Annotated in this window: 48 protein-coding genes and 1 tRNA gene (2 of these 49 cut by a window edge); 28 read left to right on the top strand and 21 right to left on the bottom strand. The window is 64.1% G+C overall.

Annotation, left to right across the window (positions count from 1 at the left end):
- From ACT3TS_RS02545 to ACT3TS_RS02520, 6 genes are all read right to left on the bottom strand, one after another.
- A protein-coding gene (locus ACT3TS_RS02545; RefSeq protein WP_444529913.1) for a helix-turn-helix domain-containing protein crosses the window boundary here: on the bottom strand, nucleotides 1-223 show its 5' end (the start). Its footprint begins 1,019 nt before the window's first position; only the first 223 of its 1,242 coding nucleotides appear in the window; it begins with the start codon at nucleotides 221-223; its stop codon lies beyond the left edge, outside the window.
- A 119-nt stretch (nucleotides 224-342) separates the two neighbouring features.
- Nucleotides 343-2,343, bottom strand: coding sequence for a DUF6541 family protein (locus ACT3TS_RS02540; RefSeq protein WP_444529912.1), 2,001 nt, complete (start codon nucleotides 2,341-2,343; stop codon nucleotides 343-345).
- Nucleotides 2,344-2,376: 33 nt separating this feature from the next.
- The gene (locus tag ACT3TS_RS02535; RefSeq protein WP_444529911.1) at nucleotides 2,377-2,739 is read right to left on the bottom strand and encodes a zinc ribbon domain-containing protein YjdM; all 363 of its coding nucleotides are present in this window, start codon (nucleotides 2,737-2,739) and stop codon (nucleotides 2,377-2,379) included.
- A gap of 122 nt (nucleotides 2,740-2,861) precedes the next feature.
- A tRNA-Pro gene (locus ACT3TS_RS02530) sits at nucleotides 2,862-2,938 on the bottom strand.
- A gap of 180 nt (nucleotides 2,939-3,118) precedes the next feature.
- Nucleotides 3,119-4,069, bottom strand: coding sequence for a metallophosphoesterase (locus tag ACT3TS_RS02525; protein WP_444529910.1), 951 nt, complete (start codon nucleotides 4,067-4,069; stop codon nucleotides 3,119-3,121).
- A gap of 12 nt (nucleotides 4,070-4,081) precedes the next feature.
- A complete protein-coding gene (locus ACT3TS_RS02520; protein ID WP_444529909.1) occupies nucleotides 4,082-6,316 on the bottom strand; it encodes a transglycosylase domain-containing protein in 2,235 nt (744 codons plus the stop codon).
- 36 nt (nucleotides 6,317-6,352) lie between these two features.
- On the opposite strand from ACT3TS_RS02520, the gene ACT3TS_RS02515 reads away from it, so the two are divergent.
- From ACT3TS_RS02515 to ACT3TS_RS02505, 3 genes are read left to right on the top strand one after another with little or no spacing between them, the layout of a single operon-like run.
- Entirely contained in the window at nucleotides 6,353-6,508 is a 156-nt protein-coding gene (locus ACT3TS_RS02515; protein ID WP_444529908.1) for a hypothetical protein, read from the top strand.
- A 2-nt stretch (nucleotides 6,509-6,510) separates the two neighbouring features.
- On the top strand, nucleotides 6,511-6,996 hold the full coding sequence (locus ACT3TS_RS02510; protein ID WP_444529907.1) for a RidA family protein: 486 nt from the start codon (nucleotides 6,511-6,513) through the stop codon (nucleotides 6,994-6,996).
- Nucleotides 6,980-7,924, top strand: a complete 945-nt coding sequence (locus ACT3TS_RS02505; protein WP_444529906.1) for an NUDIX hydrolase — start codon at nucleotides 6,980-6,982, stop codon at nucleotides 7,922-7,924. The genes ACT3TS_RS02510 and ACT3TS_RS02505 overlap by 17 nt, the downstream gene beginning before the upstream one ends.
- Nucleotides 7,925-8,054: 130 nt before the next feature.
- Here the strand turns inward: ACT3TS_RS02505 and ACT3TS_RS02500 are convergent, their stop codons facing one another.
- The gene (locus tag ACT3TS_RS02500) at nucleotides 8,055-8,732 is read right to left on the bottom strand and encodes a Crp/Fnr family transcriptional regulator (RefSeq protein ID WP_038465875.1); all 678 of its coding nucleotides are present in this window, start codon (nucleotides 8,730-8,732) and stop codon (nucleotides 8,055-8,057) included.
- Nucleotides 8,733-8,968: 236 nt separating this feature from the next.
- On the opposite strand from ACT3TS_RS02500, the gene ACT3TS_RS02495 reads away from it, so the two are divergent.
- On the top strand, nucleotides 8,969-10,153 hold the full coding sequence (locus ACT3TS_RS02495) for a MarP family serine protease (protein ID WP_444529905.1): 1,185 nt from the start codon (nucleotides 8,969-8,971) through the stop codon (nucleotides 10,151-10,153).
- A 93-nt stretch (nucleotides 10,154-10,246) separates the two neighbouring features.
- Here the strand turns inward: ACT3TS_RS02495 and aroQ are convergent, their stop codons facing one another.
- Nucleotides 10,247-10,705, bottom strand: coding sequence for a type II 3-dehydroquinate dehydratase (gene aroQ, locus ACT3TS_RS02490; protein ID WP_444529904.1), 459 nt, complete (start codon nucleotides 10,703-10,705; stop codon nucleotides 10,247-10,249).
- Nucleotides 10,706-10,834: 129 nt separating this feature from the next.
- Nucleotides 10,835-12,811, bottom strand: a complete 1,977-nt coding sequence (gene acs / locus ACT3TS_RS02485) for an acetate--CoA ligase (protein ID WP_444529903.1) — start codon at nucleotides 12,809-12,811, stop codon at nucleotides 10,835-10,837.
- A gap of 348 nt (nucleotides 12,812-13,159) precedes the next feature.
- Here acs and ACT3TS_RS02480 point away from each other — a divergent pair, with 348 nt between their 5' ends.
- From ACT3TS_RS02480 to ACT3TS_RS02470, 3 genes are read left to right on the top strand one after another with little or no spacing between them, the layout of a single operon-like run.
- Entirely contained in the window at nucleotides 13,160-14,779 is a 1,620-nt protein-coding gene (locus tag ACT3TS_RS02480; protein ID WP_444529902.1) for a hypothetical protein, read from the top strand.
- A gap of 11 nt (nucleotides 14,780-14,790) precedes the next feature.
- Nucleotides 14,791-15,627: an endonuclease III gene (gene nth / locus ACT3TS_RS02475; RefSeq protein ID WP_444529901.1), complete on the top strand. Its 837-nt coding sequence runs from the start codon at nucleotides 14,791-14,793 to the stop codon at nucleotides 15,625-15,627.
- Nucleotides 15,624-16,319, top strand: a complete 696-nt coding sequence (locus ACT3TS_RS02470; protein ID WP_444529900.1) for an NUDIX hydrolase — start codon at nucleotides 15,624-15,626, stop codon at nucleotides 16,317-16,319. The genes nth and ACT3TS_RS02470 overlap by 4 nt, the downstream gene beginning before the upstream one ends.
- An 8-nt stretch (nucleotides 16,320-16,327) precedes the next feature.
- Here the strand turns inward: ACT3TS_RS02470 and ACT3TS_RS02465 are convergent, their stop codons facing one another.
- Nucleotides 16,328-18,058, bottom strand: coding sequence for a bifunctional 3'-5' exonuclease/DNA polymerase (locus tag ACT3TS_RS02465; RefSeq protein ID WP_444529899.1), 1,731 nt, complete (start codon nucleotides 18,056-18,058; stop codon nucleotides 16,328-16,330).
- Nucleotides 18,059-18,178: 120 nt separating this feature from the next.
- Here ACT3TS_RS02465 and ssd point away from each other — a divergent pair, with 120 nt between their 5' ends.
- The 4 genes from ssd to ACT3TS_RS02445 all read left to right on the top strand — a co-directional run bounded on the left by ssd (nucleotide 18,179) and on the right by ACT3TS_RS02445 (nucleotide 22,345).
- The gene (ssd, locus tag ACT3TS_RS02460) at nucleotides 18,179-19,405 is read left to right on the top strand and encodes a septum site-determining protein Ssd (RefSeq protein ID WP_444529898.1); all 1,227 of its coding nucleotides are present in this window, start codon (nucleotides 18,179-18,181) and stop codon (nucleotides 19,403-19,405) included.
- Nucleotides 19,402-20,829, top strand: a complete 1,428-nt coding sequence (locus tag ACT3TS_RS02455; RefSeq protein WP_444529897.1) for a TadA family conjugal transfer-associated ATPase — start codon at nucleotides 19,402-19,404, stop codon at nucleotides 20,827-20,829. The genes ssd and ACT3TS_RS02455 overlap by 4 nt, the downstream gene beginning before the upstream one ends.
- A 215-nt stretch (nucleotides 20,830-21,044) precedes the next feature.
- The gene (locus tag ACT3TS_RS02450) at nucleotides 21,045-21,719 is read left to right on the top strand and encodes a type II secretion system F family protein (protein WP_444529896.1); all 675 of its coding nucleotides are present in this window, start codon (nucleotides 21,045-21,047) and stop codon (nucleotides 21,717-21,719) included.
- Between the two features lie 2 nt (nucleotides 21,720-21,721).
- On the top strand, nucleotides 21,722-22,345 hold the full coding sequence (locus ACT3TS_RS02445) for a type II secretion system F family protein (protein WP_444529895.1): 624 nt from the start codon (nucleotides 21,722-21,724) through the stop codon (nucleotides 22,343-22,345).
- 532 nt (nucleotides 22,346-22,877) lie between these two features.
- Here ACT3TS_RS02445 and ACT3TS_RS02440 read toward each other — a convergent pair.
- A complete protein-coding gene (locus tag ACT3TS_RS02440) occupies nucleotides 22,878-23,249 on the bottom strand; it encodes a VOC family protein (protein WP_218712980.1) in 372 nt (123 codons plus the stop codon).
- A 58-nt stretch (nucleotides 23,250-23,307) separates the two neighbouring features.
- Here ACT3TS_RS02440 and ACT3TS_RS02435 point away from each other — a divergent pair, with 58 nt between their 5' ends.
- Complete coding sequence (locus ACT3TS_RS02435) at nucleotides 23,308-23,733, top strand: MarR family winged helix-turn-helix transcriptional regulator (RefSeq protein ID WP_444529894.1); 426 nt, start codon at nucleotides 23,308-23,310, stop codon at nucleotides 23,731-23,733.
- A gap of 197 nt (nucleotides 23,734-23,930) precedes the next feature.
- Here the strand turns inward: ACT3TS_RS02435 and ACT3TS_RS02430 are convergent, their stop codons facing one another.
- Complete coding sequence (locus ACT3TS_RS02430) at nucleotides 23,931-24,536, bottom strand: hypothetical protein (RefSeq protein WP_444529893.1); 606 nt, start codon at nucleotides 24,534-24,536, stop codon at nucleotides 23,931-23,933.
- A 396-nt stretch (nucleotides 24,537-24,932) separates the two neighbouring features.
- Nucleotides 24,933-25,202 carry a hypothetical protein gene (locus ACT3TS_RS02425; RefSeq protein WP_444529892.1) on the bottom strand — a complete coding sequence of 90 codons (270 nt, stop codon included), beginning with the start codon at nucleotides 25,200-25,202 and terminating at the stop codon, nucleotides 24,933-24,935.
- Nucleotides 25,203-25,220: 18 nt separating this feature from the next.
- On the opposite strand from ACT3TS_RS02425, the gene ACT3TS_RS02420 reads away from it, so the two are divergent.
- The 3 genes from ACT3TS_RS02420 to ACT3TS_RS02410 are packed head-to-tail and all read left to right on the top strand — an operon-like array spanning nucleotide 25,221 to nucleotide 26,548.
- Complete coding sequence (locus tag ACT3TS_RS02420; RefSeq protein ID WP_444529891.1) at nucleotides 25,221-25,541, top strand: DUF4244 domain-containing protein; 321 nt, start codon at nucleotides 25,221-25,223, stop codon at nucleotides 25,539-25,541.
- Nucleotides 25,542-25,596: 55 nt separating this feature from the next.
- Entirely contained in the window at nucleotides 25,597-26,190 is a 594-nt protein-coding gene (locus tag ACT3TS_RS02415; protein WP_444529890.1) for a TadE family type IV pilus minor pilin, read from the top strand.
- The gene (locus tag ACT3TS_RS02410) at nucleotides 26,177-26,548 is read left to right on the top strand and encodes an Rv3654c family TadE-like protein (RefSeq protein WP_444529889.1); all 372 of its coding nucleotides are present in this window, start codon (nucleotides 26,177-26,179) and stop codon (nucleotides 26,546-26,548) included. The genes ACT3TS_RS02415 and ACT3TS_RS02410 overlap by 14 nt, the downstream gene beginning before the upstream one ends.
- Nucleotides 26,549-26,643: 95 nt before the next feature.
- On the opposite strand, the gene ACT3TS_RS02405 is transcribed toward ACT3TS_RS02410, so the two are convergent.
- Complete coding sequence (locus tag ACT3TS_RS02405) at nucleotides 26,644-28,974, bottom strand: DEAD/DEAH box helicase (protein WP_444529888.1); 2,331 nt, start codon at nucleotides 28,972-28,974, stop codon at nucleotides 26,644-26,646.
- 24 nt (nucleotides 28,975-28,998) lie between these two features.
- Nucleotides 28,999-29,712 carry a GNAT family N-acetyltransferase gene (locus tag ACT3TS_RS02400; RefSeq protein ID WP_444529887.1) on the bottom strand — a complete coding sequence of 238 codons (714 nt, stop codon included), beginning with the start codon at nucleotides 29,710-29,712 and terminating at the stop codon, nucleotides 28,999-29,001.
- A gap of 75 nt (nucleotides 29,713-29,787) precedes the next feature.
- Here ACT3TS_RS02400 and trhO point away from each other — a divergent pair, with 75 nt between their 5' ends.
- A complete protein-coding gene (gene trhO / locus ACT3TS_RS02395; protein ID WP_444529886.1) occupies nucleotides 29,788-30,681 on the top strand; it encodes an oxygen-dependent tRNA uridine(34) hydroxylase TrhO in 894 nt (297 codons plus the stop codon).
- 103 nt (nucleotides 30,682-30,784) lie between these two features.
- Here the strand turns inward: trhO and srmL are convergent, their stop codons facing one another.
- Nucleotides 30,785-31,903, bottom strand: coding sequence for a PheS-related mystery ligase SrmL (srmL, locus tag ACT3TS_RS02390; RefSeq protein ID WP_444529885.1), 1,119 nt, complete (start codon nucleotides 31,901-31,903; stop codon nucleotides 30,785-30,787).
- Nucleotides 31,904-32,089: 186 nt separating this feature from the next.
- Between srmL and ACT3TS_RS02385 the strand changes: the two genes are divergently transcribed.
- The 7 genes from ACT3TS_RS02385 to proC all read left to right on the top strand — a co-directional run bounded on the left by ACT3TS_RS02385 (nucleotide 32,090) and on the right by proC (nucleotide 44,699).
- Nucleotides 32,090-33,736 (top strand): DUF7059 domain-containing protein, encoded by a 1,647-nt coding sequence (locus ACT3TS_RS02385; protein ID WP_444529884.1) that lies wholly within the window; start codon nucleotides 32,090-32,092, stop codon nucleotides 33,734-33,736.
- Nucleotides 33,737-33,894: 158 nt separating this feature from the next.
- Entirely contained in the window at nucleotides 33,895-34,644 is a 750-nt protein-coding gene (locus ACT3TS_RS02380; protein WP_444529883.1) for an MgtC/SapB family protein, read from the top strand.
- Nucleotides 34,645-34,781: 137 nt separating this feature from the next.
- Complete coding sequence (gene topA / locus ACT3TS_RS02375) at nucleotides 34,782-37,550, top strand: type I DNA topoisomerase (RefSeq protein WP_444529882.1); 2,769 nt, start codon at nucleotides 34,782-34,784, stop codon at nucleotides 37,548-37,550.
- A 320-nt stretch (nucleotides 37,551-37,870) separates the two neighbouring features.
- Complete coding sequence (locus ACT3TS_RS02370) at nucleotides 37,871-41,368, top strand: family 20 glycosylhydrolase (protein WP_444529881.1); 3,498 nt, start codon at nucleotides 37,871-37,873, stop codon at nucleotides 41,366-41,368.
- A gap of 172 nt (nucleotides 41,369-41,540) precedes the next feature.
- Nucleotides 41,541-42,527 (top strand): Ppx/GppA phosphatase family protein, encoded by a 987-nt coding sequence (locus ACT3TS_RS02365; protein WP_444529880.1) that lies wholly within the window; start codon nucleotides 41,541-41,543, stop codon nucleotides 42,525-42,527.
- A gap of 6 nt (nucleotides 42,528-42,533) precedes the next feature.
- On the top strand, nucleotides 42,534-43,379 hold the full coding sequence (locus ACT3TS_RS02360) for a sugar phosphate isomerase/epimerase family protein (RefSeq protein WP_444529879.1): 846 nt from the start codon (nucleotides 42,534-42,536) through the stop codon (nucleotides 43,377-43,379).
- Between the two features lie 480 nt (nucleotides 43,380-43,859).
- On the top strand, nucleotides 43,860-44,699 hold the full coding sequence (gene proC, locus ACT3TS_RS02355; protein ID WP_444529878.1) for a pyrroline-5-carboxylate reductase: 840 nt from the start codon (nucleotides 43,860-43,862) through the stop codon (nucleotides 44,697-44,699).
- Between the two features lie 87 nt (nucleotides 44,700-44,786).
- On the opposite strand, the gene ACT3TS_RS02350 is transcribed toward proC, so the two are convergent.
- The 5 genes from ACT3TS_RS02350 to ACT3TS_RS02330 are packed head-to-tail and all read right to left on the bottom strand — an operon-like array spanning nucleotide 44,787 to nucleotide 48,704.
- On the bottom strand, nucleotides 44,787-45,419 hold the full coding sequence (locus ACT3TS_RS02350; RefSeq protein ID WP_444529877.1) for a methylated-DNA--[protein]-cysteine S-methyltransferase: 633 nt from the start codon (nucleotides 45,417-45,419) through the stop codon (nucleotides 44,787-44,789).
- A complete protein-coding gene (locus ACT3TS_RS02345; RefSeq protein WP_444529876.1) occupies nucleotides 45,412-46,119 on the bottom strand; it encodes an RNA polymerase sigma factor in 708 nt (235 codons plus the stop codon). Before ACT3TS_RS02345 ends, ACT3TS_RS02350 begins: the two co-directional genes overlap by 8 nt.
- A complete protein-coding gene (locus tag ACT3TS_RS02340; RefSeq protein ID WP_444529875.1) occupies nucleotides 46,116-46,625 on the bottom strand; it encodes a methylated-DNA--[protein]-cysteine S-methyltransferase in 510 nt (169 codons plus the stop codon). The genes ACT3TS_RS02345 and ACT3TS_RS02340 overlap by 4 nt, the downstream gene beginning before the upstream one ends.
- A 50-nt stretch (nucleotides 46,626-46,675) precedes the next feature.
- Entirely contained in the window at nucleotides 46,676-47,314 is a 639-nt protein-coding gene (locus ACT3TS_RS02335) for a potassium channel family protein (RefSeq protein ID WP_444529956.1), read from the bottom strand.
- 40 nt (nucleotides 47,315-47,354) lie between these two features.
- Entirely contained in the window at nucleotides 47,355-48,704 is a 1,350-nt protein-coding gene (locus tag ACT3TS_RS02330; RefSeq protein ID WP_444529874.1) for a TrkH family potassium uptake protein, read from the bottom strand.
- A 139-nt stretch (nucleotides 48,705-48,843) separates the two neighbouring features.
- Here ACT3TS_RS02330 and ACT3TS_RS02325 point away from each other — a divergent pair, with 139 nt between their 5' ends.
- The 5 genes from ACT3TS_RS02325 to ACT3TS_RS02305 form a co-directional block, all read left to right on the top strand.
- Nucleotides 48,844-50,055, top strand: a complete 1,212-nt coding sequence (locus ACT3TS_RS02325) for an acetoin utilization protein AcuC (protein WP_444529873.1) — start codon at nucleotides 48,844-48,846, stop codon at nucleotides 50,053-50,055.
- Nucleotides 50,056-50,815: 760 nt separating this feature from the next.
- A complete protein-coding gene (locus ACT3TS_RS02320; RefSeq protein ID WP_444529872.1) occupies nucleotides 50,816-52,891 on the top strand; it encodes a protein kinase domain-containing protein in 2,076 nt (691 codons plus the stop codon).
- Entirely contained in the window at nucleotides 52,888-55,308 is a 2,421-nt protein-coding gene (locus ACT3TS_RS02315; RefSeq protein WP_444529871.1) for an ATP-binding cassette domain-containing protein, read from the top strand. The genes ACT3TS_RS02320 and ACT3TS_RS02315 overlap by 4 nt, the downstream gene beginning before the upstream one ends.
- A gap of 278 nt (nucleotides 55,309-55,586) precedes the next feature.
- Complete coding sequence (locus ACT3TS_RS02310; protein ID WP_444529870.1) at nucleotides 55,587-57,422, top strand: hypothetical protein; 1,836 nt, start codon at nucleotides 55,587-55,589, stop codon at nucleotides 57,420-57,422.
- A gap of 33 nt (nucleotides 57,423-57,455) precedes the next feature.
- Nucleotides 57,456-57,671, top strand: the start of a protein-coding gene (locus ACT3TS_RS02305) for a DUF7937 domain-containing protein (RefSeq protein ID WP_444529869.1). The gene runs 2,406 nt beyond the window's last position; the window shows 216 of its 2,622 coding nt (coding positions 1-216); its start codon is at nucleotides 57,456-57,458; its stop codon lies off the right edge, out of view.

Raw genomic sequence — 57,671 nt, 5'->3', positions numbered from 1 at the left:
CGCTTTCCTCGGGGGAGGTGGTCTGCGCCCATTCGGCAATCGACGACGGTGCCAGCTGGAGCTGCCGGGCCAGCTGCCGGATGATGTCAGTGGTGGGTTCGCGGCGGGCGTTTTCAAGCAATGAAATGTAACTGGCCGAATACAGCTCACCGCCGAGCTCCCCCTGGGTCAGACCCCGGGACAATCGCACTTGTTTCAGCCGTTCACCAAAACTGCTGCCCACTTTGCTGCTCCTCGTTTGCCTGTCACCGTACTTATGACCGAACTCCGGGGCCTCATTAAACACGCCCTGCATAAAACCTAACAGAAGTTGTCACAGACAGGCTGACTAAAGTTTTCAGCTCATTGCCGGACAGGGACTCCGCCGCACAATGTGAGCTTGTACAGCTTGGCATGGCCGTCGCTCGCGACAAGGGTGAAGGCATCCGAATCGGGTGCCAGCGTCACGCCCGGATAAAGCGATCTGGGGTCATTGAAGGCAGGAATGTAATCGGTGCCAAAATCGAGCAGGTGGGTCACACCCTGCCGCTTCGCCGCCTCGCACACCTCCTGGTCGCTGCCGACACGGTTGAGCCAAAAACGCAGTGTATAGAGGTCCGTGTTCAGGTCGCCCTGCGAGCTGTACGGGAACAGCATTGTCCGTCCCGCCAGCGCCATCGCCAGCGCGGAGCCGTTGTATGGATTGTTGGCGATCACGTCGTCCTCGGTGGTGTAATTCCCCAGCCGGTGGATCAATGCCAGCTCCTGGGCGTCAACCTGCGCCAGCCCGTCAGGCTTCTCGGGCACGTTGTACATGATGCCCACTTGCCCTTTCATCTGCCACAAGCCCGGATTTGAGAAGGCAAGCACGACGGCGAGCCCCGCCGCCGCTGCCATCTTGCCGTTGTGCCGGGACAGTGCCGGGCCAAAAAAGGCTGTGGGGAACCTGGTGCCGAGCCAGTCAAGAAAGTGCACCAGGCCAAGGGCTGCCAGCGGCACCGCCAGCAGTGGCATCAAGGCGGCAATGCGTTCCGGGTTGTCCCACCAGGGGGCCATGGCGATGTTGGCCAGCGCAAAGTTGCTGCCGGCGGCAAAGGGGTAAGTGAAGGCCAGCAGGATCAAGGCGGCCGGCAGCCAGCGCAGCCCCGGCAGGCGGAACCCCGCGCGCACTCCCAAGACGACGAGGATCGTGAGGGCCACCGCCGGGAACCAGATGGGTGCAGGAGCGTGCGTGAAATTGCGCAGCAGTGCCAGCGGGAAAGACAGGAAGGCGGGGCTGGTGTAGCTAAACAGGCTCCGGATTTGTGGAAGTGCGAACAGTGCCGCTGAGAGGGCTGCCGTCACGAGCACCAGCAGGGCAACGCGGTTCCAGCCGTGGCGGCGGCTGCGGCGAAAACCAGAGCGCAGCCACGCGTACAGCAGGTAGCCGAGCAGCGGTGTCAGCACCAGCAGGACGCTGAACACGCCATTGGGCTGGGCGGTGACTGCCCCCGGCAGGAACAACACCACAAGGGTCAGGGCTTGAACCGGCTCCAGCCCGGTGTGGACGGCGGGGCGCAGAATCAGCAGCACCAAGCCGATTCCGACGGGGACAAGGGCGTTGGAGAGCGCGTTGGGGTAGGCGGAGCCGTACTGCAACAAGAGCCACGGAAAGGCCGGGAAAGCCGCGGCCAGAATCCCTGCACAGACGAGCAGCAGGTGCCTGCCACCAAAAAGCACGCGGGTCAGGAACACGCAGCTGAGCGGCCACACCGTGCCGGCCACGGCAAGCCACATGATGTTCGTGGCAGCGGGGATGCTGATGCCCGTGACAATGGCCAGCAGGCTGGCGAGCCCGTGCCATGCACCCGGGTAAAAGGCGGCTTTGCCGCTGGGCAGGATGAATCCGGAGATGGCGAAGGATGAGGCGTTGGACTGTTCAACGGCAAATGCGGTGGCGTTGAGATGGAACACCGAGTCGTAGCCCTGGGTGAACTGTTCGGGGTTGACGGCAACCAAGGTGAGCAGCGCCGTCGTCATTGCCAGCGCGAGGACAACACCGATGGCGGCCGGAACAACGCCAGTACTGGTTTTTTGGGCGACTGCGGGCGAGGCCGCCGCCAGCGCAGGGATGAAGCGCCGCGCCGCCCAGGCCGCCGCCGTTGCAATGGCGGTGCCAAGCAGCACCACGGGAATGTGCCAGGGGAGATGGATCAGCGGCGCAACCACGGCGCTGACGGCCACGATCGACACCGACACCGCAGGGGCCAGGCAAAATGCCATCAAGCCACGCACCCGCAGCACCGCCAGCACGGCTGCGCCGGGCACCGCCAGTATCAGCAACGCCACAGCGAACGCCGGCAGCGCTTCAAACCAAGAACTCACCCAAACATCCCTGTCTTAGATAGTTGGGGCGGATCAGACTTTCTTGACCACGCTGGACTTGAGCTTCATCGAACCAAAGCCGTCGACCTTGGCGTCAATGTCGTGTCCGTTGACAGGCTCAATGAGGCGGATGTTGCGCACCTTGGTGCCAATCTTGAGATCCTGGGGACTGCCCTTGATCTTCATGGTTTTCACAATGCTGACAGTGTCGCCGTCGGCAAGAATATTGCCCACGGCATCCTTCACGACAGACTCCTGCTCCGCGGCACCGGCTGTTTCAGCGGCAGCTTCAGCGGGGGACCATTCGTGTGCGCATTCCGGGCAGACCAGCAGTTCACCCATCGCGTAGGTGTACTCGCAGGCGCAGACGGGGCACGGGGAAAGTGTGTCACTCATGCGTTCCATCCTAGCCGCATCACCCGTGGGGACTTGATATTGGGCGGGGCGGGGGAGCCGTGGCACCGGCGGGATGGGATGAAAAAAGCAGCGACACCCAGTGGGTGCCGCTGCTTATTTCTTGGTCGGGGTGACAGGATTTGAACCTGCGGCCTCGTCGTCCCGAACGACGCGCGCTACCAAGCTGCGCCACACCCCGATCCGCAACTCTCCCGCGACCAGTGAAGGTCTGGAAAAGCAACCTCTAAAGAATAGCGGACGGGGGCTGGGATCACGAAATCGGGAACATTGACCGGCCCGTTTCCAGCCCGATTACCGTCGCTTTCCAACGGTGAACGGAAGGAGCGCGGGCTGCCCAATCAGGGCGTCCGGCCTTCCGTCAGCTCCGGGCCGTCAACGTCAACACAACAGCTTCAGGTCGGCAGGCGAAACGGAAGGGGGCAGTGCGTGCGGTGCCGATGCCGGCTGAAACGTTGACCGGCGTCGTAAGTCCATTGGCGACCCAGTCATTCAAGCCCCTGGCACGCCAGGTGGGCAGGTCGCAGTTGCTGACAAGGGCGCCGTAGCCGGGCAGGCAGACCTGGCCGCCGTGGGTGTGCCCGGCGAGGATCAGGTCCGCGCCTTCGCCGGTGAAATGGTCAAGGACGCGCTGGTAGGGGGCATGGGCGACGGCGATTTTCACGTGCGGGGCGCTGTCCTGGCCGACGGCACCGCGCGGCCAGCCGGCATAGCGTTCCCGGTTCAGGTGGGGGTCGTCAACGCCGCTGAAATCAAAACGGATGCCCTTCATCGGCAGCGACTGGGCACGGTTGGTCAGATCGACCCAGCCGCCCAGGCCGAAACCGGTGTGGAGCGCGTCGGTGTCCAGCGGAATGGGATGGTGCCGGCCCCCGGCGGCAAGCTTGGACGGACCGGAAAAGTAGGCGAACGGGTTCTTGAAACTCGGTGCGAAGTAATCGTTGGAACCCGGCACAAAGACACCGGGAAAGTCCATGAGCGGGCCCAAAGCGTCCAGCAGCGGGGCAATGGCCTTTGGGTGGCTCAAATTGTCGCCGGTGTTGACCACAAGATCCGGCTGGAGAGCAGCAAGGCTCCGCAGCCAACGGGTCTTTTTGTGTTGGCCCGGGGACAAGTGAATGTCCGACAGGTGCAACACGGTAAACGGCTCCGAGCCGGGCGGGAGGATGGCCAACGATTCGTCCCGGAGCTCGAACCAGTGGCGTTCAATCAAGGCGCCATAGGCCACGGCGCCGGCTCCGGCAGCCACGGCAAGCCCCGCCGCCGCGCTCAACGAGGAGAGGGCGGACGGGGCTGTGCGTGTTCGTGTCATCAGAGCTGCGCTCTAGTCTTTCTTGTCTTTATCTTTGTTGTCTTTGTCTTTGTCTTTATTGTTGTCTTTATTGTTGTCTTTGTCGTCCGCCGGCTTGGGTGGGATCACCACCGGCGGGTTGACCATGCTGGCCGGCGGGGCGTCAAAGCCGCCCACATCAAAGAACCCGGCAATCTGGTTCATGTAACCCTGCCAGGCCCTGCCCGCATAGGTGGCGCCGTCGACGTAGTCGATGCGCTGGCCGGCGATCAGCTTGCCGTTGTTGGACTCGTTCTTGTCCTCCGGGCTGCCCAGCCATGATGCCGTGGCCAGTCCGCGGGTGTAACCGATGGTCCAGGTGTGCTGGGAATCATTGGTTGTACCGGTTTTGGCAGCTGCCGGGTACTGCAGGCCGACCTGGTAGCCGGAACCTTGAGTCAGGACCTCTTGCAGCACGCTGTTCACGCCGGCAGCAACTTCAGGCTTGACAGTCTGGTTGCAGTTGGCGCCGGGCACCGGCCACTTGTCACCCTTCGCGTTGGTGATGGAAACTAGCGCAATCGGATCGCAGTGGACTCCGCCGGAGGCGAAGGTTGCAAACGCCGACGCCATGGTCAGGGGTGCAACCTCGCCGCTGCCAAGCAGGCTGCTGACATAGTCCACGTTGTAGGGCTCGTTGGGGTCCTTGCCCAAGTGGATGCCCGTTGCCGTCATCATCTTTTGAATGTTGCACATGTCCAGCTGGGCAGCGGTGGCAAAGGTGGCCGTATTCAGGGAGTTGTACAGGCCTTCCCTGGCCGTGACCGATTTGTAATTGGTGTCCCCGGCGTTCTGCAGGTCCTCGGTGGCCTCCGGATTGGAGGAGTCGTAAATGCCGCCGGTGACGCCACAGGAGTTGGTCCAATTGTGCGAGGCGGGGTAGCGGCGCACCGCTGCATTTACGGTGTCATTGATCCGGTGCCCGGAGTTGAGCCATTCGGCAAAGGTGAAGGGCTTGATGGTTGAACCCACATCGAAGCCGGCCGATCCGCCCAACGGATTGCCGTTGGCGTCTGCGCCGTCAACGTTGAAGTTGTAGTCGGTCCGCCACTGGCCTTCCGGCGCCGCCAACTTCGTGTTCTGGGCCATGGACAGGATCTTTCCGCTGCCTGGCTGCACCGTGACCAGGGACTGGCCGACCTTGTCGGGGTTGTTGTCCATCGGTGTGAAGTTCGCCAGCTGGGCCTGGGCTGCGTCCTGCAGGCCAGCATCCAGCGTGGTGTTGATCGTCAGACCGCCCTGGAGCAGCAGTTTTTGGCGGTCTTCCTTGGTCTTGCCATAGGCAGGATCGTTGACGAAAAGATTTGAGACGTACTCGCAGAAATACTCGGCACGGACAGCTGTGGTACAGCCCAATTGGTTGGACTGGATGTTCAAGCCAATGTCGGCGGCCACAGCGTCGGCATGTTGTTTCTTGTCGATCTTGCCCTGGTCCAGCATGTGGTCCAGCACCATGTTCCGGCGCGAGAGCGCATTTTCCGGATTGGCAACCGGGTCGTAGTAGCTGGGCCTGTTGACCACTCCCGCCAGCAGGGCGGCCTGGGGCAGGTTCAGGTCATTGGCGTGCGCACCAAAGTAAAAGTTGGAGGCCGACTCGATGCCGTAGTTGTTGTTGGCAAAAAACACCCAATTCAAGTAACCCTGCAGGATCTCGTCCTTGGAGTACTTCTTGTCGACGGCGATGGCGAGCTTGATCTCGCGCACCTTGTCGCCCACTCCCTTGTCGGCGCCCTGCTTGACTTTATCCAGCTCGCCGTTGGCAGCAAACGTCTGGATGATGACGTTGTTCACATACTGCTGGGTGATAGTTGAGGCACCCTGGCGCGCACCGCCCCTGGCCATCGAGGTTGCGGCGCGGATCAGCCCGCGGGCGTCAATGCCGCCATGCTCGTAGTAACGCGCATCCTCGACGGAGATGATCGCGTCCTTCATGTAATCGGAGATGTTGTCCAGCGGCACTTCCGTGCGGTTCTGATCGTAAAAGGTTGCCAGCACGGAGCCGTCCGAGGCCAGCATCTTTGATGACTGGGCAGGTTCGCCGATGGACATCTCATCGGGCAGGTCGTCAAAGAAGTCGATGGAGGAGGATGCCGTGCCGCCGGCCAAGGCCACTGCGGGGACCATCAGACCTGCCACAAGGACACCACAAATGCTGCTGACGCCCAGGAAGGCGACTATTTTGCCCAGGGTTGTGGCGGTATCGAAAATGGGGTGTTTTTTTGCTGCCATTTTCCCAGTTTAGCGGCAGGGGCTACGCTTTGAAGCATGACCAAATGGGAGTACTCCACAATTCCACTTATTATCCACGCGACGAAGCAGATCCTCGACCAATGGGGTGACGACGGCTGGGAGCTGGTGCAGGTGGTTCCCGGTCCCGACGGAAAAGGACTGGTTGCCTACCTGAAACGGGAGAAGGCCTAACCATGACCGCCGCGCCAACTCAAGGAACCCCCTGCATTGAGGCCCGCCTGGCCGAGCTGGGCTTAAGCCTGCCGCCCGTGACCCCGCCGGTGGCTGCCTATGTACCGGCAGTGATCACGGGCAACTACGTTTACACCTCCGGCCAGCTGCCTTTTATTGACGGCAAACTCACAGGTACCGGCAAGGTCGGCGCCGAGGTTTCAGCTGAGGACGCAAAGTCCATGGCCGCAACCTCCGCAATCAACGCCATTGCAGCGCTTAAAAGCGTCATTGGTGACCTTGACCGCGTGACCCGCATCGTGAAGGTTGTCGGCTTTGTTGCCTCCGATCCGTCCTTCACCGGCCAGCCGGGCGTCATCAACGGCGCATCCGAGCTCCTGGGTGAAGTATTTGGTGAGGCCGGCGTGCACGCACGTTCCGCCGTCGGGGTATCCGTTTTGCCTTTGGATTCCCCTGTTGAGGTTGAGCTGATTGCCGAATTCCAGTAGCGATTCCGCGGGCTTCCGGCCCGCGGGCACGCGGTGTTTCCCGCTGAACGACGATCAGCGGGAAGCTGCGCAGGCGTGGGTGGAGTTTGGCGCACGCACGCCCAGCAAACCGCGGCAGGCGTCGTCGGTGGTGTTGTTGAAGGACAGCCCCAGCGGCCTGCAGACGTTTTTGACATATCGGCCGGGCGGGTCGCCGCTGGGCACGGTGGCGTTTCCGGGAGGCACCATCGAACCCGCGGACGACGACGTCACCGACTGGGTGGGGCCCTCGCCCGTTGCGTGGGCCAAGGCCCTGGGCACGGACGACAGCAGCTTGGCCAAGCGCCACGTGGTGGCGGCCATCCGCGAGCTGTTTGAAGAGACGGGTGTTTTGCTCGCCGGACCGGACGCGTCCTCGTTGGTGGAAAACATCTCCGGGACCGAATGGATGCGGGCGCGCGAGTCCATTGCCACCCAGGATTCGACCTTCGCCGCGCTGCTTGACCGCTACGGGCTGGCCCTGCGCACGGACCTGCTCAAGCCGCTGAGCCATTGGACGAGCCCGGATTTTGCGCACAGGCGCTTTGACACGCGCTACTTTGCGGCAGCCAGGCCCATCAACCAGGAGCCGGCACGGCTGACAAGCAAGGGCGTCTGGGGCCGGTGGGCCAGCGCCGCAGACATTCTGGCCGACCGCACCAACACTGCCCTGGGTGATGAAATTGGGCAGCCCGCCACCATCGGCCTGACGCTGGGCGAACTCGTGGTGCCGGGTGTGGAGATCATTTTGGAAAAGATCGCCGCCGCCCGGGGCTGCATTGCCTACCTGAACCACAAGCGGCCCATCAACGAATACCGGCCGAAGCTCGTGGCGGATGCGCAGGAACACCTCAGCCTGGAAGTGCCGACGGCCCCAATGTCCGAGGGCGGCCCCTGCCGGGAACGGTAGCCGCGCTGCCGTTCTGCTGCTGCCCGGCGGCGGCTGTTTTGCCTCCCACGTGCGCAAAAATGTGACGAAAGGGCCCGGCCACCACATGGTGACCGGGCCCTTTCGTCGGTGGGTTGTCCTCCAGTGGGGACTAGCGTGAACGCTGGCGCAGCCGGTTGACGTCCAAGATCACGACGGCCCGGGCTTCGAGACGCAGCCAGCCGCGCTGGACGAACTCGGCCAGGGCCTTGTTGACGGTCTCGCGGGACGCGCCGACCAGCTGGGCCAGTTCTTCCTGCGTGAGCTCGTGGGCGACAAGGATGCCGTCGGTTGCCGGGCGGCCGAAACGGTCTGCCAGGTCCAGGATGGCCTTGGCCACACGGCCGGGGACGTCCGAGAAGACCAGGTCCGACAGGTTGTCGTTGGTGCGGCGCAGGCGCCGGGCAAGGGCCTGCAGGAGCTGCATGGAGACCTCGGGGCGGTTGCGGAGCAGGGCGTTGAGGGATTCGTTCTTCAAGCCGGCCAGGCGGGTTTCGGAAACGGCGGTGGCAGTGGTGCTGCGCGGTGCCGGGTCGAAGAGCGCCATTTCACCGAACAGCTCGCCCGGGCCAAGGATGGCAACCAGTGATTCGCGGCCGTCCGACGACGTGCGTCCCAGCTTTACCTTGCCTGACACAATGAAGTACAGCTGATCGCCCTGGTCGCCCTCACGGAAAACTGAAGCGCCGCGGGAGAGGTCCACCTCGGCCAGCTCGTCGGTCAACAGGCGGAATGCCTCGTCGTCGAGCGTGGCGAATAGTGGTGCCCGGCGTAGTACCTCGATGTCCATGAAAACTCCTTACAGTATGTAGCTAATCAGTAGTGACCTAATACTGATTGTTTCAGAACTTTTCCGCTTTTGTGACCAATTTGGCATTCCAGGCGTTCGTTGTCAGCATATTGGCAGTTTTGGCGCCCTATAAGTTCAGGTGTTACACGGCTTGCCCCGGTAACATGTGGAGCCGGGCACGGTTGTGCCCGCAAACCAAGTTGAGGGCCGGTGCCCGGGAGAGGCTGTGCGCAAGGGTGTTTGGGTTCTCATGGCTGGATGCGGTGCTGATCATATGGCTTTTGTGGCAACTGATCTACGGTTTGAACGTCGGGCTGGTGGTTGCCCTGGGCGGCCTCGCCGGGTTTGTGGCGGGCGCGGTGGCAGCCTTCTTCGCGGCGCCGTTCGTGAACCAGTTCGCACCAAGCCCGGGCTGGCGGACGGCCATGGTGATTGGTGCCACGATCCTGTTGATTGCCGTTGGCCACGCCGTGGGAATGCGTCTGGGCCGGGCGCTGGGGCGGCGCGTTAAATCAGAACCCGTCCGTGCCGTGAACCGGCTTCTGGGCGGGGCGTTGAATGTTGTTGTGGGCGCCCTTGTCATCTCCATGCTGGCTTTTGGCGTCTCGAACCTGGGCATCCCGGCAGTTTCCAAGCAGCTCAGCGGTTCGCAGGTTATTTCACGGATCGATTCCTGGACCCCCGACCCCGTCAAGGCTGCCGTCGCCCAGATCCGTTCCCTGGTGCTGGAAGAGGGGATGCCGGCACTGCTGAACCCCTCGGGCACCAATGTGGAAGTTGCCGCACCCAACGCCGACACAAACACGGACGCATGGAATGCCGCGGCACGGTCGGTCATGAAGATTTCAGGCACCGCCTTCCAGTGCGGCCAAAACCAGACGGGCACCGGGTTCGTGGTCTCACCCGGGCGGGTTTTGACCAATGCACACGTCGTTGCCGGCGTCTCCATGCCCGTGGTGCAGACCCAAAAGCAAGGCGCACTGCCCGCCCGTGTCGTGTACTTCGATCAGGTCAAGGACCTGGCCATTCTCGCCGTCGATTCCTTGGATGCGGACCCGCTGTCCACGGCGCCGACCGTGCCCGGGAACACCGTTGCCGCATTTGCCGGCTATCCCCTCGGCGGACCCCTGCAGGTGCGCCCGGCAACGGTCCTGTCCGCAGGGCCCATGCTGGTCCCGGACATCACCGGGGGCGCCAAGTCGGCACTGGATGTCTACCAGCTGGCCGGCAACGTCCAGTCGGGCAACTCGGGCGGGCCCCTGCTGGACGAGGCTGGACGCGTCATTGGGGTCGTCTTCGCGAAGGCAACCTCCACCGACAACGTCGGCTTTGCCCTGACCATGGAGGAAGCCGGCCCCGTCATCTCGGCGGCGCCCATGCTCAGCAGCGCGGTTGAATCGGGTTCCTGCAAGGTGGGCTGAGAGCCAGCGTCCGCGGTGCGCCGTCGTCCTGCCGGGGCCTATGGTCGTGTGGGTTTAGGGCAGGTGACTTAGGGCCGTGACTTGCCCGGCACTTTAGCCCAGGGACTTGTCCAGGGCGCTCACGGCGAGCTCGTAGCCGTGGATCCCGGCACCCACAATGACTGTCTGGCACACGGCCGAGAGGTACGAATGGTGCCTGAATTCCTCACGCTGGTGCACATTGGAGATGTGCACCTCCACCGCCGGAAGTTCGACGGCGGCGATGGCGTCACGGAGCGCCACCGAGGTGTGCGTGTAGGCGCCCGCGTTGATGATGATGCCCACCGCCGTGCCCCGCGCCGCATGGATGGCGTCGACCAGGGCGCCCTCGTGGTTGGACTGCAGGCAGGTGGCAGTGAACCCGGCGGTCTCGGCGGCCGCTTCGGTGAGCTGTTCGACGTCGGCCAGGGTGGCTGTGCCGTAAATCCCGGGTTCGCGGGTGCCCAGCAGGTTCAGGTTGGGGCCATTGAGGATCAGCAGGGCGCCGCGGTGCGGTGCAGTCGAAGGAGTCATGGCTTAATAATGCCCCACCAGCGCAACAGACCCGCCCGTTTAAACAACTGCCCCGCAGAAATGGTTGTGAAATCAAACGAAAACGATTGATTCAGCAACCACTTCTGCGGGGTAGTTGAAGGGCGGGGGTTACTTGCGGAGGGATTCCGCGATCTGGTTCATGACCGTGTTGTCGGCCAGCGTTGACGAGTCGCCCACGGCGCGGCCCTCGGCCACGTCCTTGAGCAGGCGGCGCATGATCTTCCCCGAACGGGTCTTGGGCAGTTCCGGGACCACCAGGATGGTCTTCGGCTTGGCGATCGGGCCGATTTCCTTGCCCACATGGTTGCGCAGCGTGGTGACGATGTCTGGATCATCCACGGCCGAGCCGCGCAGGATCACGAACGCCGCGACGGACTGGCCGGTGGTCTCGTCGGCAGCACCGACGACGGCGGCTTCCGCGACGGACGGGTGGCTGACCAGGGCGGATTCGATCTCCGTGGTGGAAAGGCGGTGGCCCGAGACGTTCATGACGTCGTCGACGCGGCCCAGGAGCCAGATGTCGCCGTCGGTGTCCCACTTGGCGCCGTCTCCGGCAAAGTACATGTCATCGAAACGCGACCAGTACGTGTCCTTGTAGCGTTCCTTGTCGCCCCAGATGCCGCGCAGCATGGCGGGCCACGGCTCGCGGATGACAAGGTAGCCGCCGTGTCCGTGCGGCACGGAGGTGCCGAGTTCGTCCACCACGTCGATGGCGATGCCGGGCATGGGGACTTGGGCGGAGCCGGGCTTGGCCGCTGTGACGCCGGGCAGCGGGGCAATCATGATGGCGCCGGTTTCGGTCTGCCACCAGGTGTCCACCACGGGGGCCAGGTCGTTGCCGATGACGCGGCGGTACCACATCCAGGCTTCGGGGTTGATGGGCTCGCCCACAGAGCCGAGCAGGCGGATGGAGGAGAGATCGTACTTGGCGGGGATGTCTTCGCCCCACTTCATGAACGTGCGGATGGCCGTCGGGGCCGTGTACAGGATGGAGACCTTGTATTTTTCCACGATCTCCCAGAAGCGGCCCTGGTGCGGGGAGTCCGGGGTGCCCTCGTAGATGACCTGGGTGGCACCATTGACGAGCGGCGCATAGGCGACGTAGGAGTGGCCGGTGACCCATCCGACGTCGGCCGTGCACCAGAAGACATCCGTCTCCGGGTGCAGGTCGAACACGGCGCGGTGCGTGTACGCGGTCTGGGTCAGGTAGCCGCCGGTGGTGTGCAGGATGCCCTTGGGCGTGCCCGTGGTGCCGGAAGTGTAGAGGATGAAAAGGGGGTGCTCGGCGGCATGCCCGACGGCGGTGTGCTCGGGGGAGGCGGCGCTGACGGTGTCGTCCCACCAGACATCGCGGCCCTCAACCCAGTCGACCGGCTCGCCGTTGCGCTTGACGACGACGACGTGCTGCACCGAGTGCCCCGGCGCGGTGAGCGCTTGGTCCACGGCGGGCTTCAGGGCACTGGGTTTGCCGCGGCGGAAGGTGCCGTCCGCGGTGATGACGAGTTTGGCCTCTGCGTCGTCGACGCGGCTGCGCAGGGCGTCGGCGGAGAAACCGCCAAAGACGACCGAGTGGATGGCGCCGATGCGGGCGCAGGCCAGCATCGTGATGACGGCCTCCGGGATCATGGGCAGGTAGACGGCCACGCGGTCGCCCTTGACCAAGCCCAGGGTTTCAAAGGCGTTCGCCGCCTTCTTGACCTCCTCGGTGAGCTGCGCATAGGTGTAGCTGCGGGTGTCGCCGGGCTCGCCCTCGAAGTGGATGGCGACGCGGTCGCCGTTGCCAGCCTCAACATGGCGGTCCAGCGCGTTGTAGGCGGCGTTGATTTCGCCGTCCTCAAACCAGGTGGCAAAAGGCGGGTTGGTCCAGTCCAACGTCTTGGTGAACGGCTTGGACCAGGAAAGGAGTTCGCGCGCCTGCTGGCCCCAGAACGCGGGACGGTCGGCATTGGCCTTGTCATATTCGTCGCTGTGGATGACCGCATTGGCGGCAAATTCCACGCTCGGCGCGAACTGGCGGTTCTCCGTGAGCAGGTTCTCCAGTGCGTCTCCGGACTGGTTGTCGGCTGCGGTTGTGACCTCAGACATCTAAAATCCCTTCGTTCCTTCATTGCTGGCGCCCCGCGAAAACCCAACCGCGCGGCGCCAGCGCTCCATGTTAAGGAAGCTGGGCGCAGCGTGCGGAATGGTGGCTGAGGACAACGTTTTGTTCCAGCTTTAACTGTAGCGCTTCCCACACCCCAACGTGTTTGCCGTCACAGGGCTGTGGGGTCAGCGGGGCCATATCTGCGCTCAAGTGCGCGCCGGCGGCCGCGGGAGCGATGGGCAGTTCTCCCCATCGGCGCATGTTTTGGCCTGATTAAGCTGTGGCTAGCTAGTGTTGCCTCTCCGCGGTAACTAGGGTGGGAAGTAATCGTCACGTTGAGGAGTAAGACCATGACAGAGCAACACATGCCTTCTACACAGGCAGCCACAAGCCCTGAGGGTCCAGCTGTCAGCACTGCCGCAGTTGGCCCGCTGACCATCCGGGACCTCGTCGTCCTGGGATCGGTTGCGATTATTTTCATCGCCTCCGTGGTGCCCATCATTGTCACACTCACCGGCAGCCTCAACCTGTGGAACACCAACGGCCTGTTCTACATTGGCGTTGGCGTTGTCCTGCCTTTGGTTGTTGGCGGCTTGTTTCTCGCCCGGCGGCTGAGCCCCGGAACCAAGGTACGCATCGGGTCGCTGTCGATTGACCAGTTCGCCTCCGTCGTGGCAGCCTTCGCCACGTTCTTCTTTTTCACCGGCACCGTCACCAACTTCCGGATCGCCTTCCTTGTGGGCTTGATCGGGTCACTGCTGTTGCTCGTTGCCACCGTTTGCGCCCAGTGGGTTCCCTTCCTGGCGTCCGACTTTGCCGGCAGGACAGAGGTGCCCGCCCATGTGGCCGCCCGTGACGCCGCACCCGCGGCCAAACGGCCCGCGACGCCCAAGCCCGCTGGCGCCAAGCCCGGTGCACCCGCCTCCGCTGGCGGCGTGCAGACCGGCGGCATGCCGTTTGGTGATGCACAGTCCGGTGTTGCACAGCCCGGTGTCACGCAGTCCGGTGTTGCACAGCCCGGACAGGGCCAGGGCAACCAGGGCCAGAACGTCTCTGCGGAAAATGCCGCCGAGGCGCAGACGGGCGCCCGCTCCGCTGGCCAGGCTCCAGCCGGACACACCTCGGCTGGCCAGATTTTCACGCCAGCCAACAGCTCCAACCCCGCCGGACATGCCGGTGCGGCCCAGGCTGGTGCCGCGCAGTCTCGATCAAGCCAGGCCCCCGCAGCGCAAGCCGCCGCCGCGGCCGCCGGTGGTCTTTCCGGTGCAGCAGCAGGTGCCGGCATTGCCGGCAGCCAGTCCGCCGCAGGTCAATCCGCTTCAGGCCAGCCTGTCGCAACCCAGCCCGCAGGTGCCGGGGATGCGACCAGGCGGGAGGCAGCCAGTGGGGCCGGGACCTCACACGGTGCAGCAGCGGCCAGCAGCCAGTCCGCCGCGCAGGCCGGCGAAGGAAAGCCGACCGGCTCGGACGCAGCAGCTCCCATCGCTGCGGCCTCGGCAACTCCGGCTTCGAGGGACCAAGGTGTATCCGGATCGTCCGATGATGCTGCCGCAACGACGCTGAACCCGCAGGTCGCCCAGCCTGCAGGCGGCAATGCCGCAACGAGCAGCATCACAACGGCTGCCGCAACGAACGCCGCAGCATCGAGCAGTGCATCAACGGACAGTGCCGCGAAGGACGAGGCTGCCAGCAACGCTGCAGCAAGCCCGGCGAAGGAAAGCATTGCCGCCACGGTGAACCCGAAGGCCGGGGCCGCCCGCGTCATCGCCGAACCGTTCTGGTTCGCCGTCGACCGTCCGCAGAACGTGATTGATGAAAAAACCCGCCAATTCATTTTCAAGCTGACACCGGGCTCGTGGATTTTGGCGCTGGAAGACCGCGGAAACAGCTTCCTCGTCCAAGACAACCACGGCAAGACGGGCGTGCTGCTGGACCTGGTCGGGATCGAGCGCGCCTCGGACAGCGAGTAGCGACGGCCACTGTGGCACCGGAATCGGCGCTGGGTCTCAAGCGCCGGGCCCGGAAGATCAACCGTGAACTGGCGCAGCTGTACCCGTATGCGCATGCAGAGCTCGATTTCCGGAACCCCTTTGAGCTGCTGGTGGCCACGGTGCTCTCGGCGCAGACCACCGACATTCGCGTCAATGCGGTGACCCCGGCGCTCTTTGCCCGCTTCCCCACCCCGTTGGCGCTGGCCCAGGCGCCGAGCGTGGAGCTGGAAGAACTGATCAAGTCAACGGGGTTTTTCCGGGCCAAGGCCGCGAACCTGCTCGCCCTGGCCGCCCGGCTGGTTGACGAGTACGACGGCGTCGTCCCCGGTTCCCTTGACGCCCTGGTGACGCTCCCGGGAGTCGGGCGGAAAACCGCGAACGTGGTGCTCGGCAATGCCTTTGGGGTGCCGGGCATCACCGTGGACACGCACTTCATCAGGCTGGCCCGCCGTTTTGGCTGGACCGAATCCATGGACCCGGTGCGGATTGAGGCCGACGTGGCAGCCTTGTTTGAAGCCAACGACTGGACCATGGTTTCGCACCGGGTCGTGTTCCACGGGCGGCGCATCTGCCATGCACGGAAACCAGCCTGCGGGGCCTGTCCCATCGCCCACCTGTGCCCCGCCTACGGGGATGGCGAAGTGGATCCGGTGAAGGCTGCGAAGCTGCTCAAGTATGAGCTGGCACCCGGGCAGGAGGAGTTGCTGGCACGCATGCTGTCCGATGTGGACAATGCTGCGCAATACCGGCAGGAATCCCAGCTTGCCGCGCGCACCACCGGCTCCCCGGCCAAGACTGCCGCCCCACCCAAGGAAGCGCTCCGATGAGTGCTTATGCGGATTTGGCAGTGCTTGCCGGGACGCTGGCCGCGACGACGGCGGATCCTGACACCGAGAGGTTGGGCCGGCCGGCGCTGTGGCTGGCGCCCAAAGACGCGGCAACGTTCCGCAAGGCCGCGGTGCTGATGCTCTTTGGCGCCCTGGACAGCATCCCTGCGGCGTCCGAAAAACCGCTGGCATCCGCAGACTTGGACGTGTTGCTGATCGAACGCGCCGCGACCTTGAACAACCACCCCGGCCAGGTGGCTTTCCCCGGCGGGGGAGTGGACCCGGGCGATGCGTCCGTGGCGGCCGCCGCCTTGCGTGAGGCCGAAGAAGAAACAGGACTGGACCCCTTGGGCGTTGAAGTTCTGGGGACGCTGCCCGAGATTCCCTTGTCCGTCAGCAATTTCATGGTCACCCCCGTGGTTGGCTGGTGGGCGCGGCAAACGCCCGTCGACGTCGTCGACTATGGCGAATCCGCCCAGGTATTCAGGGTGCCCGTGCGGGACCTGCTCGACCCGGACAACCGCTACACGGCCGTCCTGGCCCGAGACGGGCACAGCTATCGGGGCCCGGCGTTCGTTGTCAATGAGGTGGTGGTGTGGGGATTCACGGCGGGCATCCTCAGCTATGTTTTTGCTGAACTCGGCTGGGCCGTGCCCTGGGATGAACACCGGGAAATCCCGGCCCCGATTTAGCCACGGAACTATTTGGCGTCCGCGTAGCATTCGACAACGACGACATTGACGGGAAATTCCAGCGGAATCCTTCCAAAGATCAGCTCGGTTGCAGCCTTGGACGATTCGTGGAGAATTCGGGTGACTTCCTCCACCAGGTTGAGCGGGCAGTGCACCACCACCTCGTCGTGCAGGAACGCCACCAATTGCGGTGTTCCCTGCGCGGAGGTTCCCCCGGCGCCAGGTGAGTCGGCCGCCAGTGCCCGCAGCCGACGTCGTAAGTCAGCCAACCAGCAGCAGGCCCATTCGGCAGCCGTTCCCTGCACCACAAAGTTGCGGGTGAACCGGCCCCGAGACCGGGCAGCCGACTCGGCGCGGCGTTGTTCCTGGGCCGTGGAGCTTCGCTGGCCGTCATGCCATTCCTGGGTGGTGGGCGGGGTGCTGCGGCCCAAATAGGTGCTCACGCGTTCGCCGCGTTCACCCGCGCGGGCTGCTTGTTCCACGAAGTCCAGGGCGCGGGGGTACATGCGGGCCAGCTGGGGGACGAGCCGGCCGGATTCTCCCGTGGTGGCACCGTAAATGGCGCCGAGCAGGGCAATTTTGGCCATGCTGCGATCTCCGCCGAAGCCCTGGGCTGCGATGCCGGCGTAGAGGTCCTTGTTTTGGCCGGCTGAGTCCTGGCCGGCGGCGGCCATGGCTGTGTCCTGCGCCAGTGCGGCCAGGACCCGTGGTTCCAATTGCGCCGCGTCGGCGACGACGAAGGTGTGTCCGGGGTCGGCGACGGCGGCTCCGCGGATTTGTGCGGGGATCTGCATTGCACCGCCTCCGCGCGAGGCCCACCGGCCCGACACCACGCCACCAACGACATACTCGGAGTGAAAACGACCGTCACGGACCCATTGTTGGAGCCAGTTCCAGCCGTTGGTGGTGTACAGCCGGCTGAGTTTCCGGTAGGCGAGCAGGGGCTCAATGGCGGGGTCCTTGAACTCCATCAGCTCCCAACTTCGTGTTGATTTCACGTCAATTCCGGCCCTGTGCAGGGCCCGTATCAAGTCCTGCGGGGAGTCTGGATTGAGCGCGGGGGCGGAGAGTGCGGCGCGCAGCTGTGCGGCCAGTGCCTCCAATTTTTCCGGGCGGGTTTGGTTGGTTGGTTCGGGACCCAGCAAGTCATTGAGCAGCTTCCTGTGCAGGTCTTCCCGCCACGGGATGCCTGCATGCTGCATCTCAGCGGCCACCAAAGCGCCGGCAGATTCCGCACTGAGCAAAAGAGTGAGCCTGGGTGGGTGTGTGGAGGAATTGACAGCCGCCTTTTGGGCGCCCAGTTCCCGTGCCACGGAGGCAAGATCCCAGGCGGGAGTGCCTGTGTTTGCTGCGGGGGCGTCAAACAAGCTGTCCTGGCCCGCGTGTGTCCCCATGGATGACGAGCCTTGCCGGAGCGCATCGATTTCCGGTGGCAGCGGGGTGAACTGCTGCTGGTAGCCGGTGTTGGCGGCAAACTCCGATTGCAGCAAAATGTTTTGGCACAGGGCCAGGTCGTGGCACCGTTCAACCCGCACGTCTGCCGCGAGCAGCTGCGGGTACCAATTCGACGCCCGGTCCCAGACCCAGCGGGGGCGGTGAGCCTCTTCCAGGCCCCGCACTGCCGAACCCAGGGCTGGCAGTGACAGCGTTTGGACGGCAGCGGCGGGGGTGCCGTCGTCGTGCCTGAGCTGGACCACGGCAGAGGAGGCTTCGGGGCCCATGGCCAGCAATGCGTACATGGTTTCCATTCTCCACTGGCCGCGGGCTTAATTCCTCCACAGCCGCCCCCGCCCGCCAGCTTCTCCACTTATTGCCCCGGGGGCGTGCGATCCGGCACGGGAGGAGGGCACAGTTGCATTATGAGACGCCGCAACGACCTGCCCCGTGGCCCGGCGCCGGAGGCTTGGCTTCCCCGCCGGGACACCACAGTTTTGCTGCTGTCCGCTTCCGTTGAACTCCAAGGCGCTGTGGGGCGGGTCAGCGCGGCAGCCGCCGTCGAACTGATCGTGGGGGACGGCTTCGGGAACGTTGCCGGCCGCTGGGACGATGTGGCCGCGGTGCTGGTTGATTCCGCGCTCCTGACCGACACGGGTGTGGCGGCGGGGCTTGCGGGCTGGCGCGGCCCCACCGCGGTTGTTGGCTTTGTCCGGGATTCAGCGCAGATGTGGCAGCAGGCAGAGCTGTTGGGCGCCGACCGGGTCGCGATCCTGCCGGATTCCGCGCCCTGGCTGGCGAACTATTTGAGTTGCCTGCGGAATCCAGCCTCGGGGGCCGGGGTGGTCGGCATTGTGGGCGGGTGCGGCGGGGCTGGTGCGTCGACGCTCGCGGTGTTGGTGGCAGCCGAGGCCGCGCGGCGGGGCACTAGGACGTTGCTGGTTGACGGGGATCCCTGGGGCGGCGGCTTGTGCGCTGCGTTGTCGGCGGAAGACGTCCCGGGGCTGCGCTGGCCGGAGTTGCTGCGGGCATCTGGGGCCATCAATCCCGAACACTTGGCCGCCTCGCTTCCGCAGCTCGCCGGGTTGACACTGCTGTCGTGGGACAGCAGCCACAAGTCAGCCGGAGTCCAAGCACCGGGCGGCGCGTTCGCTGTACCCTCCCCGGATTTATTGGCTGTTGGTCGGGCACCGGATGCGGTCCCGGGCGGAGTCCAAACCGCCGAGGCGGAGGTCATGCGTGCTGCCCGGGGCGCCTATGGGCTGGTCGTTGTGGATTTGGGCAGGACCCCGGATGCCTTCAATTCACTGGCCCTGCAGTGCAATGGCCTGGTGGTGGTTGTTCCGGCACGGGCCAGGGCTGCCGCTGCCGCCCTGCAAATGCTGGAGGAGCTGCCGCCCATGCCGGTGGCGGCAGTCGTGCGCGGACCGCTCGGGGAGGGACTCGATGCCACGATGGTGGCTGCCGCGGTGGGTCTGCCGCTTGTTGGCCGGCTGCCAAGGCTGCGCGGCGTGGCGGAGGCGCTGGAGTCCCGACGCCTGCCGGAACTGCTGCGACGTCGGCCGGTGCGGACCCTCGTCGCCAACGTCCTGGTGTGGATGGCAGGAGACACGCCAAACAGGGGCGGGACTCCGGGGCGGAACAAACAGTGAATGCGGAGAAGTCCTCGAAGGACCGTGCCCAGGGGCCGTGGGACGGTGCCGTGGACGCGCAGCTGTTGGATGTTGTCCGGCGCAGCGTCCTGGCCCAGTCGGGGCCGGTGACGGACCTTCAAGTTGCTGCAGCCGTCAGGGAAAGCGGCCGGCTGCTTGGCGCGGCCGGATCCCTGGTGGCCATGGAACGGATTGCAGCAGAACTCAACGGGCTGGGACCGCTGCAAGGACTGGTGAAGGATCCCAACGTGACTGACATCTTTGTCAACGCCCCGGACTCGGTGTGGCAGGACCGCGGGGCCGGGCCGGAACGGGTGGCCGTGGGGTTTTCCGGCGAGGCCGAGCTGCGCGCGCTCGCGGTGCGACTTGTGGCCAGCGGCGGGCGCAGGCTCGATGAAAGCAGCCCGTGCGTCGATGTGAAGATTGCCTCCGGGTACCGCATTCACGCGGTCCTGCCGCCCATCTCCGCAACAGGAACCCTGCTGTCCATCCGCATCAAACGCCGCACCGTCCTGACCCTGGCCCAAATGGTTGCCGCCGGAAGCATCGAACCGCTGCTCGCACAGGTGTTGGTTGCAGTGGTTGGGCACCGGCTGAACTTTCTCATCAGCGGGGCGACGGGAGCTGGAAAGACCACCCTGTTGTCGACGCTCCTGGGACTGTGCCCTGCGCAGGAACGGCTGGTTCTCATCGAAGATGCTGCTGAACTCGAGCCGGAGCATCCCCACGTGGTGACGCTGGAGGCGCGCCACGAAAACGCGGAGGGTGCGGGGGCCGTGGACCTGGCGGAACTGGTGCGCCAGGCCCTGCGCATGAATCCGGGCCGACTGATTGTGGGCGAGTGCCGGGGCAGGGAGGTCCGCGAGCTGTTGATGGCGATGAACACCGGCCACAGCGGGGGAGGCGGGACCATCCACGCCAACAGCGCCCGTGATGTGCCGGCCCGGCTTGCCGCTTTGGGAGCCCTCGCTTCCATGACACCTGAAGCGGTGTTCCTGCAAGGGGCCAGTGCCCTTGACGTCGTCATCCACCTGACCCGGGCCAAGGGGCGCCGCATCCTCGCCGAGATTGCGATGGTGGAATTGCACAACGGCAGACTGGAGGTCGTGCCTGCCCTGTCGCTGGCGGCTGTTGCTGGGCAGGAGAGCGGCGGATTGGAAGAACGACGGCGGGACGGCCCGGACCGCGGCAGGCACGCCGGCCTGCCTGCCGGCCAGGCCGCCGTCGTGCCCGGGGAGCAGCCTGGCGGCAATCCTGACGACGGGTCTGTGGACCAGTCCGCCAACCAGCCTGGCATGCTGACGGCCGGACTGGTCCAAGGCCCAGGTTGGGCGCCTCTCGCGGCGAGGTTGGGTCTCGAGGAACTCTTGGACGATCCGCAACGTCGTGACACCTCTGCCAGCAAAACTGCCGCCCGGCCATGAACACACTATTGGTTTTTGCCCTGTCAAGCGCAGCGTGCTGGCTCTTCGCCGGCGGCCGAACCCCCTGGCGGACACCTCCACGCCGGCCTGCAAGACACGGCCCCGGCGCCTTTGCCCGACAACGCCCACCGCCGCAAGAGTCGCTTCCGCGGCTTGTCCGGCAGCTGGCATCCCTGCTGGCGGCAGGGCGCACCGGACCAATTCTTTGGAGCGCAATGGCACAGGTTCTGGCCGCGGAACAACGCCGTGTGCAAGGTGCCGGTGCCGAAGCCAGGGGCCGGGTTGGTGCCGGGGGCGCGGATTTAGCCAGGGCAGCAGGCGCCCAACGGCAACAGATGGCGGGCACGGGTCGGGCAGGTCAATCTGCCTCGGGGCCGGACGCCACGCTTTTGCTGGTGCTGGCGGTCCAACGGGCCAGCGCCATGGGGCTGCCAACAGCTTCGGCAATTCGCAATGCCTGCGGAGAATCGGCCGGCCACGGTGGCGAGCGCCGCCAAGGCAGTGGCACCCTGACGCCTCAGCAGCGCAGGACCTGGCTGGATGTGGCTGCATGTTTTGAAGTGTGTGAGGCAAGCGGGGCCCCCGTCGCCGCGGTCCTGGACCGGTTGGCAGCCGCAATCGAGGCCGATCATGACGCAGCGGCTTTGCGGGAAACGGCGCTCGCAGGACCGCGAGCCACCGTGCGGCTGCTGACCTGGTTGCCATTCGTGGGACTTGGGCTGGGCATGGTGATGGGTGTCGACCCGTTGGCGGCGTTGTTTGGCAGCCCGGTCGGGTGGACCGTCCTCGCCGCTGGTGTGGGGTTTGCTGTCGTGGGACGGACATGGTCGGCAAAAATGATCTCCTCCGCCGCGCGTCCCGTTCAAACCCTGTCCGGGCGGAGGCGGTAGCCATGGGTGCAGTACTGGTCCTGGTGCTGGCCGCATTGGCCGTCCTGTGCTTGTGGGGTGCATCCCCTGGCAGTCCACTCGGGGACCGGCGCTTCCGAGCCAGGAACCGGAATTTCCGCAGCGCCGCCGGTGAAGACGCGACGAGGGCGCACGGCATCGAGGGAGGCCGTGGCAGTGCAGCGCCTGTGGTGTCCGGAGGAGTGGCGTCGGTGCCGCTTTTGTTGGAATTGCTGGGCAGTGCGTTGGACTCCGGATTGACGGTCCAAAATGCCTTGCGTGTGGTGGCTGAGGTGTCGGAACCGCGGCTGCGGGAGAGCCTGTTGCGGGTGGTCGCAGGTCTGGAGATCGGGGCATCGTGGCAAAACTCGTGGGAAGGGAACCTGGCCCGCAGCGACGTTGCCCGAATCCACGACGCCCTGAGCTTTGGCGCCCTGACGGGTGCCTCCGCGGCCCCCTTACTTTACGCCGAGGCGAAACAATGCCGCACGGCTGCCGCCCGCACTGCCGAGAAGCGTGCAGCGGCGCTGGGCGTGAAGCTTGTCCTCCCGCTCGGGCTTTGCTCGCTGCCGGCATTCATCGCCCTGGGCGTCGTGCCCGTGGTGATGGCCATGATCCCCGTTCTTTGAGGCGTTTGAGGCTTCCGGGTTTTTGTAGGATCCCACGCTGCCTGTCACCAGCGGATCGGTCTGACCTGCAACGATGATTCAAGCTGGAGCCGGGGAATTCTCACATTCGTGTCACTTTCCTTCGATGTACATCACGGCTTGTAAAAATCGTGGCCGGTATCCCGCACGCGATGACCAAATCCAGTGTGACACCGAAGTTCCAGGCGGGCATCGAGCTCGCGTTCGCCGGGGCCAGATCAGTAGGAACGTGGGTACGTGAATTCTGCCCCGTATAACGCCCGCGCGTTGACTGGGCATTTACTCGGGCAGGGCATACGGGTATCTGGCTCTCGCAGAACCATGCGGTTTCGAAAATGTCAGAAACCCTCTGCGCATGTTCCAGCGGTGAACCGGCTTACTGTGGCGTCTAAATGGCATGGCGAGTTCAATCGGTTGAACTCGCCCAGCCATTTGGGACCGAGGTAGTTCCCTGTGTGTGATTATAGGCTTTGAGGTACTCGTTTCCACTTGAAACGGCACCGACCTGCCCGGGTTAGATGCGTGTGGCGCGATCGTGAATGGTGATTGTGTAACCGTCGGGATCCTGAAAGACGAATGTCATTCCGAATGGGCCCTCGAAGGGTTCCCGCAGGATGGTCGCACCCGCCCCCGCTACGGCACTGTGCAAGGCGACGGCCTCAGGATCATGCAGCCAGAGCGCAACGCCGAGCCCCAATGGGCCAGATTCGAGATCCAAGCCCGGTTCGGGGTCGCGAATCGCGAAGGTCGGCTGGGTGTCGAAGACGACGGCGTGAGGAGGCGAAAATGGTGCCCGGGTCAGACCGACGGTGTTCTCGTAGAAGGCTGCGGCCTTCTCGAGGTCGCGTACCTGCAGGGCAATGAAGTCGGGACCGGTGACGGCCATAATAATTCTCCTTGTATGTCAGTTTCCTTACACCCAGACACTATGTCAGAATTCTTACATGAGCAACCGGGAACAACAGGTCGGATACGTGGTCAAGCAGGCGCAATCATTGCTTCGGATTCGCATGGAGGAGGCGCTGCACCGGTACTCTCTCACTGTTTCCCAGTACTCATGCCTTCACCATCTGCTTCGCGAGCCGGGGATCTCCGCTGCGGGGCTGGCCCGCGCCACATTTATGACGCGCCAGTCTATGAACTCGATGCTGCAGCAATTACTCGAACGTGGACTGGTCGAACGCCCTTCCCGCCCAGAGAGCGGTCGCGCTTTACCGACAGCACTCACGGCGGCTGGTGCTGATATCCTCTCCGCCGCACAAGCTGAAGTGGACAGAGTCGAAGAGCGGATGCTTTCAGGACTTAGCCCCTCAGAACTCCTCTCGCTCACTCACGGACTCAAAGCTTGCGTTAAGGCGCTGGAATACTGAGCCTGCAAGCAGGACCCTTTCGTCAGCAGCTATCCCGCGAGACGTTCCGCTTGCGGCAGCTTGGGCGCGGACACCAGCCTTGTCGTGGCCGGCAGTACTGAGTGGGCCACTATTATCTTGGGTCAAGGGAATGCGAGTCCGAAAAAACCGGATCTGACGCTGCCTGTCGACCATGGATACTGGTCCAAACGGCCCGGTTACCGGTTGGCTTTGGCCTGACGCCTGACGGACCTGAGCCATACCCAGATCGTCCCTGCCAAGAACAGGGAAATTATCGCCACGGGTAAAACAAGGAAAACAAGAACAAAGTTGCCGACGACTGCAGCCACTGCGCTGATGCAGCAAAGAACCACTCCCGCAACAGCCATCACACGGACTATGCGCGTCCAGCTCCGGACATCGCGGTCGGTCAGTAGGATCAGTGCCGCCTTGGAAGCTGCCACCGCTTCCGACTCGAACAACTGGGCCACAAATAAGCCCACAACAATCGGGAAGACTGCCAGCCCCGGGTTGCCAACTGGACGATTGAGGACGACAGCCATGACGGTGTAGACCACGATGACGCCAATGAGCAGTCCATACTTCCACCTGCGCCGGGTCAAGACTATACGCCCGGCCCGCGTCCTGCCCACCACAATAATGGCACCCGAAAACATGACAACGCCAGCCGCCAGACTGATCGCTATACCAGTCAATGCCTCCGGCGACTGGCTCCAAATCATAATCAGCGAGATGAGGGCAAGAACAATGACCAGCAATCCGCCGGTGATCCGGATACTCGCCTCAACCCGTCGGGATGCCATGTGCCAACTGCACTCCCCCAACGAGATGGTGTCAATGCCGAACTGCCCCAAATCCAGAAATGGGGACAGACCCGAATTCGCTTGACTCGACAATGAAGTGCTGAATCCGTCCCGCAGGAGGTTCCCCATTCGGGACAGCCGACAGAGCATCGACTAGCTAGGGTCCTTGGTCTTGTTAACGACCGCAATCGAGCCAACGACTTGTGACACGAAACCCTGATCAGTGACAGGCAGAACCGGGACTTTCAGTGAATGGAACGTTCGAAGACTTGGCCTAGCCCTGAGGTGGTGTCATGAAATTGGGGCAAATGACACGCTGATGCCACGAAATCGGGACAGGTGCCAACCAGCTCGTGATCCTACAGCTTTCTGGGGCGGGCCGATGTTCCATGCCGGTCACGGTCCGAACAGCTGCTCGGGCGCGCGGCAGGCACATTCATTCATCCACAGGCCGTGCTGGCCCCCGGGCAGTCCACCAATCGCCAAAGGGGCCTTTCGCCGAATCGTTCCGGGGAGAAGAGTTGCTGCAACAGCTTGAACCGGGCAGTTTTCCAGCAGGATGCGGCCCCGGAATTCGAACTGGGGCAGCACCGACACCAGCGTCCGCCAGGCTTTTTTGACCGGCCGCTTCGGCAGGATGCATTGCCTGAAACCGAGAATCAGCACTTGATACGAGGAGTGAAAATGGACAGCAATGAAGTCGCCAGAGGACTCGTTCCCGGTGCCGACGGCGCACCTGGCGCCGAAAACGTCCGGGAGATCTTTCCGGGGGCAAGCACGAACACGCCCGTGGTGAACCGCCCTGCCGGCCCACACCCGGCGGGGGATCCGGGGCAGGGGACGCGGTGGGCAAAGGCCAGCTTGGAGGCCGGCATGGCGACTGCGGAATACGCGATCGCAACGCTGGCTGCTGTGGGATTTGCCGGGCTCCTTGTCGTGATCCTCAAGAGCGATGAAGTGCGGGGATTCCTCCTGAACATCATTCGCACGGCGTTGAGTTTCTAGCCCGCACAGGCAACAGAAGAGGGCCGGCATGTCATTGGAAAGCCAGGATCGGGCCATGGCTCGAATCCCACGCCAGGGCCAAGCGCCGTCCACGCACCACGCCCAGAGTAAGGACCGTACCAGCGGGGTGCGGGGCACAGCAGCCCAGAAGGGATCGGTGACGGCCGAACTGGCCGTGGTCCTCCCGGCGATTACTGTGCTGCTGGCCATTCTCCTGCTCAGTGCTTCCGCCGGTCTCCTCCAACTGAGGCTGGAAGAAGGTGCCAGGGCGGGGGCTCGCGCCCTGGCCCGTGGCGACTCGACAGCCCAGGTCCAAGAAATAGTTGCACGGGTGTCCGGGGCGCAGGCGGCTGTTTCAGTGGGACATTCCGGCGGCTATGCCACCGTCACCGTCGAGGGTCAGGTCGGCGGGGTTCTGTCCGGGCTGGTTCCCTGGACACAGACCGCACAGGCCAGCGCCAGGGTTGAAGTCCGGAACAACGGGGCAGGCGTTCAGCGGGAGCCGGAAAACTTGGCGATGCGCCAAGGCAAATCAATCCACAAGTCGGCACTGTGGCGGTGGGTGGCGGATCCGGGCTGCCAGTTGGGCGCAGGCCATTGCGGAACAGTCGCCGTGGTCCAGGGTGGGGACTTTGATGACCAGGGGTGAGGAAGGTGCCGGAACGGTATTGGCCGCCGGACTTGCCCTGGCCATGCTGTTGCTCATGGCACTGGTGCTGGGACTTGGCCAAGCGGCAGTCGCGGCAGCCAAGGCAGCCACCGCCGCGGATTTGGCGGCGCTTGCGGCCGCGGATGCCTACAGGGGGCTTGTGCCTGGGGAACCCTGCAGGATTGCCGCCGACGTGGCAATGCGGCACGGGGCAGAACTGCTTGCCTGCACGTTGGCAGGCGACTTGTCGGTGCAAGTTCAGGTGCAGGGAGCGGCCAGTGTCATGGTGCCGTGGCAGGCGTCAGGCAAGTCAAGAGCGGGCCCGCCACCGGACACGGCCGGCCCCGGCCCGCCCTGACAACTTTTCATCTGCCAACTCCTCATCTGCCAAGGATGAGAGCTCGTTCCAACACCGGGATCCGGCACTTGCACCTTGAAAAATGAACAGAGGAATCACGCCGGTGCGTTGTTGAGCAGGATCTTCAGCAGCAAGACGGCGCCGGCCTTGTCCAGGGGATTGTTTTTATTGCCGCATTTGGGTGACTGGACACAGGACGGGCACCCCGACTGGCACTCACAGGCCTCGATGGCGTCCATGGTGGCCTTGAGCCAGACGCGGGCCATGTCGAAGCCCCGCTCGGCAAATCCTGCCCCGCCCGGGTGGCCGTCGTAGACAAAAATTGTCGGCTGCCCGGTATCTGCGTGAATGGCAGTGGACACGCCGCCAACATCCCACCTGTCGCTGGAGGCAACCAGGGGGAGCAGACCGATGGCGGCGTGTTCGGCGGCGTGCAGGGCGCCCGGAAATTGTGGTTCAACGAGTCCGCCGGCAAGCAGCGTTGCATTGTCCAGGGTGAACCAGACCGCTTTGGTGAACAGGTCCCGGGCCTCCAGCTCCAGTGGTTCCTCGCCCAGCACTTCGTTGGAAATGAGGGCCTTGCGTTGGAAGGACACAACCTGGGTTTGCACCTGGACGGAACCAAAATGCATCTCGACGGGACCCCACAACTCGTGTTTTGCCGATTCCAGCACCTCGATCTGGGTGACGTCCCGGGCAGTGGTGTAAAAGTCGGGGGTGCCCCGGCGGACCAGCGCGCAGTGGTCGGCTTCGTTGAGCTCAAGCACCACATAATTTGTGCCCTGGTGAACGTACACTGCGCCGGTGTGGGCCTGGTAATGGGACTGCGGCGAGCCCATGGTTCCCAGCAGGGCTCCGGTGTCAGCCTCAATGATGTTGATGGGTCCGCCGCCGTCCTCGCGCAGGTTCACCATCGCTGCCGCGCTTTGCGGATGTGTCCAGAACCAGCCCGCCGGGCGTTTGCGCAGATAGCCCTGCGCCACCAGCTGGTCAAGCAGGGCTGGGGTGCTGGCATCAAATATGGCCAAGTCCTGGTGGGTGATGGGCAGTTCGGCGGCTGCCGCGCACAGGTGCGGGCCGAGCACATAGGGGTTCGCGGGATCAAACACCGTGGCCTCGACTGCCCGGTCAAAAATGGCTTCGGGGTGGTGCACCAGGAACGTGTCCAAGGGGTCGTCACTGGCCACAAAGGCAGCCAAGGCGTCTTGGCCCGCCCTGCCGGCCCGGCCGATTTGCTGGAAAAAGGAGGCCCTGGTGCCCGGCCAGCCGGCAACCAGCACAGCATCCAGTCCGGAAATGTCAATGCCGAGTTCGAGGGCGGAGGTGCTGGAAACACCCAGCAGGTCACCGGCCCGCAGTGCCTTCTCCAGCTCCCGCCGTTCTTCGGGCAGGTAACCGGAGCGGTAGGCGGCCACGCGTGGCGGAAGGCTGGGGTCGACGTCGTCCAGGAGCCGTTTGGTCACGCTGGCAATGGTCTCGGCGCCGCGCCGGGACTTGATGAAGGCAATGGTGCGCACATGCGAGGACACCAGGTTGGCCAGCAGATCGGAGGTTTCAGCAATGGAGGTGCGCCGGGACTTGGCCCCGTTCTCACCCTTGAAGTCCGTGAGTTCCGGTTCCCACAGTGCCACCGTGGTTGCGCCGTGGGGAGAGCAGTCCTCGGTGATGGTGGTGACGGGTGCGCCGATGAGCCGGGCGAAGGACGTGCCGGGATCTGCCGAGGTGGCGGAGGCCCCAATAAATACGGGATTTGATCCGTAGTGGGCGCAAATACGGCGGAGCCGCCGCAGGAGCACTGCCACATTCGAACCGAAAACGCCGCGGTAGCTGTGGGCTTCGTCGATGACAACGTATTTCAGGCGTTTGAAGAAGCGGGCCCACCACGTGTGGTTGGGCAGCACACCGAAGTGCAGCATGTCGGGGTTGCACAGAATGAAATTGCTGTGGTCGCGAATCCAGCGCCTGTCGGCCGGGGCAGTGTCGCCATCGTAGGTGGCGGCGCGGAGCGTGGGCAGCTTCAGCGAGGTCAGCGCGGCCAGCTGGTCTGCCGCGAGCGCCTTGGTGGGGGAGAGGTACAAGGCAACGGCGCCGTCGGACTCGAGCAGGCCCGGATTTTCAGTCACCCGCAGCGCGGCCCTGTGGACGGCGTCAATGGCGGGCAGCTGATAGGCAAGAGATTTTCCGGACGCAGTGCCGGTGGCGATAACTGTGTGCCGGCCGTCATGGGCGGCGTTGGCGCCTGCCACCTGGTGGCGCCACGGTTCGGTGACGCCAAGGAAGGAATACGCGCTGACAAGGTCGGGGTGGACCCAGTCCGGCCACGGCTCGTTGACTGCCTCCCGGGCAGGAATTCTGCGAACATGCTGCAATTGCGCAGGGTTCGGTCCTCCGCCGAGCAGCGAGATCAACGAATTATTGGTGGGCACCCCATCATTGTCCCACCGCGCCCGTCACAGCCTGGCCAGCTCAGCCAACCGTTCCTTGGGCACCAGGATCGTGACGGGGCTCAGTCCGGCCCAGCCAAGTTTGCTGTACAGGCGCTGTCCGCTGGTGCTGGCCACCAGCAATCCAGTGGTGACAGGGTAGTCCAGGGCCCTCGCGGTCAGGGTTTTCATCATGAGCATCCCGAAGCCGCGACGGCGGTGTGCGGGATGGGTCTTCAGCCCGTCAAAGATTGCGTGGTCACCATAGATGCCCACTTTGCCGCTGGCCATGACTGTTTCACCGCGCACAATGGCCACTGAAAATCGGGCCTGGCATGCAGAGGCGCTGCGCTTGCCCCCAATGTCCTTGACGACCAGCGCCAACTCGGGATCACCGAGGAACGGATCCTGGTTGTCCTGGTTGTCCATGTCGCACACCATGAGCTGCTCAGAGGTTGAGATCATTCCCATGCCGCACTTGTGTGCCAATTTCACGTAGTCGTGCACATTGGGTCCGATGACGCACAGGGCCCGTCGGGCCGAGGCCGTCACTTCCGCTGCCAAGGCGGTAAAGGCGGCGGGTGCAGGGTCGCAGGTGAAGTACTCCCAGTCTCCGCTGCGGTCAAGGCGCAACGCGGCCCAGTACCCCGGCCCGGTGCGGCTTTGATAGCTCCGCAGCGCACTCCAGCCGGTAAACCATGCTTCCGCATGATCCGTCAGCTCAGTGGAACCTACCATCATGTGTCCAGCCTATGCCCGGACGGCGGGACCGGCCGTCAACGCCGCCATTTGGTCGCACAAAGTAGGATTTAATACGTGTCGATGAACAAAATTGTGCTCTTTTACGGCTTTACCCCCCTGAGTGATCCGGAAGCGATCAAGCTGTGGCAGCGTGCCCTGTGCGAGAAGTTGAGCCTCAAGGGGCGCATCATCATCTCCAAGGACGGCATCAACGCCACGGTTGGCGGTGACATCAAGGACCTCAAACAGTATTTGAAGACCACACGTGAGTACCCCGGCTTCAAGGACATGGACATCAAATGGTCCGACGGCACCGGCGACGACTTCCCCCGCCTGAGCGTGAAGGCCCGCGAGGAAATCGTCAGCTTCGGCGCCCCCGGAGAACTGCAGGTCGATGAGAACGGCGTGGTGGGCGGCGGCACCCACCTCCAACCTGAGGAGCTGCACGAACTCGTTGCCACCAAGGAAGCCGGCGGCGAGGAAGTGGTGTTCTTTGACGGCCGCAACGCCTTTGAAGCCCAAATCGGCAAATTCAAGAACGCCATCGTGCCCGACGTCGACACCACCCACGACTTCATCAAGGAACTCGACTCTGGCAAGTACGACGACCTCAAGGACAAGCCCGTCGTCACCTACTGCACCGGCGGCATCCGCTGCGAGGTCCTCAGCTCCCTCATGGTCAACCGCGGCTTCAAAGAGGTCTACCAAATGGACGGCGGCATCGTCCGCTACGGCGAAACCTTCAAGGACAAGGGCCTGTGGGAAGGCTCGCTCTACGTGTTCGACAAGCGAATGCACATGGAGTTCAGCGACGAAGCGCTGGAAATCGGCCACTGCATCCGCTGCAACAACCCCAGCAACAAATTCGAAAACTGCTCCAACCCCAGCTGCCGCAACCTGAATCTCTACTGCGCCGACTGCGCGAGCTCCCCGGAAACCCTGCAATGCCCGCAGGGCTGCACCGACTGATTCCCGCCTACCGACCTTCCCGTCCTCCCATCCCTTCCCAAGCACGACGTCGGACACCCGACAGGGTGCCCGACGCACCCGCCGCCGTGGCAGGGCAGGCGGGCTAGACCGGGATCAGCTCCAATGTTGGGCCGTCATGCAACGCCAGGTAGACGCGGTTGCGCAGTGCATTGGCTTCCGTCGAGGTGAGCGTGCGCTCCAGCGACTGCAGCGTCAGTCGCAGCAGCACATTGGCCTGGCCCGGCACCAGGCCAAGCCGCGAAACGGCTCCTGCCGGCAGCTCGGCAGCCGGTGTCACCGCCAGCACTGCCAGCCCGGCCAGCACGTCCGCCTCCGCACCCAGAGCGGAACGTGCCGCGTCCCCCAAAACTTCGGCATCGACGTCGTCCGCGCACACCAGGGACAAATCCCGGCGCATGGGAGGCATGGCCGACACCGGGTTGTAGGGCGACAGGTCAGCCATCTGTGCGGCAACCCGGGGATCTGCGGAGCGCAGCAGGCGGATGTCGTCGATGCCCTTGCGCAGCATCAACGCCCGGTCCAGGCCCATGCCCAACGCCAGCCCGCCCCAGCGCCGAGGGTCGAGACCGGAGGCCCGCAACACCGACGCGGCCACCAGCCCGGCCTCGGCCAGTTCCAGCCACTCCCCGCGTACCTCGACGTCCAGCTGGACCCCGGCCGTCGTGTACGAGTGGGCGCTGGGCACGGCACGCCAGCGCGCACCCGGCAGGACAGCCTCAACCACGGTGCCGAGCATGGCGGTCAGATCGGGCACGCCGAGGAGCCCGCGCGAGCGCAGCCGCCACAAGTCCACCTGGTGCGGGGTGCCCACGTGGGTGCGGTCCACGGCATCGCGCCGGTACACGAGCCCCGGCAGCACCTGCAGGGTGTCGTACCGGCCCAGCTCGGGCAGCAGCGAATCCAGCACCGCCGGCATGCCAGCAGAAGTGTGGCTGCGGAGCATGACGGTGGGGCTGACATGGCGGGAATAGCGTGAATCGCGGGTGACGTCGTGGGGGCTGAAACCGAGCCGGTCGTAGTTGTCGCGCACCGAGACCAGGGGACTGGGGCGGTGTTCGGCAACGGGGATGTCCCAGAGCGCGGCCAGGGCGTCCGTGACCGCGGCCAGCATTGCCGACATGGCGTGGCCGGAAGCGGGTTCGCTCAGGTCGGCGATGGACAGGGCCGAGTGCAATTCGGCAGGGGAAAGATAAGCATGCATGGGTGAATCCTTTGGATATCCGGAAGGCGGTGGGTGGGGACCCCTCAGCCGCTGCCGGATGGACTCAGCGCGTCAGCGAAGCAGCCCATGCGGCCAAGGACGGCCGAGGGCAGGTAAATCGCTGAACAGTGTGCATGCCCCCATGCTACGCCTCTCGGAACCGCCGACACTCGATAAACTGTTCCAATGACTGATTTCGCCACCGTTCCCGACGCCCCGCGCAGCGACAATTTGGCCCCCCTCGCCGCCCTGGCCGCTGACCTCACCACTATTAATTACACGGTCGACGGCGTGGCGGAGCTCCTGGGCGACGACGCCAGCCAGGCACTGGCCCGGGACCAGACAGTGCCGGCGGCGTTGGCGCTGCGGCACAACAACGAACCGTTGGCGGTGGCGGTCAAGCTGTGGCTTTTGGCGCAATCGCCCAGCCGTGAAGAGCTGGCGGCCGCGCTGCCCAGCCTCGACCTGGAAACGCTGTTTTCCCTCGGCCTGCTGGAAGCCGACCCCGACCCGGTCAAGGCGCGCGCCGCCGTCGACCTGCGTCCCTACGGCTGGCCCGCCGCCGTGGAAGGCGGGACGGACACGAATTTATGGGTGGCCAGCGATCTTGGTGCGCACCAGCGACCGGGCGTGCTCCGCAGGGACCACGTCCTGGGCATCGGCCAGGCCTCGCTGACACTGGCCCAGGGCACCATTCGCCGCGACGTGGACCGGGCGCTGGATCTGGGCACCGGCTGCGGCATCCAATTGTTTCACCTGCTGCACCACGCCAACACCGTTGTGGCCACCGATATTTCGGCACGGGCGCTCGCCTTCACCCGCTTCAACCTGGTCCTGAACGCGCCGGCACTGGGGCTGGGTGACGCAGATTTCGACCCGGACAACGGGCAGGCCCGCGTGTCCCTGCGCCTGGGCAGCTTGCTGGAACCTGTCGCCGGGGAGCGCTTCGACCTTGTCGTTTCCAACCCGCCGTTCGTCATCACCCCGCGCCACCGCGGCGAGCAAAGCGCCGACCAGTTCACCTACCGCGACGGCGGCATGGCCGGCGATGCCATTGTTGAGACCCTCGTCCGTGAACTGCCCACCATCCTCAAGCCGGGCGGCACGGCGCAGATGCTCGGCAACTGGGAGATCGCCGCAGGCACCGAAAGCGCCGCAGGCACCGCGGACGACGGCGGCACCCAGTCCCAGTGGCATGCCCGCCCCGCGCAGTGGCTGGCGCCGGGCACCGACGCCTGGTTCATCCAGCGCGAGCAGGTTTCTCCCGGCGGCTATGCCGAAACCTGGCTGCAGGACGCTTCGCAGGGCCGCGATTCTGTGTCCTACGCAGATGCCTATGAGGACTATCTGCTCGATTTTTCCGCACGCAATGTGGTTGGAATCGGTTTCGGCTACATCCTGCTGCGCCGCCCCGCCGAGGGGGAGCAGGCCGGGAATCCACGGTTTGAGGAGATCTTGTACCCCATTGAGCAGCCTGTTGGCCCGCACCTGGCAGATGCCCTGGACCGGCAGCTATGGCTCACGGAACACCCGGCCATCGAGGACGCCTACCTGCTGGTCGCGGAGGATGTGACCGAGGAACGCCACCAGCAACCCGGTGCCGAGCATCCGGGCGTGATCCTGCTCCGCCAGGGCGCGGGCCTGCGACGGACCAATTTGATGAGCACCGAGCTGACCGGCTTCGTCTCGGCGTGCGACGGCGACCTCACCGCGGGGCAGATCATCGGCGCCCTTGCGGTGCTTTTGGAACGTGACGATCCGGAGTTTGCGGAAGCACTTGTCGGCGAGGTTCGCAACCTTGTGCGCGACGGATTTCTGCTGCCCAGCGAGTGACGCGCCGGCGTTCCACCGCCAGTGCTGCGAGAGCGTTTGGGAAAATCACACCAGTGCTGCGAGAGCGTTTGAACAAGGGGAGCGGTAGCGTGGGGTGGGCAGGCTGGCCGGTGGTCGGCAGCCAGTCGGCGGTCAAGGCACGTAGACAGGGAGGCACCATGGTACTTAGTCACAACGCACCCTGGTGGGCGCTGCTGCTGTGCCTGCTGGCCGCCGTCGTGCTTCCCACGCTGATTGGGCTGGAGCGCCAGGCCAGCAACAAGTCCGCCGGCATGCGCACGCACGCCTTGGTGGGGCTCGGCGCCGCCTTGTTTGTGGTTGTCAGCAAGTACGGTTTTTCGGATGTGGTGGAAACCGACCTTGTGAGGTTGGACCCATCCAGGGTGGCGGCGCAGATTGTGTCGGGCATCGGTTTCATCGGCGCCGGGCTGGTGTTTGTGCGCCGAAACAAGGTGCGCGGGCTGACGACGGCGTCGTCCATCTGGCTGACAGCGGCGGTGGGCTCGGCGGCCGGTGCCGGCCTGATCCTGCCGGCCGCATTCGCCACGGGCGCTTACTTTCTGGTGGTGGTGGTCTACGCCAAAGTGATCAACCGGCTGCGGCTGTCCGGGCGGCGCTATCACGTGCTGCAGGTGAGCTATGTGGACGGGACCGGCTCGCTGCGGGAGATTTTGCAGGCATGCACCAGCCTGGGATTTCAGATTCTGGGGTTCACCACACGGTCCCTCGACCACGGAAGCGGCGGTGTCCTTGGCCGGCTGGCCAACGATGAAGCTGATGCCGGGGACCCAAATTTGGTTGAAGTTGAGCTTGAAATTGAGGGGCTTGGTTCCCGCCACGGGCTGCTTGAGGCGTTGTCGTCGCTGCCCACCATCAAGGCGATTTCCTTTGACGACGAAAACGAATAATCAGCCCATTCGGGGCCCTGCCAACGCACAGTTTTTTGACCCCGGTTTCCCAAGCAATACGCGTTCACGGTAAAAATATGGTGAACTAGGCTCTTGGGGACGCCGTTCGTCCACCTTTCATTCCCCGTAGGAGTACCGTGCCCAGCAAGGCAGCAGCCAGCAAGCCAAAGACCGGCAAAAAGCTCGTAATCGTAGAGTCCCCTGCCAAAAGCAAGACCATCGCCAAGTACTTGGGCGAGGGTTTCGTCGTCGAAGCGTCCATTGGGCACATTCGCGACCTGCCGCAGCCTTCCGAGCTGCCCGCGGAGCTGAAGAAGTCCTCGATTGGCAAGTTCGCCGTCGACCTTGAGAACAACTTCAAGCCTTACTACGTCATCTCCTCGGACAAGAAGAAGAAGGTGGCAGAGCTCAAGGCGCAGCTCAAGGACGCCGACGAACTTTACCTCGCAACTGATGGGGATCGCGAGGGCGAAGCCATTGCCTGGCACCTGCTTGAGGTTCTCAAACCCAAGGTTCCCGTCTACCGCATGACCTTTGCGGAAATCACCAAGGAGTCGCTGCAGCGCGCGCTGGGGAACTTGCGCGAACTGGACACCGACCTGGTGGACGCCCAGGAAACCCGCCGCGTCGTTGACCGCCTGTATGGGTACGAGCTGTCCCCCGTGTTGTGGCGCAAGGTGGCGCCGAAGCTCTCTGCCGGCCGGGTGCAGTCCGTGGTGACCCGCATGGTGGTTGAGCGTGAGCGCGACCGCATGGCGTTCCGCTCAGCCAACTACTGGGACCTTGCGGGCACGTTCAGCCCCGTGGATGGCCAGGAGCCGTTCAACGCCAAACTGGCGTCACTGGACGGCCGCCGGGTTGCCTCCGGACGTGACTTCAATGACAAGGGTGAGCTGACCGGCAAGAATGTTGCCCACCTCGACGAGGTTGCCGCGAAGGCACTTGCCTCGGCCCTGCAGGACGTGCGTTTTTCCGTCCGCTCGGTGGAGCACAAGCCCTACACCCGCCGCCCCGCCCCGCCGTTTACGACATCGACCCTGCAGCAGGAGGCCGGGCGCAAGCTGCGCTTCTCCTCCAAGTCGACCATGTCGACCGCCCAGCGCCTGTATGAAAACGGTTACATCACCTATATGCGTACGGATTCATCCTCGCTGAGTGATGAAGCGGTCAACGCGGCCCGGCGCCAGGCCTCGGAGCTGTACGGCCCCGAATTTGTGCCTGCCGCCAAGCGTGTTTACGCGAACAAGAGCTCCAACGCGCAGGAAGCGCACGAGGCCATCCGCCCCGCCGGTGACTCCTTCCGCACCCCGGCCCAGGTGGCGAGTGCGCTGCGTGGCGACGAATTCAAGCTGTATGAGCTGATCTGGAAGCGCACGGTTGCCTCCCAGATGGCTGACGCCAAGGGTTCGACGGCGACCATCAAGCTGGGTGCCACGGCTGCCGGCGGGGCTGCTGACGGCCAGGATGCCGAGTTCTCCGCCTCGGGCACCGTCATCACCTTCCGCGGCTTCCTTGCCGCGTATGAGGAAGGCCGCGACGAGTCCCGCAACGACTCGGATGATTCGGACCGCCGCCTGCCCAACGTCAAGGAAAAGGACGCGCTGACAGCGGCGGAAGTCCAGGCCAACGGCCACGACACGTCCCCGCCGCCGCGCTTCACGGAAGCGTCGCTGACGAAGGAAATGGAAGAGCGCGACATTGGCCGCCCGTCCACCTACGCGTCAACGCTGTCCACCATCATGGACCGCGGCTACGTCCGCAAACAAGGCTCCGCCCTGGTGCCGAGCTGGATCGCATTCTCGGTGGTGCGCCTCCTGGAACTGCACTTCACCGACTATGTGGACTACGAGTTCACGGCCGGCATGGAAACCGGCTTGGACAGGATCGCCAACGGCCAGGAGCTGGGCGCCGACTGGCTCAAGCACTTTTATTTCGGCGGCGACGAGAACAAGGGCCTGCAGGCCATTGTGAACAACTTGGGTGAGATCGATGCACGGGAGATCAACTCCATGCCCATCACCGACACCCTGGTGCTGCGGGTGGGCAAGTTTGGCCCGTATTTGGAGAGCACCGTCCCCACCCTGGATGCCAAGACCGGCGAAATCATTGAGGCCGCCCGTGCCAATGTGCCCGAGGACCTGGCCCCCGACGAGCTCACGCCCGAAAAGGCGCAGGAGCTCATGGACACGGCCGCCCCGGAGGAACGCGTTCTGGGTGTTGACCCGGTTTCGGGCCATACGGTTGTCGCCAAGAACGGCCGCTACGGCCCCTACGTCACCGAGGTCATCCCGGAGATGACGGCGGAGGAGATCGCGAACCAGCCCATTGAGTATTACAAGAACGGCAAGCCGAAGCCGCCGAAGAAGCCCGTTAAGGTTAAACCTCGGACAGGCTCCATCTTCAAGTCGATGAGCGTCGACACCGTCACCCTGGATGAGGCGCTGGCCATCATGAGCCTGCCCCGCGTCCTTGGCGCCGATGCCGAAGGCAATGAGATCACCGTTCAGAACGGCCGCTTTGGCCCGTACTTGAAGAAGGGCTCGGACTCGCGCTCCATCGGCACCGAGGAGGAAATCTTCACCATCACCCCGGAGCAGGCGCTGGAGATCTACTCCCAGCCCAAGCAGCGCGGCGCCCGTGCCGCAGTGCCGCCGCTGGCTGAATTTGGTGAGGACCCCGTGTCGGGGAAGAACATTGTGGTGAAGGAAGGCCGCTTCGGACCGTACATCACTGACGGCATCACCAACATCACTGTTCCGCGCGGAACTGAGGTTGAAGAGCTGACCCGGGAGACCGCCGTCGACCTTCTGGCCGACAAGCGCGAACGCGGTCCGGTGAAGCGGACGGCCAAGGCGCCTGCCAAGAAGAAGGCTCCCGCCAAGAAAAAGGCCCCTGCGAAGAAGTAACCGGCTGCGGGTGGGCCCGCCTCCGGGCGCGGCCTGGCCGCCTCACCGGATCCGGCCCGTCCGGGCCACGCTGCGCAACACAAGAGCCCCGCTCCGGCGGGGCTTTTGTGCGTCCGGACGTATTTCACTTTCTGGTTGAGAATGTTTGGAAATGTTTGAATGGGCGAAAATGATATCGGTAACATATGGATTTTCTTTAATGGTACCCGTAACATAGCTCACATGGCCCCCGGTTTGTGTTGTGCATCACGCTCCTTGTTTCTCTGCTGCAAACCTGGGTTCCCGAGTCCATCCGACCAATCCAGCTTCCCTGGGGAGATATGAAAATTCGCCATCGCACGGGCCGAAATGCGGTTGTTGCCGCCTTGACGGCAGCTGCACTGACACTGGCTTCCACCGCCGTTGTGCTCCCGGGGGCCAGCGCCGCCGTCGCACCGGCACTTGTGCCCGCCGTTCTTGCCGCCGCCGCGCCTTCCGGGGCAGTTCCGGTGACTCCGGAAGGTGCCCCGCAGACAATCCCCGGCCTGTCTACGTGGACCGCCGGCCCAGGCGAATTCGCACTGGGTGCCGGTGCCACGGTGATCGGTGCCGACACCACGCTGACTGGCGATCTGGCCGCACAGCTTTCGGCGGTTCTTGACCGCACGGTGGCGACGGCTCCTGCCGGCGCCATTGCCGGGGACCTTGAAGTCGCCCTGGACCCTTCCCGCAGCTCTGCCCTCGGCGAGGAAGGCTATGAGCTCGTGGTTGGTGACACCATCAAGGTCACGGGCGCCACGGCAGCGGGTGCCTTCTATGGCACCCAGACCATTCTGCAGCTGCTGACCCAGGGCAGCACCGTCAACAAGGGCACCTCCATTGACGTTCCGGAATACCAGGAACGCGGTGTGGGGCTGTGTGCCTGCCAGATGCAGGTCTCCATGGAGTCGCTGGAACGCACCATGAAGGATATGGCCTACAACAAGCTGAACCAGCTGTGGCTGGAAACCAAGCTGAAGTCTGATGCCTACCCCAAAGCCAACTTCTGGTCCTACTACACCAAGGCGGAGGCCGCCCAGATCTCTGAATGGGCGAAGAAGTACCACATTGCACTGGTGCTGGAAGTAAACTCTCCCGGACATATGCGCCCCTGGTTGTACAACTACCCAGAGCTGCAGCTGGTGAACAACGCCGGCCAGAAGAAGGAAAATCAGCTTGACATCAGCAAGCCGGAAGCCTTTGAAATGGTCACCACGCTGGCAGACGAATACGCCGCTGCCTTCCCCGACCAGCCTTATTGGCACATGGGCGGCGATGAGTACATGATGGGCGACGGCTACGCCAATTACTCGCAGTTTGCAGACTTTGTCGCCGCCGACCCGGACATCTTCCCGGCAGGCTCTGGCCCAGGCGACGTCTTCATCTGGTTCATGAACAAGGTCAATGCCCACGTCAAATCCACCGGCAAGACCCTGCGTATCTGGAACGACGGCGTCCCGTCCACCAGCACCATTCAGCTGGACAAGGACATCGTCGTTGAGCACTGGCTCAACTCTGGACCCACGCCGCAGGCACTCCTGGATGCTGGGCACGACGTGCAGAACTCAGCCCAGCGCCTCTACTTCAATCGCCCCGGCGCCTACAACGTCAACCTGGCCAGCCTCTGGTCCTCCGGATGGACTCCTCGGACGTTCGACGGCGGCACAACGGTGACCGACGTTGAGGGCGGCGGCAAGGTTTTGGGTGCCAAGCTGTCGGCTTGGCCGGATGACACCACCGCAGCCACGGAGGGCATGGTGGAGGAGCAGTTGTTCGCCACGATGCGGTTCCTTGGCCAGGCCACGTGGGGCAGCCCCAAGCCCACCGCCGACTACGCCAAGTTCAGCACGCTCACGAACAATCTGGGCCGTGTCCCCGGCTACAATTCCTACGTTCGTACGCCCGTCGGTGATGGCGGCTACTCCATTGCCACCGCAGGACAATCCGTCAATGCCGGCGAAACTGCCGTGACCCTGACCGCTGACGCAGGAGACACCTGGCAGTTGGCAGCCACCGATGACAACTACTACAAGATCAGCACCGACGCCGGCCAGTGCCTCACCATGGATGGTGGCGTGCTTTGGCTGAATGCCCCGATGGAGCAAAACCTGGCTCCGTCGCTGGTGGATTGCACCGCGAGCAACCGCAGGATCAACAACCTGCAGAAGTGGGAAATCCTTGCAACTGACGGTGGCTACAAGATCCGCAATGCCATTACGCAGATGCCTCTCAGCGTCAATGCGGAGGGGGCGCTGACGCAGCAGCCAGCAGATGTGAGTGCTGCCAGCCTGTTTACCCTCGCCGGTGAAGTGTCCACCAACGTGGCTGCACCCTCCCGTGCAGTGGCGGGAACACCCGGCGCCGTCACGGTAACTGTCGACAACCGCACCGCAGTCGACATGGCCGACACCGTGGTGACACCCGCGGTGCCGGCCGGCTGGACGGTCGAACCGGCCTCCATCACCTTGGGTGGCGTGGCGGCGGGAGCCACCAAGACGGCAGCGTTCACAGTGACACCGGCCGGTGACGCCAACTTCGGGGAATTTACAGTCTCTGCGGCCACCTCCTACACATCAGGCTCGGAATCGCTTGTCAGCAACGCAAGTGCCAAGGGATTGCTGACCTGTTCGGCGGAGCCGGTGCGCCCGGTTGCTGCAGACGTGGACAGCTTCAACAATGCCCAAGGCGAGATCACACCCGGGGCCAACGCGATTGACGGCGACCCCAACACGTTCTGGGGCACTCCGTGGACGCCCTCGAATGTCCCGATGCCGCATACCATCCAGGTTGATCTGGGCAGGGAAATGAGCGTCTGCGCCATTAACCTGCTGCCGCGTCAGGGCAGTTCTTCCGGTGCCATCAATGGACGCATCCTGGGCTATGAGGTGTACCTCAGCAACAGCAAGGACGAGCCCGGCGCCAAGATTGCCGAGGGTGAATTCCCCAACAGCAATGCGTGGCAGACAGTGGTTCTGGAGACGCCGTCGGCAGGTCAGTTCCTGACGGTGAAGGCGCTTTCGGAGCAGGCAGGCCAGCCGTGGACGACACTCGCCGAGCTCACAGTCGATGCGGACGAGGTGTCCGTTGAGCCGACTGAACAGCCTACTGAGGAGCCGACGACGGAACCTACAGTTGAGCCCACTGAGGAACCGACAGTGGAGCCGACTTTGGATCCAACGACGGAGCCCACTGTGGAGCCGACTGTGGATCCAACGACGGAGCCCACTGACGAACCGACTGTGGAGCCGACAGTGGATCCAACGACGGAGCCGACGACGGAGCCCACTGACGAACCGACTGTTGAGCCAACGGGCTCGACCCCGGCGGGCCCGACAACCACGGTTCCTGCAACGACAGCGCCTGTGACGACGGCCCCTGCAACCACAGGGCCGGTGGAGACAGCCTCTGCAACGTCCGCCGCGTCGGTCGTGGCAAAGGATGTCCGCCAGGGACAGGCCGCGACGTTCACTGGCTCCGGGTTCCTCCCCGGCGAGAACGTGCGGGGAACAGTTCACAGCGATCCCGTTGACCTGGGGTTGGCAATTGCGGACGCCGATGGCAACGTTTCCTTCCGCTGGAACGTGCCGGCCAACTTTGCGGTGGGCACGCACACCGTAACGCTCAGTGGAGAATCCTCCAAGCGCGTAGTGGAGGCCAGCTTCACCGTGTTGTCCAGCAGCGACGAGCTGGCCCGGACGGGTGCCAACACCATGGCGCTCTGGGGCGGCGCACTGCTCATGGTGCTGCTTGGTGCAGCAGCGGTTGTCGGAAATCGGCGTCGCACAGGGTTGCATAAATAAGCACCCCGGCTGCTGCCCGCACATGAAACATTGAAGGCAGCGGAGAAGCGCGAACTAGGCAGGCCCGGCAGTGCAGCAACGTCATTGTTGCTGCACTGCCGGGCCTGTTTGCACAGGTGACTCCCGTGCGCCGATTCGCGTGGAATGGACGTGGAGGGACAATAATGGGCCTATGAGATTAGGCGTACTCGACATCGGGTCCAATACAGTCCACTTGCTCCTGGTTGACGCACGCCCGGGGGCCAACCCCGTGCCATTCGCTTCCCACAAGCGGCCGCTGAGCCTGGTGAAGCACCTTGACGCCGAGGGCAACATCAGCGACGCAGGCCAGCATGAACTGATCGAGTTCATCCTTGAGGCGTGGGAGTTTGCGGCCAAGCACAAGGCCAAGGACCTGCTGGCGTTTTGCACCTCCGCCATCCGGGAATCAACCAACGGTGCCGCAGTGCTGGACCGGGTGCAGCATGAAACCACCATCCGCCTGACCGAACTCACCGGCGAGGAAGAGTCGGCCATGACGTTCTTTGCGGTGCGGCGCTGGCACGGCTGGGGTGCCGGCACCATCTTGAATCTGGATATTGGTGGCGGCTCCTTTGAAATCTCCCAGGGCAGCAACGAACTGCCCGACCTGGCACATTCGGTGCAGTTGGGCGCCGGCCGCCTCACCAGGGAGTGGCTGTCCGAGGACCCGCCCACGGCCAAGAGCGTGAAACGGCTGCGCAAGCACATCAAGGAAACCCTCAGGGAGCCCATTGCCGCCACCCAGGCACTTGGGGTGCCCAACATCGTCACCGGCTCATCCAAAACCTTCCGGGCGCTGGCGCGCATCACGGGCGCTGCGCCGTCGTCCATGGGACCGTACGTGCGCAGGGAACTGCACCTGAGCGATTTGGGGCTCTGGTCACAGCGGCTGTCGGCGATGTCGTGGGCGGACAGGCTGCACCTGCCGGGTGTCTCCGCCGCCCGCGCCCCGCAAGTGCTGGCAGGCGCGCTCGTGGCCCAGACGGCGCTGGAGCTGTTCAACGTGACGAGCATGCAAATCAGCCCCTGGGCGCTGCGCGAAGGACTGATCCTGCGCCGCCTTGACCAGCTGGTGTTTGACGGTCCGCTGGACCCTCCGGCCCATGTTGCCAAGCTGATCAATTCTGAAACGAGGTAGACGCAGATGACGCACCCACCCACGAATTCCGCCGCCGACCACGGCGCCGAGCCTGCCGCGCGGCAGCCCATTCCCGTGGCCCTGTCCACCGCCTCCGTGTATCCGTTGTCGGTCCATGACGGCTTTGCCATCGCGGCCGACCTTGGCTACGACGGTGTGGAGGTGCTGGTGACGCACAACGGCGACAGCCAGGACGCCTCGGCGTTGAACCGGCTGGCGGAGCGCTACGACCAGCCCATCGTCGCCATTCATGCCCCGACGCTCCTGCTCACCCAGCAGGTGTGGGGCAGCGCCTGGAACAAAGTCCAGCGCTCAGCCCAGATGGCCGTGGACGTTGGGGCCGACGTCGTGGTGGTCCATCCGCCGTTCCGCTGGCAAAACGACTATGCGGAAACGTTTGCCCACGGCGTGCGCGACATTGCGGACGCGTTTGGGGTGCGAATCGCCGTTGAGAACATGTATCCGTGGCGGCTTCGCGGGCGCGAGGCGCTGGCCTACCTGCCGCACTGGGACCCTGTCCCGCAGGACTACAGCGATGTCACCTGGGATTTCTCCCATGCGGCGTCCGCCGGGGCCTCGAGCCTTGACGCCGTGAAGGCGCTGGGCGAGCGCTTGCGGCACATCCACCTCACGGATGGCATCTCGCCGTCGACGAAGGACCAGCATTTGATTCCGGGCCACGGCACGCAGGAGTGTGTCGAGGTGCTCCAGCACATCGCCAGCAACGGGTTCGACGGCGTGGTGGTTGCCGAAATTTCCACCCGCAAGGCCAAGGGTGCCGGGCAGCGCGAAGAGTGGCTGGCCGAAACGTTGGAGTTTGCCCGGATCCACCTGGGCCAGAACGCCCCGTAGCTGCTGCCGGCACCAATACGCGGAGAGACGGCGCCGTGGCGGGGGTAGTTGTTGCCATTCGCCCGCGCAAAAGACAACTTTGCAGGTTCCGGGGGTAGTCGTTGCCATTCGCCGCCGGTGTACCAGGTGCGAATGGCAACAACGACCCCCAGGGCCCAACAGCGCAGCCTTAAATGCGAAATCGCCGGAGACATGTCACCAGTGGATGGGGGGAATCACTGGCGAGTTCTCCGGCGATTTGACTGGTCTTCAGGACAAGACCAGTCCGATCATCACTCGCACCCTTTTGAGGTATTTAAAAGATTACGGCCCGCGGTTGAGAATAGCCGGGGCGCCAGCTGTGCGTTTGCCTTTAACCATGTTCCTTTCGCCCCCGGGCGCCGGTTTGCCGGTGGTTAAAGCACGGTGAAAACAGTGCTGAAAGAGGTCTTGAAGCGGTGCCCGGTTGCATGTCGTGCCGCGGCAAAGAAAGATGGACGGATGATGAAAAAAATTGTGTTTCTTGGCTGTGGTTCCATGGGTGAAGCTATTTTGGGCGGCATGTTGGCTGCCGGGGTGTCACCGCAGTCAGTGGTTGTGACTGTCCGCCGGCCCGAGCGGGCCACCGAATTGGCCGCCCGCCACGGCGTCACCGCCATGGCCTCCAACGAAGAGGCTGCGGCCAACGTCGAAGCAGTTGAGGGTGCCAGCGTCGTGATTTTGGCTGTGAAACCCGTGGGCGTCACCGCCATGTGCCGCGAAGTTGCGGACGCCCTGGACTCCAACGCCGTGGTCATCAGCGTTGCCGCTGCTGTTTCCCTGGCCCAGATGGAGGCTGCCCTGCGACCGGGACAGCCGGTTGTGCGTTCCATGCCCAATACGCCGCTGAAGGTGGGCCGCGGCGTGGTTGCCCTTTCTGCCGGTTCCTCCGTCGACGAGCATCATTTGGCGGCCGCCCACGAGGTCTTCGACGGCTCGGGCGTGGTCCTGGATGTTCCCGAGGATCAGCAAAACGCCGTGTCAGCCATCAGCGGCTCCGGACCGGCCTACGCGTTTTACCTGGCCGAAGCGATGGCCGCGGCCGCTGAGGACTTCGGGCTTTCGCCTGAGGTCGCCCAGGTGCTCGCGCGTGAAACCGTGGCGGGAGCCGGCATCATGCTGGCCGAACCGGGTGCCAATGCAGGTGAGCTTCGTCGTGCCGTCACCAGCCCCAAGGGCACCACCGAACAAGCCATTGCCAGCTTCGACAAGGACGGCCTGCCCGGCCTCATCAAGGCAGGCACGAAGGCTGCTGCTGCGCGGGCCGCACAGATCACGGAAGAACTCTCCGCCGCCAACTGACGCGGCATCCCCATTGCTCGGTTTTCCCCGACGCGGCATCACCCAATGCGGCACGGCCCTGGCGGGCTGTGGCCGGGTGATGCCCCGTCAGGCCGGGGTGTTGGCTTCCAAAGTCAGCAACAGCGCCTTCGCTTCCGGGCCGCCCAGGTAGGCGCCCTGATGGCCGTCCGAACGGATCACCCGGTGGCATGGCACCACCAGGGGCAGGGGGTTGCGTGCGCACGCCGTTCCCACAGCCCGCACCGCCCGGGGGCTGCTGGTCAGTGCCGCGATGGCGGCATAGCTGGCCGTGCGCCCGTACCCAATGTCAGGCAGGTGGGCAAGCACTTCGCGCCTGAAACCGTGGGACAGCTGTAAATCCAGGGGCAGGTCAAAATGCCGGCGCCGCCCGGCAAAATATTCCTCGAGTTCCTGTGCCACCGGGTCCAGGCGCGACGGCGCCAACATCACCCGCGGGCTGATGGTTGCTGCCAGTGATTCCAGCACGGCGTCGTGCCCTTCCCGCGCAAAGGCCACCCGGACCAAGCCCGCCTTGGTGCCGGCCAGAAGCAACGCCCCAACAGGGGAGTCCATGGTCCGGTAGGCGACGTCAACCAGTCCGTCCACAGCAGCGGCCCGCCGCAGTTCTTCGGCCAATCGCACCAAAGCCTCGTTGCCCGAATCCGCCACGGAGGCAAATTCGGCGGGCAATTCATGTCCCGGTTCCTCATGCTCAAACATCGTCGGCTGTCCCTTCATTCGGCGCCGGCTCACTCGGCGCCAGCAAATTGCGCAACTTCCTCATGCCATCCGCGGTGGCCCGTCGCGCTGCCGCCTCGGAATTGCCCAACAGTTCGGCCACCAGTGCATGGCGCAGCCCCGCCAGATGGTGGTACACCACTGCCTCCCGCTGTGTGGGCGGCAGCTTGGCCAGCGCCGCCCACACCTCTGCGGCAGCCTCGCCCGCCTCCACTGCCCGGACGACGACGTCCCCGCCGCCGGCACTGCTGTCACCGCTGCCGTGGCCACCGTCGGCATTGACTCCGCCACGGCCGCCGAGTCGGGTCGTGCCTCCCCGCCGATCAGTTCCGGCCGGTCCGCCGCTGTCCACGGGGGTGGGCAGCCGGAGGGCCTTGCGGTGATGGTCGACGGCCTTGTTGCGGGCGATCGAGACCAGCCAGGCTTCCCAGTTCCGCACACGGCCGGAGTCGGGGTACACGCGCAGCGCGGCCAGGAAAGTCTCCTGCCAAACGTCGTCGGCGTCCACCTCGCCGACCAGCCCCCTGCAGACCCGCAACACGGTGGCGCCATGGGCTGTCACCAAGGTTTCAAACGGCGGCAGGACTGCGCGTGCGCCGGAACCTGCGGCGGAACCTGGCCTGCGTGTGCTGGAACCTGCGCCGGAACCCGGCCTGCCGGCGCCCACCATCTTCGCGCTCAAAACAAGGGTTCGGTGTGGGTTCGGGCCGGGTTTTCCAACTCCAGCAGGAATTCCTTGCGGTGCACCCCGCCGGCATAACCCACCAACGCACCGTTCGCCCCCACCACGCGGTGGCAGGGCACGATGATGCTGATGGGGTTGCGGCCGCTCGCCGACCCCACCGCCTGTGCCATGGACGGATCGCCCAGCAGCGCCGCCAGCTGGCCGTACGTGCGCAGTTCACCGTAGGGAATGTCAGCCAGGGCAGCCCACACCCGCTGCTGGAAGGGGCTGCCAAGGGGTGCCAACGGCAGGGAGAACTCCCGCCGGGAGCCGGAAAAATATTCGCCCAACTGCTCCACCGTCGCAGCCAGCACCGGTGACGAGGACGCAGCCACCCGCTCACCCAACGTCGCCAAGGCCGGGCGGCGCCTGTGCTCCGCCATGTACACGGCTGCCAGTCCGGCGTCGTCCGCCACGGCCGTCAGCGGGCCCAGGGGCGAGTCAAAAACCGAGTGCTTGACCATCAGAAATTACCTCCTGCCCTGTAGACGCAGCCCAAGCCAAAAACGTGAGATCAGGGGCGCGAGGCGAACCGTTCGAGCAGGTCGACGTAGCCGGAGACGATGAGCATGTCGCGGCTGGAAACGCGGGTGTTTGGCTGGGCATAGGTGAAGTCTTCGCCCGGCGATTTCACCCCGACCACGGTGACGCCGTACTTGGAGCGGACCTTGGATTCCTCCAACGTGAAGCCTTGGGTTTCCTTCGGCGGGTACATTTTCACGATCGCGAAATCGTCGTCGAATTCGATGAAGTCCAGCATGCGCCCGCCCACCAGGTGCGCGGCACGGACGCCGGCGTCGGCCTCGGGGTAAATGACGTGGTTGGCGCCGATGCGCGTCAGGATCTTGCCGTGCGACTGCGTGATCGCCTTGACCCACAGGTGTGCGATGCCCAAATCCACCAGGTTCACGGTGATGAGCACGCTGGATTCGATGGACGTGCCCACACCGACGACGGCGGAGCTGAAGTCCTGTGCCCCCAGCTGGCGCAGCGCGTCGATGTTGGTGGCGTCGGCCTCGACCACGTGGGTCAGCACGCCGGCCCACTTTTGCACCAGGGCAGGGTCGCGCTCAATGGCGAGCACCTCCCTGCCTTGCTTGACCAGCTGGTGGGCCGTGGCGGCACCAAACCGGCCCAGCCCAACGACCAACACCGGGGAGTTGTGCGGCGGGCGGTTGCTGGAGTCTATTTTGTCAGCCAATGATGGGCCTTTCTTCCGGGTAGTGGTACAGCTGGCGGCGCTGGCGCAGGGCCAGGGCGGCTGCCAGCGTGATGGAACCGACGCGGCCAAAGAACATCATGGCGCACAGGACATAGACGCCCGACGGCGGGAGCTCGGCACTGAGCCCCGTGCTCAGCCCGACTGTGGCAAAGGCCGAGATGGTTTCAAAGAGCACCCGGTCCAGGCTTTCCCCGGAGATCGCCAGCAACAGGCCGCAGGCGATCATGACGAAGGTGGCGCCCATCATGATGACCGAGATGGCCACCCGCATGGTGCCCTGGGGGATGGTGCGGCCGTAGATCTTCACGTCGTTGTCGCCGCGGGCTTCGGCCACGATGGCCAGGAACATGACGGCGAGCGTGGTGACCTTGATGCCGCCTGCCGTGGACGCGGAGCCGCCGCCCACAAACATCAAGGCGTCCGTGAGCAGCATTGTGGAGGAGTGCATCGAGTTCATGTCGACCAGGTTGAAGCCCAGGGACCGGGTCATGACGGAGGCAAAAACAGAGTGGGTGACCTTGTCCCCGACGCTCATGGGTCCGATGGTGTCCGGGTTCGTCCACTCCATGGCCCCCCACAGGATGGTGCCGGCAACGAGCAGCAACAGGGACACCTGGATGGTGAGCTTGGCGTGCAGGGTCCACTTCTTGAAACGGAACCCGGTCGCCAGCAGCACCATCAGCACCGGGAAGCCGAGGCTGCCAATGAACCCGCCAATCATCAGCGGGACCAGGATCCACAGATCGGCCTCGTAGGGCACGACGCCGTCGGAATGGGGTGTGAAGCCGGCATTGTTAAAGGAGGAAATGGAGTAAAAGGCCGCATGCCAAATCGCCTGCGGGACGGACTCGCCCAGGACCAGGAACCGGGGTGCCAGCGCCAGTGCCAGCACCAGCTCGATGGCCACCGAGGTGCTGATGACGATGCGCAGCAGGGTGCCCACCTCGCCGAGTCGCCCGGCATTCATGGCCTCCTGGGCGATGAGCTTTCCACGCACACCCAACCGCTTGCTGACCATCAACGACATGAGGGAAGCCAACGTCAGGATGCCCAAGCCGCCAACAAAAATACCGATCAAAATGACAAGTTGGCCGAAAAATGACCAGTGGAGGGCAGTCGAGACGGTTGTCAGCCCGGTGACGCAGACGGCGGAGACCGCCGTGAAGAGGGCGTCGTGGAAGGTTGTGGGCTGGCCGTCGCGGGAGGCCACGGGCAGGCACAGGGCCAAGGTGAAAGCCAAAATGACCAAGGCAAAGACAATCAACGCCAACCTGGCCGGTGAAGTGTTGGCGACCCTGTCGACAAAATCGCGGACACTCACCACGACTCTTAACGGCCATCGCGGCAGCCACTGGGAAAGTGTCGAATTGGAACTCACCGCTGCGCTGCCCCTCCTGCCATGACGTGTTTCCAAGCCGCGGATACGGCAATTGTGGCCGGACTTCGGTAGCCTGTGATGGATGTCATCCTTCGCCAGCGCAGGGCCAGCGGCCGTCCCGACAAGCATAGTCTGCGATGCGGCCATGTCCGCGTACAATTTCGGGCCAAATCATCCCATGTCGCCCAAGCGCCTTGACCTAACAGCGACGTTGGCCCGGGAGCTGGGAATCTTTGACCTGCCCCAAGTGGACGTCGTGGAGTCCTATGTGGCGTCCGACGACGAACTTGCCCGCGTGCACACCCGCGACTACATCGCCGCAGTCTGCCGGATCGGGGACGACCCAACGCTGACCGACCAGGTCCACGGGCTGGGCACCGAAGACGATCCTGCCTTTGCCGGCATTCACGAAGCCAGCGCCAGGCTGGCCGGGGGATCGCTGGCGGCCGCCGACGCCGTCATCAGTGGAACCGTGCAGCGGGCAGTGAACTTTGGCGGGGGCATGCACCACGCGTTCCCGGACAAGGCCAGCGGCTTTTGCATCTACAACGACGTGGCCCTGTCCATCATGAAACTGCTTGACTCGGGGGTCACGAAGATTGCCTACATTGACATTGACGCCCACCACGGCGACGGCACCGAACGCATCTTTTGGGATGATCCCCGCGTCCTGACCATCTCACTGCACGAATCAGGGATGACACTGTTCCCCGGCACGGGGTTCGCCAACGACGTGGGCGGGCCGCAGGCGGTGGGCACCGCGGTGAACGTTGCCCTGCCGGCCAACACCTCGGATGCCGGGTGGCTCAGGGCCTTTCACGCCGTCGTGCCGCAACTGGTTGAAGCCTTCGAGCCGGAGGTCATCGTCAGTCAGCACGGCTGCGACTCGCACCGCGAGGACGAGCTGACGCATCTGAACACCTCGGTGGACGGGCAGCGGGAGGCGGCCCTGAGCATTGCCGCGCTCGCCGACAAGGTGTGCGGCGGGCGCTGGATTGCGACCGGCGGCGGCGGCTACAACATTGTCAGCGTGGTGCCGCGGGTGTGGAGCCACCTGATGGCGATCGTGGCAGGTCGGCCGGTTCCGCTGCGCACCGCCGTGCCCGAGACGTGGCGGACGTATGTGGCGGAGAAGTACGGGATGATGGCGCCGCTGCTCATGGGCGAGGACGCGGACACCTGGTGGCGCTCCTGGGAAGTCGGGTACAACCCCTCGGACGCCGTGGACAGGACCGTCATGGCCACACGAAAAGCTGTTTTCCCGCTGTACGGGCTCGACCCCTGGTTTGATTAGTCCCCACTTGCAGGCCCGGAAATCGCTGGCGCGATTTTCGGGAACCTGGCAAGCGTGGGCCCCACCCACTTCTCCCAAACTCGGGCCGCTTTCGCGTCTGAAGCTCGGGTCCCTCGAAGTTGGGGGCCCAGCAACTTGCCGGCCCGGAAATCGCTGGCGCGATTTTCGGGAACCTGGCAAGCGTGGGCCCACCCAAACTTCTCCCAAACTCGGGCCGCTTTCGCCCGGGATGGAAATACGCGCCGAAAGGTGCCAAAGCCGCATGATTCTGAGGCTGCTGCGTCGAGAATGGGTCAAGCTCGCGAAACGACCCACAACATCCACCTATTTCGCGGCTGAGGGTCATTTTCGGCGAAACGGGACGCCACACGATACGGCTGAGGGTCATTCTCGGCGCAGCACACACCCTCCGCCATGAGCTGCCCGCATCCCTGCGAAAGGAAACGGGCACGGCGGCCCGTATGTGAGCGAGGCTTCGCCAAAACAGCCCCTGATCTGAGCGAGGACCTGAAGCCGGGACGGTGAACCCATCTACGGATGAGTTACACGCGCCAATTTATCCCCCAAATGGTGTAAATATTGCGCGCGGCGGCAACAAAAGTGCTTCGGAGGCCTGCAGGGAGCTCCCAAACCCTTATGATAAGGAGGCTGAAGCATTCAGCGCCGCGGACATCCACACAGTGTTCGCTTCTTATTTTCTGCTGGCACAGCACCGGGGGCTCCATCATTCACCCCCGCCTGGCGTCGCAATGAATCCACCGTGGGGGAGTTCCTTTTGGGCCGGCAATTGGGTAGTAAGTATGTCCTTCAGGACAGCATTGGGCGCGGCGCCATGGGCGAAGTTTTCCGCGGCCATGACGATGTGGGCCATGAACTGGCCTTCAAGGTCCTGCATCCGGACATGGCCGGCGACCCGCAGATTGTTGCCCGTTTCGTCCAGGAACGCAGCATCCTGCTTTCCGTCAGCGGACCCAACTTGGTGCAGGTTGTCGACCTTGTCGTTGAGGGCCACACCCTTGCCATCGCCATGGAGCTGGTCTCCGGACAGGACCTGCGCGCCCACCTGAAGCGATTTGGGACGCTCGCCCCGGCCATGATCTGCCAGATCGGCGCAGGCATTGCCAGCGGTTTGGCGCTCATTCACGACGCCGGCATCGTGCACAGGGACATCAAGCCGGAAAACGTGCTGATCTCCAAGGACAATGGCGGCCTTGTCCCCAAGGTCACCGACTTTGGTGTTTCGTCCCTTGTGGACACGGAGCGGGCCCGCAGCACCATGCTGGTGGGAACGCCGCAGTACATTGCCCCGGAGGCAAGTGAAGGCGGTGCCATTACGGCGGCGTCGGACCTGTATGCGCTGGGAATTGTCCTGTACGAGCTGGCCTGCGGCGTCACCCCGTTCGCCGGCGGTTCGGTCATGGCCGTGCTGCGCAGGCATAGTGCCGCAAGTCCCGGCCGGCCGGCCGCGGTTCCGGACGAACTGTGGGATCTGATCAGCTGGCTGCTTGCCAAGAACCCCGCCCAACGTCCGCCCAACGCTCGCCAGGTGGCCACAATTTTGGAGGCCCTGGCCCCCTCGTTGAAGACTTACCCGCCCGCACCGAGGTTGACGACGCCTCCCGCCCCGGCGCCAAGTCTGGAAACCCAGGCCACCCAGGCCGTGAGTTTCCCCGTGGGGCTGCCCAATGGCGGGAATCTGCCCGACGGCAGCAGCCTGCCCGACGCGGCGACGTCAATGCAGCAATCGTCCCTGCAGCAGTCCCAGCAGAACAGCGGAAATTCGCACGGGACGGCAGGGACGGCGCAAAGCGTCTCCCTCCCGCCGGCCACATCCCCCACGATGACGGCACCCCACGAGCCGGCGCACCACGGGGCCGGGCAGTCAGCAGCGGCCGATACGGCATCCCGGCGCCCAAAAAAGTCGCGGAAGGGGCTGTGGATCGTCCTTGTCTCGGTCCTTGCCGTGATTTTGCTGGCCGGAGGTTCCCTCACCGTCCTGAACCTGCTGAGTAATAAGGGCGGCGACGTCATTGCTGACCCCGGAGCGCTGCCCACGCAGACGCAGTCGACAGCCTCGGAGGACCCCAGCGGCGAGCCCACCCCAAGCGATGACCCCACTCCGAGCGATGACCCCACCCCGAGCGACAACCCCATGCCCACCGACGGTTCCTGGCCAACCGGCGAGTACGACAGCCTGTACACGCCCGACTATGTGGGCAAGACGCTGGGCGCGGCACAACAGTCCTTGGCCGAGGTGCCCGGTGATCCCGTAACAGTGGACGTCGTGAACAAGTACGACGCCGACATCGCCGACGGCACCGTGCTGTCCCAGTACCCCGAGGCTGGACAGGTCATGGGCACCGACGTGGAGTTGACGGTTGCCCGCTCGGAGGTCATCGCCTACTTGGAGGACGAGTCGCCGGTTTCCGGGGACGCCGGCAGTTTCGGGGCAGCTAAAATTTCCGGCGAAACCTATGCCCACAGCATGGAAACTTCGGTTTGCGGCTACTCTTCATCCAATTCTGTTGAATACAACCTTGGCCGCAAATACGCATCCTTCTCCGCCACGGCGGGCATATCGGATGACTCGGCAGACAGCAGCGCCGTGGTCCTCCTCGAGGTGTTTGCCGACGGCCGCAAGGTCTCCACCCAGTCCGTCACCTACGGCAAGCCCTTCACCGTCACCGCCGACATGACCGACGCGCTGCGCATGAAGATTCAGTGGCAGGCCACCAGCTGCGCCGAGGACTCGTCCTCCGGGACCAACCTTGCCCTGGGCGAGGCCAAACTCCTTGGCCACCCCGGCAAGGCACCGACGGAGAGCGCGCTTCCGTGACGGCTGCCGGGTCCACCCTGGAGGTGACCGTGGGGTTGCGGTCGTGGACGCTGCATCCGGGGCAGCGGGTCCTCATTGGGCGCGGCGCCGACGCGCAGATTTTGGTCGCCGACCCCAAGGTCTCGCGCACCCACGCGTCCGTGCAGTTCGACGGCGGTTGGTGGATTCAGGACGAAAACAGCGCCGGAGGCCTCTGGTCCGGAGGGCGCAGGGTGCCGCGGCTCAGAATTGATGCCGGCACCCAGGTGCATTTGGGGAACCCGGACGACGGCGCCCCCGGACTTTCACTGTCCCCGCACCTTCCGGAACCCGGGGCAACCCTGCTGCCATCCGCCGTCGACAGTTCACAGCTGCCGGTCCACACCGGCCGGCAGCTCCCGCAGACGCGGCCCCTCCGGCCCGTTCCGCCAACACCCCAGGCACCACAAGCGCCGCAGGAGTTCAGCCTCAGCGTGGGCCGCGGTGTTGAAAACGACGTGGTCGTCCGGGATGTGCTGGCCTCCAGAAACCATGCGACGCTGCACTGGTCGGAGGGCAGGCTGTCCATCGAGGACCGGGGCAGCCTGAACGGCACCTTTGCCAACGGGATGCGGCTGCAGGGCAGGGTGCCTGTCTCCATTGGCGACCGGGTCACCGTGGGCAACTCGGACTTTGAGATTACTCTTGCGGGGGGCTTGATCAACCTCAAACAGGTCAAGGATGAGGAGGGCCTGCGGCTGGAAGGCGTCGGGTTCACCGTCCGCGACGGGCGCAGGCCCAAGGCCCTGCTGCACGACATTGAGTTTGAGGCCGGGCACGGGCAGCTGCTGGCCGTCATCGGCCCCTCAGGCGCGGGCAAGTCAACGCTGATGGGCGTGTTGACAGGCGCCAAACGCCCGTCCGCGGGGTCGGTGCGGTTTGACCACCAGGACATTGTGAACAACTATGCCGCCCTGCGCACACGGATTGGTTTTGTGCCCCAGGATGACATCCTGCACAAATCCCTGACGATCCGGGCGGCCCTGGAATATGCCGCACGGCTGCGGCTTCCTGCCGACACGAGCCGCGCCGAACGCCGGGAGCAGGTCGACAGGGTGCTGGGCCAGCTTGATTTGCACGAGCAGGCCGGCACGAAAGTCAGCAAGCTGTCCGGCGGGCAGCGCAAGCGTGCTTCGGTGGCCATGGAACTGCTGACGGAACCCGCACTGCTGATTTTGGATGAACCCACCTCCGGACTCGATCCGGCCATGGACAAACAAGTCATGGACACGCTGCGGCTGCTGGCCAATGCCGGGCGTGTGGTGGTTGTCGTCACGCACAATGTGGCGAACCTGGACGTTTGCGACCGCGTGGTGCTGCTGGCCAAGGGCGGTCTCCCGGCCTACCTGGGCGCCCCGGAAGCCATTTTGGGGTATTTCCAGGCTCCGAACTGGGCCGGCGTGTTCAAGCAGGCCTCCGAATTTCCCGAGCAGCTGTATGCCAGGTTCCGTGAAAATGTGCCGCGGCTGGCAAGAAGGGCGGGCCCGGCGACGCGGCCCGCCGAAGCCAGTGGACCGGTTTCAGCCGGGCCGGCTGCTGGCGGTGGCCCGGCTGCGACCGGTGGTCCGTCTGTGGGCGCAAGCTCCAGCGGGCGCCAATTCCGGGCCGTCATGGCCCGGCAGCTGAGCCTCCTGTGGGCTGACAAAGGCTATTTCGCCTTCCTCAGCCTGCTGCCGCTGGTCTTGGGCGTTCTTGCTTTGGTCGTGCCGGGAACCAGGGGCTTTGGCGTGCCGGACCAGAAAGACCTGGGCGAGCCAAGCCAGCTGTTGGTCGTGCTGGTTTTTGGCGCGGCGTTCATGGGCATGGCACTTTCGGCCAAGGACCTGGTGACCGAACGGGAGATCTTCCGGCGGGAAAAGGCCGTGGGCCTGCGTCCGGCACCGTATTTGTTTGCCAAGGCTCTGGTCTTCACCGGCATTTGCCTGGTGCAGTCCCTGGTCATGACAGCCATCGTCCTCTGGGGCAAGCCGGCCCCCGACAACCAGCTTTTGCCGGGGCTGCCGGGGACCGAGATCTTTATCGCCATTGCTTTGACAGCCTGCGTCTGTGCCTTTCTTGGGCTGGGAATGTCGGCCTGGGTGCGTTCAGCAGACCAGGTCATGCCGCTGTTGGTAGTCACGGCCATGGCCCAGTTGGTCCTGTCCGGCGGGCTGATCCCCGTCACGGGCCGTCTGGGGCTTGAACAAATTTCCTGGTTGTCACCCACCCGTTGGGGGTTTGCCTTGGGCGCCCAATCCATTGACTTGAAGTCACTGGTCCCGTCGTCCGAGGACGACTGGTTCTGGACGCATTCATTCCAACAGGCAGGCATTGCAGCCGCGGTGCTTGTAATATTGGGGGTCATTTATCTGGCTGCGGCGTGGATTCGGCTGGTGAAATTGCCGGCCAACACGGAATAACGTTTTAAAGCACGGTTGGCTGCTGCCAGCCGTGCTCTGTGAGTTGCATGTTTAGTTAATGAAAATTTGGGGGAAATCCTATGTCAGATCAAGGCACCAGTTATCAACCGGCCAGCGGTGGGCCAGGGCTTCCGCCGCCGCCTCCGCCGCCACCCTCACAGGGGGCGGCATTTGGGGCAGGTCAGGGTTTCCCGGGAGGAACTCCGGCGCCAGCTGCTGCAAAGGGATGGCGGCCCTCAAAGAAGCTTGTCATCATTGCCTCCGCGATCATTCTGGTTGTGGTGATTGGGCTTGTGGGGCTGTTCATTGTCAAAGACATCATGCGCGGAGGCGAGAAATCGCCGGAAGCAGCCGGGGAAAAATTGATCGAATCGGTCAACAACAAGGACATTGTTGGGCTCGTCACCAACATTTCCCCGCACGAACGTAACGCCGTGATGCGGTTGCAATCCGCTGTGACCGACAAGTTCAAGGAATTCGGCCTTGCCGAAGCGCTGAAGAAAATCTCTCCGGAGGCTGCCGAAGCCACCGATGCCGGGGAATTCTCCTTGGACGGCGTTGAGATCACCGTGTCGGGCGCAACCCCCACCGTGACGGAGCTTTCGGAGGGGTTTGCGCAGGTGCGTTTTTCCTCCGGCGAAGTGCGCACGGTGATCGATCCAGGCAAGACAAAGGGTGCACTGCGTGCTGCCCTGGACTCGGCCGACCAGGACGAAATTATTGAAAATGATTTCCTCGTCGCTGACCTTGGCCCGAACCAGAACGGTCTGTCGTTGATCTCGGCCAAAACCGATGGACGTTGGTACCTGAGCCCGATGCTCAGCGCGCTGGAATATGGAAACACCTGGGTCGAGGAAAATAACGGACCATCCTCCAGAGGGCAGCTTCCTGACAAGTTCCCGGCGGGCAGCGACTCGCCCGATGCGGCAGCCAGTACAGCTGTTGGCAACACAATTGCAGCGCTCAAGTCCGCGGATCCAAGCAAGATGGCACCGTCACTGGTCAAGCACGAAGCAGCGGCGATTTATCTGTATGCCCATTTGTGGGAGGCATCGGGTGCTGGCGAGGACGACTTCAAGGTTTCGCTGGGAGATTCCAGCTTTACCAAGGGCCCGCAGGACGGCGACCGGGCGCTGGCGTTCGTGCAGAATCTTTCCTTGAACCTTGACGGTGACAAGGTTTCCCTGACGGACTCCTGCGTTTCTGATCCATCCGGAGAGAAAATGTGCCTCAACGGTTCGGGGTATGCCATGGATTATGGAACTCCGAGTCCGAACCCGATGTCCATGTTCACCGTCGACGGGAAGTTCGGACTGACAACCGTCAAGGAAGACGGCAAATGGAAGGTCAGCGTGCTTGACACTGCCACCGACATGGCGATTTCCTGGATGAACTCCATCACCAAGGAACAGGCCCTGGCGTTGCTGCGGGTGGAACGGGCCGATGCACCAAGCGGTGAGCTGACGCTGGGCAAGACCGAGGACATTGCCTTCAATTCGGCAGGTTATGCCGTGCGCACCTTGGAAGTGGACAAGGCCCAAAATGTGACTCTTGACGGTGGCGACGCTGATATCTCAACGACGGTTTACAAATCAGACTTGACGACCGAGGTGGATTCGAAGTCTGCTTCAGAGGATCGTTATTTTGAACTGGAACCGGGCAGCTACACGGTGGTGCTGCACGCACGCAACGGATGGCAGGAAAAGTTTGAGACCGAAGGCAACAAGATCAAGTTCTCCGTACCCGTGGAAGCCACAAGTTATGTAGCGGCACCGAAAATTGATGGTTACGAGGGCCAGTATGAGGGATCGTTGTCATTGAGCAATGACGGCAAGGAAACCCTCGAGCTGGTGGTTCCCAAGGGCACCACCCAGAAATTGGTCATGTCGGGTGTGAAAAGCAATTCGTTTACCGATTACGTAGTTGTGGTGGATGGAAAAGAACAAGTCATCCCAGTAGGGGAGGACGCCGAACATGTCATCGACATTCCTGCCGACGACGAGTCTGTGACCCTGACCGTCGAAGTGGGCAAGCAGACAGACAACAACGTGGCGAAGCCGTTGGCCCACAGCGGTTCAATTGCTTGGTTTGACCTGGAATTTGTGAATAAGTAAGTGGCCAAGCGGTCGCACATTAGGAGCTATTAAATGACGCACCCTACACCGGAACAGCCCGGCCCAATTGGCAACACTGGGGGAGTGCCGGGCGCGCCCGCCCAGAATTTCCCCGCCCAAAACCCCTACCCGGGCCAGGCGCCCGGCCAGACACCAGCCCAAATGCCCCATCAGGGGTACCCGGCCGGCGCGCCGCAGCAGGGACAGCCGTACCCCGCCCAGCCCCAGTCGGCCCAGCAGCCTTACCCG

The organism is Specibacter sp. AOP5-B1-6 (assembly GCF_052376555.1).
Taxonomy (GTDB): domain Bacteria; phylum Actinomycetota; class Actinomycetes; order Actinomycetales; family Micrococcaceae; genus Specibacter.
Note: the sequence above shows the minus strand (reverse complement) of the source record. Positions and strands in the feature narration are given on the sequence as shown.

Coding starts and splice junctions, on each gene's coding strand:
- ACT3TS_RS02365 (WP_444529880.1), top strand. CDS start 41,541: ATGAGATTAGGCGTACTCGACATCGGGTCCAATACAGTCCACTTGCTC.
- ACT3TS_RS02360 (WP_444529879.1), top strand. CDS start 42,534: ATGACGCACCCACCCACGAATTCCGCCGCCGACCACGGCGCCGAGCCT.
- ACT3TS_RS02515 (WP_444529908.1), top strand. CDS start 6,353: ATGACCAAATGGGAGTACTCCACAATTCCACTTATTATCCACGCGACG.
- ACT3TS_RS02500 (WP_038465875.1), bottom strand. CDS start 8,732: ATGGACATCGAGGTACTACGCCGGGCACCACTATTCGCCACGCTCGAC.
- aroQ (WP_444529904.1), bottom strand. CDS start 10,705: ATGACTCCTTCGACTGCACCGCACCGCGGCGCCCTGCTGATCCTCAAT.
- ACT3TS_RS02465 (WP_444529899.1), bottom strand. CDS start 18,058: ATGTACGCATTGCTGGCCATGGGCCCCGAAGCCTCCTCTGCCGTGGTC.
- ACT3TS_RS02350 (WP_444529877.1), bottom strand. CDS start 45,419: ATGTTTGAGCATGAGGAACCGGGACATGAATTGCCCGCCGAATTTGCC.
- ACT3TS_RS02385 (WP_444529884.1), top strand. CDS start 32,090: ATGACTGATTTCGCCACCGTTCCCGACGCCCCGCGCAGCGACAATTTG.
- ACT3TS_RS02450 (WP_444529896.1), top strand. CDS start 21,045: ATGGCACAGGTTCTGGCCGCGGAACAACGCCGTGTGCAAGGTGCCGGT.
- ACT3TS_RS02400 (WP_444529887.1), bottom strand. CDS start 29,712: ATGATGGTAGGTTCCACTGAGCTGACGGATCATGCGGAAGCATGGTTT.
- ACT3TS_RS02340 (WP_444529875.1), bottom strand. CDS start 46,625: ATGGTCAAGCACTCGGTTTTTGACTCGCCCCTGGGCCCGCTGACGGCC.
- ACT3TS_RS02380 (WP_444529883.1), top strand. CDS start 33,895: ATGGTACTTAGTCACAACGCACCCTGGTGGGCGCTGCTGCTGTGCCTG.
- acs (WP_444529903.1), bottom strand. CDS start 12,811: ATGTCTGAGGTCACAACCGCAGCCGACAACCAGTCCGGAGACGCACTG.
- proC (WP_444529878.1), top strand. CDS start 43,860: ATGATGAAAAAAATTGTGTTTCTTGGCTGTGGTTCCATGGGTGAAGCT.
- ACT3TS_RS02415 (WP_444529890.1), top strand. CDS start 25,597: ATGGCTCGAATCCCACGCCAGGGCCAAGCGCCGTCCACGCACCACGCC.
- ssd (WP_444529898.1), top strand. CDS start 18,179: ATGAGACGCCGCAACGACCTGCCCCGTGGCCCGGCGCCGGAGGCTTGG.
- ACT3TS_RS02370 (WP_444529881.1), top strand. CDS start 37,871: ATGAAAATTCGCCATCGCACGGGCCGAAATGCGGTTGTTGCCGCCTTG.
- ACT3TS_RS02525 (WP_444529910.1), bottom strand. CDS start 4,069: ATGACACGAACACGCACAGCCCCGTCCGCCCTCTCCTCGTTGAGCGCG.
- ACT3TS_RS02410 (WP_444529889.1), top strand. CDS start 26,177: ATGACCAGGGGTGAGGAAGGTGCCGGAACGGTATTGGCCGCCGGACTT.
- ACT3TS_RS02440 (WP_218712980.1), bottom strand. CDS start 23,249: ATGGCCGTCACCGGTCCCGACTTCATTGCCCTGCAGGTACGCGACCTC.
- ACT3TS_RS02435 (WP_444529894.1), top strand. CDS start 23,308: ATGAGCAACCGGGAACAACAGGTCGGATACGTGGTCAAGCAGGCGCAA.
- ACT3TS_RS02430 (WP_444529893.1), bottom strand. CDS start 24,536: ATGGCATCCCGACGGGTTGAGGCGAGTATCCGGATCACCGGCGGATTG.
- ACT3TS_RS02470 (WP_444529900.1), top strand. CDS start 15,624: ATGAGTGCTTATGCGGATTTGGCAGTGCTTGCCGGGACGCTGGCCGCG.
- ACT3TS_RS02535 (WP_444529911.1), bottom strand. CDS start 2,739: ATGAGTGACACACTTTCCCCGTGCCCCGTCTGCGCCTGCGAGTACACC.
- ACT3TS_RS02420 (WP_444529891.1), top strand. CDS start 25,221: ATGGACAGCAATGAAGTCGCCAGAGGACTCGTTCCCGGTGCCGACGGC.
- ACT3TS_RS02520 (WP_444529909.1), bottom strand. CDS start 6,316: ATGGCAGCAAAAAAACACCCCATTTTCGATACCGCCACAACCCTGGGC.
- ACT3TS_RS02480 (WP_444529902.1), top strand. CDS start 13,160: ATGACAGAGCAACACATGCCTTCTACACAGGCAGCCACAAGCCCTGAG.
- srmL (WP_444529885.1), bottom strand. CDS start 31,903: ATGCATGCTTATCTTTCCCCTGCCGAATTGCACTCGGCCCTGTCCATC.
- ACT3TS_RS02445 (WP_444529895.1), top strand. CDS start 21,722: ATGGGTGCAGTACTGGTCCTGGTGCTGGCCGCATTGGCCGTCCTGTGC.
- ACT3TS_RS02510 (WP_444529907.1), top strand. CDS start 6,511: ATGACCGCCGCGCCAACTCAAGGAACCCCCTGCATTGAGGCCCGCCTG.
- ACT3TS_RS02325 (WP_444529873.1), top strand. CDS start 48,844: ATGTCATCCTTCGCCAGCGCAGGGCCAGCGGCCGTCCCGACAAGCATA.